Source organism: Streptomyces malaysiense (assembly GCF_000980885.2).
Taxonomy (GTDB): domain Bacteria; phylum Actinomycetota; class Actinomycetes; order Streptomycetales; family Streptomycetaceae; genus Streptomyces; species Streptomyces malaysiense.
In genome coordinates, this window is the sequence record NZ_LBDA02000054.1 from 55047 (window position 1) to 110465 (window position 55419).

The following is a 55419-nucleotide window of genomic DNA, read 5'->3' on the forward strand; positions in this document are numbered from 1 at the left end:
CACGACTCGCTGGACTACATCGCCGGGATAGGTGACGGCGCGTAAGGAGGCACCATTGTCAGCCCTGCCTCGGAACGTCCCTGCCAGTACCGACCTGTACGACGTGCGCTGGCTGCGCAGCAGCTACAGCACGGGAGCCAACAACTGCGTGGAGACGGCACGGCCGCGCTCCGGACCCTGGTCCGGACTGCTCGCCGTGCGCGACTCGAAGGATCCCGCCGGACCCGCGCTGCTCTTCTCGGCGGCCGGCTGGGCCGGCTTCGTGGCCGCGCTCCGCTGAAACCCGCCGGCCCCGGCGGGACGCCCGCGGGACCCGATCAGGCGCGGGCGCGCGGCCGGGTCACGCCGGCTCGGGCCGGGTCTCGCCGATCACCCGGACCGCGCGGGCGATCTCGGCCCCGGAGAGGTCCGCGCGGGCGGTCAGCCGCAGCCGTGAGATGCCGTCGGGCACGGAGGGGGGACGGAAACAGCCCACCGCCAGACCCGCCGTACGGCAGTCGGCCGCCCAGCGCACCGCCTGTTCCGGGGACGGGGCGCGTACGGAGACCACCGCGGCGTCCGGACGCACCGCCTCCAGACCCGAGGCGGTCAGCCGTGCGTGCAGTTCCCCCGCCACCTCGCGGGCCCGCGCCGCCCGTTCGGGCTCCCTGCCGAGCAGCCGCAGGGCCGCGAGGGCCGCACCGGCCGCCGCCGGCGCCAGACCGGTGTCGAAGATGAACGTCCGGGCCGCGTTGACCAGGTGGTCGATCACCGGCGCGGGCCCCAGTACCACCCCGCCCTGGCTGCCGAGCGACTTGGAGAGCGTGGCCGTGGCCACCACGTCCGGCGCGCCCGCGAGTCCGGTCGCCTGCGCCGCGCCCCGGCCGCCGTCGCCCAGTACGCCGAGGCCGTGCGCGTCGTCCACGACGAGTCCCGCGCCGCGCTCCCGGCACGCCTCGGCGAGCCGTACCAGCGGCGCCCGGTCCCCGTCGACCGAGAACACGGTGTCCGAGACGACGATGGCCGTCCCCTCGTGGGTGGCGAGGGCCTTGCGCACCGCCTGCGGGTCGGCGTGCCCGACGACCTGGGTCTCGCCGCGGGCGAGCCGGCAGCCGTCGATGAGCGAGGCGTGGTTGCCCGCGTCGGAGACGACGAGCGAGCCGTGCGGGCCGAGCGCGGTGACCGCGGCCAGGTTCGCCGCGTACCCGGAGGAGAAGACCAGGGCCGCCTCGAAGCCGCAGAACGCGGCCAGCTCCCGCTCCAGTTCGGCGTGCAGCTCGGTGGTACCGGTGACGAGCCGGGAGCCGGTGGCGCCGCCGCCCCAGGTCCGGGCGGCCCGTGCCGCGCCCTCGGTCACCTCGGGGTGCCGGGCGAGGCCCAGGTAGTCGTTGCTCGCCAGGTCCAGCAGCGACGAGGCGGCGGGGCGCGGGCTGAGGCGCCGTACGAGCCCGGCCCGGTGGCGCCCCCGGGCCTGCTCCTCGATCCAGCCGAACGCCATGAGTCCTCCGGAGGTTTTGTAGGTAGCGCACAGACCCTAGCTGGCCCGGCCGGCACCCACCGTGTGGCAATACCCCCACGGTGAACGGTGTTCCTTGTGTGAACTCTCCTTGGCCCGGAGCGGTCCCGTAAGACAGGATCGGGCCTCATGGACCTGCTGAACACGCTGGTGGACAAGGGGCTTCGGCGCGAGCTGCCGACCCGCGAGGAAGCGCTCGCCGTGCTGGCCACCTCCGACGACGACCTGCTCGATGTGGTGGCCGCGGCCGGCAAGGTGCGCCGGCACTGGTTCGGCCGGCGCGTGAAACTGAACTACCTGGTCAACCTCAAGTCCGGACTGTGCCCCGAGGACTGCTCCTACTGCTCCCAGCGGCTGGGCTCCGAGGCGGGCATCCTCAAGTACACCTGGCTCAAGCCCGACGAGGCGTCCCAGGCGGCCGCGGCGGGGCTCGCGGGCGGCGCCAAGCGCGTCTGCCTGGTGGCGAGCGGGCGCGGCCCGACCGACCGGGACGTGGACCGGGTCTCGCAGACCATCAAGGCCATCAAGGAGGGGAACGAGGGCGTCGAGGTGTGCGCCTGCCTCGGTCTGCTCTCCGACGGCCAGGCCGAACGGCTGCGCGAGGCCGGCGCGGACGCCTACAACCACAACCTGAACACCTCGGAATCCACCTACGGGGACATCACCACCACCCACACGTACGCCGACCGGGTGGACACGGTGCAGAAGGCGCACGCGGCCGGTCTCTCGCCGTGCTCCGGTCTGATCGCCGGCATGGGCGAGAGCGACGAGGACCTGGTGGACGTCGTCTTCTCGCTGCGCGAGCTGGACCCGGACTCCGTTCCGGTGAACTTCCTGATCCCGTTCGAGGGCACCCCGCTGGCCAAGGAGTGGAACCTCACCCCGCAGCGCTGTCTGCGGATCCTGGCGATGGTCCGCTTCGTGTGCCCGGACGTCGAGGTGCGCATCGCGGGCGGCCGTGAGGTGCATCTGCGCTCGATGCAGCCGCTCGCGCTGAACCTCGCCAACTCCATCTTCCTCGGCGACTACCTGACCAGCGAGGGCCAGGCGGGCAAGGCCGACCTGGACATGATCGCCGACGCCGGTTTCGAGGTGGAGGGCGCCGAGCAGGTGACCCTGCCGGAGCACCGGGCGGGCGGCGGTGGCTGCCACGAGGGCGGCACCGCCGGCTGCCACGACTCCGCCGCGGGCGGCTGTCACGAGGGCGCGGGGGTCTGCGGTCCGGCACCCGCCGAGCCGGCCGCCGAGCCGGTGTCCGCGAACGAGCCCCGCACCGACCTGGTCGCCGTCCGCCGCCGGGGCGCCGGAACGGATCTCGCGCCCAATGCCTGACCTGCCCCACCTGAGCGTCCCCGAGCTGCTGGAGCTGGACCGGCGGCACGTCTGGCATCCGTACGGTCCGATGCCCGGACGTGCCGAACCGCTCGTCGTGGAGTCGGCGAGCGGGGTCCGGCTGCGGCTCGCGGACGGCTCCGGCGAGCTGGTGGACGGCATGTCGTCGTGGTGGTCGGCGATCCACGGCTACAACCACCCCGTGCTCAACGACGCGGCGCGGCGGCAGCTGGAGCGCATGAGCCATGTGATGTTCGGCGGGCTCACCCACGAGCCCGCCGTCCGGCTGGCGAAACTCCTTGTCGACATGTCGCCCGAGGGTCTGGAGCATGTGTTCCTGGCCGACTCCGGCTCGGTGTCGGTCGAGGTCGCCGTCAAGATGTGCCTCCAGTACTGGCGCTCGCTCGGCCGGCCCGGCAAGCAGCGGTTGCTGACCTGGCGGGGCGGGTACCACGGGGACACCTGGCAGCCGATGTCGGTGTGCGACCCCGAGGGCGGGATGCACGAGCTGTGGTCCGGCGTGCTGCCGCGCCAGGTCTTCGCGCAGGCGCCGCCGGCCGGGTACGAGGAGTCGTACGCGGAGCATCTGCGCGAGCTGATCGGGCGGCACGCGGACGAGCTGGCCGCGGTCATCGTGGAGCCGGTGGTGCAGGGCGCGGGCGGGATGCGCTTCCACTCCCCGGCGTATCTGCGGGTGCTGCGCGAGGCGTGCGACGCGCATGACGTGCTGCTGGTGTTCGACGAGATCGCGACCGGTTTCGGGCGTACGGGCGCGCTGTTCGCGGCGGACCACGCGGCCGTCACCCCGGATGTGATGTGCGTGGGCAAGGCACTGACCGGCGGCTATCTGACGATGGCGGCCACGCTGTGCACGGCCCGGGTGGCCGACGGCATCTCGCGGGGCGAGGTGCCGGTGCTGGCGCACGGGCCGACGTTCATGGGCAATCCGCTGGCGGCCGCCGTGGCCTGCGCGTCCCTGGAGCTGCTCACGGGCCAGGACTGGCAGGCGGAGGTCAAGCGGATCGAGGCGGGCCTGACCGCGGGACTCGCCCCGGCCGCCGGGCTGCCGGGCGTGCGGGACGTGCGGGTACTGGGCGCCATCGGGGTCGTCCAGCTGGACCACGGGATCGACATGGCCGCGGCCACCCGCGCGGCCGTCGGGGAGGGCGTGTGGCTGCGCCCGTTCCGCGATCTGGTGTACACGATGCCGCCGTACATCACCTCGGACGACGACGTGGCGAGGATCGCGCGCGCGGTGTGCGCGGCGGCACGGGAGGGATGACATGCCGGTACTGGTGATCACGGGGACGGGCACGGAGGTCGGCAAGACCGTCACGACGGCCGCCGTCGCCGCCGCGGCGCTCGCGGCCGGGCGCTCGGTGGCCGTCCTCAAGGCCGCCCAGACGGGGGTACGGCCCGACGAGCGGGGGGACGCCGACGAGGTGGCCCGGCTCGCCGGCGCCGTCACGGCGGAGGAGGTCGCCCGCTATCCCGAGCCGCTGGCCCCGGGCACGGCGGCGCGGCGGGCCGGCATGGCGCCGGTGCAGCCGCAGGAGGTGGCCGAGCGGGCCGCCAAGCTGGCCGCCGGGCACGATCTGGTGCTGGTCGAGGGCGCGGGCGGGCTGCTCGTGCGGTTCGACGCGGCGGGCGGCACGCTGGCCGACGCGGCGCGGTCGCTGGGCGCGCCGGTGCTGATCGTGGCCCAGGCGGGCCTGGGCACGCTGAACGCCACGGAGCTGACGGCGCGCGAGCTGCGCCGCCGCGGGCTGGAGCCGTTCGGCGTGGTGATCGGCAGCTGGCCCGCCGAACCCGACCTGGCCACCCGGTGCAACGTCGCCGACCTGCCCGAGGTCTCCGGCGCGCCCCTGCTGGGCGCCCTGCCCTCGGGCGCGGGTTCCCTGCCGCCGGCCGGCTTCAGGGCGTCGGCCCCGGGCTGGCTGTCCCCACGGCTGGACGGCACGTGGGACGCGGAGGCGTTCCGGGCACGCGAAGGGGCCTAGGAGCGCCGGAGGACTCACCGGAGCGGACGGTGGGGATACTTCCCCCGTGTCCGTGATGTCCGGGAGGTCGGTATGCGGCTGGGGTCCGAGGCGCCGGGGCGGGGCCCCGTGCGGCATCCGGTGTTCGCCCGGTACTACGCGCGCGCCAGTGCCGGGGCGGACACGCGGCTCGGGTTCGCCGGGGTGCGGGGGCGGCTGCTCGCCGGGCTGACCGGCCGGGTGATCGAGGTCGGCGCGGGCAACGGGCTCAACTTCGCCCGCTATCCCGCCACCGTGGCGCTGGTCGTCGCCGTCGAGCCGGAGCCGCTGCTGGGCCGGTTGGCGCGCGAGTCGGCGCGCCGCGCACCGGTACCCGTCGACGTGGTGCCCGGCACGGCGGAGGCGCTGCCCGCCGAGAGCGGGGCGTTCGACGCGGTCGTGCTGTCCCTGGTGCTGTGCAGCGTGCGCGACGTGGCGCGGGCGCTGGGCGAGGCGCACCGGGTGCTCAGGCCCGGCGGGCAGGTGCGGTTCTTCGAGCACGGGAGCGGCGGCGGGCGGGCGATGCGGCTGACCCAGCGCGCCCTCGACCGTACGGTGTGGCCCGCGCTCGCCGGGGGCTGCCATCTGGCCCGGGACCCGGTGGCCGCGCTGCGCCGCGCCGGGTTCGAACTCGGGCCGTACCGCGGCCTGTCGCTGCCGGAGCACGGACCGCGGCTGCCGGCCTCGTACTGTGTGCTGGGGACCGCCTGGCGGCCCGGTGGCGGACCGGGCGCCTCCTGATCACAGGCTCCAGCGGCGCAGTTCCCGGGCGATGTCGTCGATGCTCGCCGCGCCGTCCTTGACCAGCCGGGCGAGGTCGCGGACCTGTTCCGGCGTGGTGACGACCTTGGCGCCGCTGGCGACCAGATAGGCGTAGGCGACCGCGGAGGCGAACAGCGCGTTGGAGCGTTCGAGCGCGGGCACGTGGATGAGCAGCTGGAGGAGGGCGGCGGCGCGCGTGTAGGGCGTCTCGTACACCGGCACGCCGAAGATCTCCGCCCGGTGCCGGGCGACGGCCGCGATCAGCGCGCCCCAGTCGGCGACCTGCGGGTCCCCGGGGGTCTTCTGTTCGGCGAGCATGAGCAGCCAGGCGAGGTCGATGCTCAGCCCGTTCGGCGAGTCGCTCAAGGGATCAGCTGCGTCCTTCGCCCGCGGCGGTGCCGCGCGCCTCGGTGAACTCCTCGGCGAACACGGACTCGTACTGCTTCATGAAATCGGCGGCGGCCTCCACGAAAGTGCGGCCCGCTTCGCCGGTGTCCTGTCTGACCAGTTCCTCGATGTAGCGGTTGACGCTCATCCCGCGGGCCAGCGCGCGCTCGCGCGCCGCGCGGGCGGTCCCCTCGTCCACGCGCACGTTCAGCTGGGTCTTCGCCATGCCTCGACGCTAGCGCCCGAGTGCTAGCAAGGGCAAGCGGGAGCAGGAGCACAAGGGGGCGCACGGGCGCGTCCGGGCGGGGCCCGCCGTCACACCGCCCGCGGCCCGGTGGCATGCCCGCGCGCGCCGCCGGCGACGGCCGCGGAATCCGGGTCCGGCCCCGATTCCCCCTGTGGGCCCGGTCACATTAGGCTCACCCGGGACAGCTCGAACCGGTGACCGGGAGGCGGTCTTGTCCACATCCGCTGCCGCACAGCACGCCCCCGGCCGCGCGCCGGGCGAGGGGACCGCGGCCCGCGCCCGCGGGCTGACCAAGGCATACGGCGCGGGCGAGACCGCGGTGCTCGCGCTGGACTCGGTGGACGTGGACGTCGCACGGGGCCGGTTCACCGCCGTGATGGGGCCCTCGGGGTCCGGCAAGTCCACGCTGATGCACTGCCTGGCGGGGCTCGACACGGTGTCGGCCGGGCAGGTGTGGCTGGGCGAGACCGAGATCACCGGGCTGCGGGAGCGGGAGCTGACCCGGCTGCGGCGGGACCGGATCGGGTTCATGTTCCAGTCGTTCAACCTCATCCCGACGCTGACCGCCGCCGAGAACATCACCCTGCCGATGGACATCGCGGGCCGCGAGCCCGATCAGGCGTGGCTCGACCAGGTGATCGACACACTCGGGCTGGGCGGGCGGCTCGGGCACCGGCCGAGCCAGCTGTCGGGCGGTCAGCAGCAGCGGGTGGCGTGCGCTCGGGCGCTGGCCTCCCGGCCCGAGCTGATCTTCGCCGACGAACCGACCGGAAACCTCGACTCGCGGGCCGGTCTCGAGGTGCTGGGCTTTCTGCGCGGCGCGGTGGACGACCTGGGGCAGACCGTCGTCATGGTCACCCACGACCCGGGCGCCGCCGCCCACTCCGACCTGGTGCTCTTCCTCGCCGACGGGCGGCTCGTGGACGAACTGGCCCGGCCGACGGCGGAGCGGGTCCTGGAGCGCATGAAACGGCTCGACGGGGAGCGGGCGGAACGGCTCGACGACACCCGCGGCCCGGGTGCCGCGCGGGAGGACTGACCGGTGCTCAAGGCGACCCTGAGGAGCTTCCTCGCGCACAAGGGGCGGCTCGCGCTGTCCGCTCTCGCCGTGGTCCTGTCCGTGGCGTTCGTCGCGGGCAGTCTGATCTTCTCCGACACCGTCGCCCGCACGTTCGACCGGCTGTTCGCCTCGACCGCCGCCGACGTGACCGTGCAGCCGAAGCGCGACCTGATGGCCGCGCGGGCCAGCGGCGCGGTGCAGACGCTGCCCGCCTCGCTGCGGGACGAGGTGGCGAGGGTCGACGGAGTGGCGGCGGCGCGCGCCGACGTGCAGGTGCAGAACCTGGTCGTGGTCGACCGCCACAACCGATCCATCAGCCCGACCAACGGCGCGCCCACCCTCGCCGGCTCCTGGTACCCGACCCGGCGCAGCCCGGTGGAGCTGACCTCCGGGCACGCCCCGCGAGGTCCGGACGAGGCGTTGCTCGACGCCGACACGGCCGGGAGGCGGAAGGTGCGGATCGGCGACACGCTGACCGTGCAGGCGCAGCCCGGCACCTTCCGGGTGCGGGTCGTCGGGATCGCCTCGTTCACCACGACCAACTCGGGCGCGGCCCTGCTCTACCTGGACCCGGCGGTGGCCGGGCGCCGGCTCCTCGGCTCGGCCGCGCGGGCCACCGGCATCTCCGTGGACGCCGCCCGAGGGGTCTCCGACGAGCGGCTGGCGCACCGGGTGGTCGCGGCGCTCGGCACGAGGGCCGCGACGTACGACGTGCGGACGGCGGACCAGCAGGCCAAGTCGGCGGCGGCCGCCCTCGGCACGTTCCTGGACGTCGTCAAGTACGTGATGCTGGGGTTCGCCGGGGTCGCGCTCCTGGTCGGCGTGTTCCTGATCGTCAACACCTTCTCCATGCTGATCGCCCAGCGCACCCGGGAGCTGGGCCTGCTGCGCGCGCTGGGCGCCGACCGGCGGCAGGTACGGCGTTCGGTGCTGACGGAGGCGCTGCTGCTCGGCCTGGTCGGCTCGACGCTGGGCCTCGCGGCCGGGATCGGGCTGGCCTTCGGGCTGATCGGGCTGATGCGGGCGTTCGGGATGAATCTGGGCGCGGCCCAAATGGTGATCGGCTGGGGTACGCCCGTCGCCGCGTACGTGGTCGGGCTCGGCGTGACATTCGTGGCCGCCTATCTGCCCGCCCGGCGCGCGGCGGCCGTCTCCCCCATGGCGGCGCTCGCGGACGCCGAGGTCGCCGGTGCGGGCAAGCCGTTGCGGGCGCGGGCGATCGCGGGTGCGCTGGTCGGGGCCGTGGGCGCGGCGGCGCTGGCCGGGTGCGCGGCGGCCACGCGCACCGGTCCCGCCGCGGCCCTGCTGGGCGCCGGGGTGGCGTTGACGCTGATCGCGACCGTGGTGGCCGGGCCGCTGCTGGTGCGGCCGGTGATCCGGGTGCTGGGCGCGGGGTTCCCCGCGCTGTTCGGAGCGGTCGGCGTGATGAGCCGGCGCAACGCGCTGCGCAATCCACGCCGGACCGGCGCCACGGCCGCCGCGCTGATGGTGGGCCTGGCCCTGGTGGGCGGGATGTCGGTGGCGAGCGCGTCCATGTCGGCGTCGTTCGACCAGCAGATCGACAAGCGGCTCGGCGCCGACTTCACGGTCCAGAACGCCAACTTCACCCCGTTCACCCGGCAGATCGCCGACCGTGTGGCCGCGACCAGGGGAGCCGGGCTCGTCGTGGCGCAGCGGCTGACACGGATCGCCGTACGGCTGCCCGACGGCGGCCGGGTGGAGACGGGCGCGGCCGGCTACGGCCCGGGGCTGGACGACGTCGTGCACATGTCCTACGCGCGGGGCGGTTCGGCGGCCGCGCTGGCCGACGGGCACCTCGCCCTGGACGCGGGTTTCGCCCGGGACCACGGGGTGCGGCTCGGCAGCGTGCTCCCGGTGGAGTTCCCGGGCGGCCGCCGGGCCGGGCTGACGGTCGGCGCGCTCACCGAGCAGTCCGCCACCGGCGGTTTCGGCGACCAGGGCGGTGTCTTCCTCGGCCTCGGCACGCTGGAGCGGTACGCGCCCGGCGGCCAGGACTCCGCGCTGTACGTGAACGCCGCGCCCGGCACCGCTACGAAGGAACTGCGCCCCCGCCTCGAACGGGCGCTCAAGCCGTTCCCGCAGGTGCAGGTGCGCGACCAGAGCGACTACAAGCAGCTGGTCCACGACCAGATCGGTGTGCTGCTGTACCTGGTGTACGCGCTGCTGGGCCTGGCGATCGTCATCGCGGTGCTCGGCGTGGTCAACACCCTGGCCCTGTCGGTGGTGGAGCGCACCCGGGAGATCGGGCTGCTGCGCGCGATCGGCCTCGGGCGGCGGCAGTTGCGGCGGATGATCCGGCTGGAGTCGGTGGTGATCTCGGTGTTCGGCGCGGTGCTCGGTCTCGCCCTCGGCCTGGTGTGGGGCGTGTGCATGCAACGGGTGCTGGCGCTGCGCGGGCTGACGGCTTTCGCGATCCCCTGGGGCACGATCGTGGCCGTGGTCGTCGGCTCGGCCTTGGTGGGGGTCGTCGCCGCCGCGCTGCCCGCGCTGCGGGCCTCGCGGATGAACGTGCTGGCCGCGATCGCCCACGAGTGAGCGCCCGCCGGATGCCCCGGCACCGGTGTGATGGAATGCCGGCTGAAGATCAATTCGCTTACGGTTGAGGAGACTTCATGCCGCGCCCGTTCCGCTTCGGGGTCAACCTGCTCACGCCCGCGTCCGGGGCCGAGTGGCGCGCGAAATGCCGTCGCGCCGAGGAGCTGGGCTACGACGTGATCCTCGTCCCCGACCATCTCGGCTGGGTGGCGCCCTTCCCCGCGCTGGTGGCGGCGGCGCAGGCGACCGAGCGGCCCCGGGTCGGCACGCTCGTGCTCAACGCCGGTTTCCACAACCCGACGCTGCTGGCCCGGGAGGTCGCGACCACGGACGCGCTCACCGGCGGGCGGCTCGAACTCGGCCTGGGCACCGGCTATGTGCGGGAGGAGCACGAGGCGGCCGGGCTGCCGTTCGGCTCCCCGGGCGAGCGGGTGGACCATCTGCGGCGCACGGTGGAGGAGTTGGAGCGGCTGCTCGGCTCCGCGGAGCACCAGCCGCGTCCGGCGCAGGACCGGGTGCCGCTGCTGATCGGCGGCAACGGCGACCGGACGCTGCGGCTGACCGCCGAGCACGCCGACATCGCCGCCTTCTCGGGCGTCCGGACGGGGAGCACCACATCGCTCGAACCGCTCACCGCCGGCGAGCTGGACGAACGGGTCGGGCGCTACCGGGAGCTGGCGGCCGGCCGGGCCTTGCCCGCTGAGCTGAACCTGCTGATCCAGCAGGTCGCCGTCACCGACGATCCCGGGTCGGCGCTCAAGCCGGTGCTGGAGCGGCGAGCGGACCTGACTCTTGAGGCCATGCTGGCGCTGCCGGTCATGCTGGTGGGCCCGCTGGAGGACGTCGTGGCGAAGGTCAGGGCGCAGCGCGATCGGTACGGATTCACCAACCTGACCGTCCTGGAGCCACAGATGGAGGCGTTCGCGCCGGTGATCGAGCGGCTGCGCGCCGAGTCCGCATGATGGAAACCCCGGCGCGGGGAACCCGTCCGCGATCAGGGTGGCCGTATGAACGAGCCGCGCATACGTCCCGCCGTACCCGACGACCTCGACACCGTGCTCGCCTTCTGGCGGGCGGCCGCCGAGGGCACCAGCATCAGCGACGACCGCGCCGGGGTGGAGCGCCTGGTGGCGCGCGACCCCCAGGCGCTGATCCTGGCCGAGCTGGGCGGTGAGCTGGTCGGCACCGTGATCGCGGCCTTCGACGGCTGGCGCTGCCATCTGTACCGGCTCGCGGTGGCTCCCGAGCGGCGGCGCCAGGGCATCGCCACGGCCCTGCTGGCCGCCGCCGAGGAGCGCTTCGTACGCCTCGGCGGGCGGCGCGCCGACGCGATGGTGCTGGTGCGCAACGAGCGGGCGCGGTACGCGTGGAGTGCGGCCGGGTACGGGCCGCAGGAGCAGTGGCGGCGCTGGGTGAAGCCGCTGACCGGCTGACGCGATGGGTCGTCCACAGGCTCCCCGGCATTGCTTTGCCCATCCTTTACCATGGAGGGAGCACTCGGTCCTCTGTGAAAGGTAGTGAGCGTCCACCCATGGGCGAGCCCCCTGGCCCGCGACACCGCGCGTCCCGCCGTTCCCTGTCCGATCCTGGGACGGGGGTGACCCGATGACCGAAGTGCTCCTCCTCCTGGTGGCGATCCTGCTGTCGGTCGCCTGCGGCGTGTTCGTGGCCGCGGAGTTCTCGCTGACCACGGTCGAGCGCGGCGAGCTGGAGCGGGCCGCGCAGCGCGGTGAGCGGGGTGCCGCGGGCGCCCTGAAGGCCGTACGGAACCTGACGTTCCAGCTGTCCGGCGCCCAGCTCGGCATCACCGTCACCAACCTGGTCGTCGGCATGCTCGCCGAGCCCTCGATCGCCAAGCTGCTCGCCGGGCCGTTCCGCGCCGTGGGCCTGTCGGGCGGCGCGGCCCGATCGGCGGCGCTGGTGCTCGGCACCGCCCTGTCCACGGTGTTCCTGATGGTCGTCGGGGAGCTGGTGCCCAAGAACTGGGCGATCTCCTCGCCGCTGGCCGTCGCCAAGCGGGTGGGCACCCCGCAGCGCTGGTTCAGCGCCGCCTTCCGGCCCTTCATCTCCCAGCTGAACAACACGGCCAACCATCTCGTACGCCGGCTCGGTCTCGAACCCGCCGAGGAGCTGGCCTCCGCGCGCGGGCCGCAGGAGCTGGCCGCGCTCGCCCGGCACTCCGCCAAGCAGGGCGCCCTGGAGGCGGACACCGCCGAGCTGTTCGTCCGGACGCTGAACCTGGCCGACCTGACCGCGGAGAACGTGATGACCCCGCGCGTCCAGGTGATCGCCCTGGACGAGCAGGCGACCTGCGAGGACGTGGCGAACGCGACCCGGGCGACGGGCCTGTCCCGCTTCCCGGTCTTCCGCGGCAACCTCGACTCCGTCGTCGGCACCGTGCACATCAAGGACGTCCTCGCGGTGCCCGCCGAGCACCGCCGCCACCGCCGCATCTCGCATCTGATGCGGGAACCGCTGCTGGTGCCCGAGTCCCTCACGGTCGACCGGCTGCTCGACCGGCTCTCCGGCCGCCGCACCATGGCCGTCGTCATAGACGAGTACGGCGGCACGGCGGGCGTGGCGACCTTGGAGGACATCGTCGAGGAGGTCGTCGGCGAGGTGCGCGACGAGCACGACCCGCACGAGACGCCCGACCTCGCCCCGGCCGGCGCGGACGAGAGCGGCCGGGCCCTGTACTCGGCCGACGGCGCCGCCCGCACCGACCAGCTCGCGCGCGTCGGGCTCCGGGTGCCCGACGGGCCGTACGAGACCCTGGCCGGTCTTCTCGCCACCGAGCTGGGCCGGATACCCGAGGTGGGCGACCGGGTGGAGATCGCGGGCTGGCGCCTCGACGTGGTGGACGCCTCCGGCCGGCGCGCCGCACGGGTGCTGCTGCACGCGCCGCTGGACGACGAACGCGGGGACAAGACGACGGAGGGGGCGCGGTGATCGCCGTACAGCTGCTGATCGGACTGGCCACCCTCGTGGTCAACGCGTTCTTCGTGGCCGGTGAGTTCGCGCTGATCTCGGTGCGCCGCTCGCAGATCGAGCCGCTCGCGCAGGAGGGCGACCGGCGGGCGAGGAGCGTGCTGTGGGGCCTGGAGCACGTCTCCGCGCTGCTGGCCGCCGCCCAACTCGGCATCACGCTGTGCACGCTGGTCCTCGGTGTGGTCGCCGAGCCGGCCATCGCGCACCTGCTGGAGCCGGTGTTCCACACGGTGGGCGTGCCGCTGGGCGTGGGCCATGCGGTGTCGTTCGTGATCGCGCTGACCCTGGCGACGTATCTGCACATGCTGCTGGGCGAGATGGTGCCCAAGAACATCTCGCTCGCGGAGCCGGTGCGCGCGGCGCTGCTGCTCGGGCCGCCGCTGGTCGCGCTGTCCCGGGCGCTGCGCCCGGTGATCTTCACGGTGAACACGTTCGCCAACACGCTGCTCAAGCTGCTGCGGGTGGAGGCCAGGGGCGAGGTCGCGGCGACCTTCACGGACGCCGAACTCGCCGAGATCGTCAAGGACGCGAGCGAGGCGGGCCTGATCGACGACCGGGCGCAGGAGCGGCTGCACGACGCCCTGGAGCTGGGCAGCCGCCCGGTGCGGGACGTCGTGGTGCCCCTGGAGCGGGTGGTGTACGCGCAGGTGGGCGTCACACCGGAGCAGCTGCAACGGCTGTCGGCCGAGTCGGGCTTCTCCCGGTTCCCGGTGGTCGATCCGGGCCGCCGGATCGTCGGTTACCTGCACGTCAAGGACGCGCTGGACGCCCTGCCCCAGGACCTGCCGTTCGAGCTGCGCGACATGCGGCCCATCGCCCGCGTCAAGGCGGACACCCCGCTGGACGACGTGCTCACCGCGATGCGCGGCAGCCGCAACCATGTGGCGGCCGTCCTCGGCGAGGACGGCCGCCTCGCCGGGCTCGTGACCATGGAGGACGTGCTGCGGGAGCTGTTCGGGCAGCCGGCCTGAGCACGCGCGCGCCCCGCCGTGTTCCGCCAGGTTCCCCACTCCGACCGACCGCTGGGTATGGAGCCGGGATACCATCGCTGACGCCATGCAGACGAATCCCACTCCTCCCCCGTACACCAGCCTGGTCGCGGTCGGCGACTCCTTCACCGAGGGCATGTCGGACCTGCTGCCCGACGGCTCCTACCGGGGCTGGGCGGACGTGCTCGCCGCGCGGATGGCGGCGAGCACCCCCGGCTTCCGGTACGCCAACCTCGCCGTGCGCGGCAAGCTGATCGGACAGATCGTCGACGAGCAGGTGGACCGGGCCGCCGCCATGAACGCCGACGTGGTGACCCTGGTCGGCGGGCTCAACGACACCCTGCGGCCCAAGTGCGACATGGGCAGGGTGCGCGGGCTGCTGACCGAGGCCGTGGAACGGCTCGCGCCCTCCTGCCGAAAACTCGTGCTGATGCGCAGCCCCGGCCGCCAGGGCCCGGTCCTGGAGCGGTTCCGGCCGCGCATGGAGGAGCTGTTCGCCACCGTGGACGAACTGGCCGCGAAGCACGGCGCCCTCGTCGTCGACCTGTACGGCGCCCCCTCGCTCGGCGACCCCCGGCTGTGGGACGTGGACCGGCTGCATCTGACGGCAGACGGGCACCGCCGGGTCGCGGAGGCGGTCTGGCAGACGCTCGGCTACCCGCCCGAGGACACCGAGTGGCAGGCACCGATGCCGGCCACCGCGCCGCCGGGCTGGCCGGCCCGGCGGGCGGCGGACGTCCGGTTCGCCCGGCAGTACCTGCTGCCCTGGATAGGCAGGCGGCTGACCGGCCGCTCCTCCGGGGACGGCCTGCCGGCCAAGCGCCCGGAGCTGCTGCCGTACGGGACGAACGGGGCCCGAGAGGCGTACGAGGGGCGGGCGTGACGGGGGGGCCTCGCGCTCTCGTAGCTTCCGACGAACGGGGGCGTGGCGCCGACCTGCACAAACCGCCAGTAGAATCTGGACACGTGACTTCAGCGCCCGCCAAGCCCCGCATCCCGAACGTCCTCGCCGGACGCTACGCCTCCGCCGAGCTCGCCACGCTCTGGTCGCCCGAGCAGAAGGTGAAACTGGAGCGGCAGCTCTGGCTCGCCGTGCTGCGGGCGCAGAAGGACCTCGGCATCGAGGTGCCGGACGAGGCGATCGCCGACTACGAGCGGGTCCTCGACACCGTCGACCTTGCCTCGATCGCCGAGCGCGAGAAGGTCACCCGGCACGACGTGAAGGCGCGGATCGAGGAGTTCAACGCCCTCGCCGGGCACGAGCACGTGCACAAGGGCATGACCTCCCGTGACCTGACGGAGAACGTCGAGCAGCTCCAGATCCGGCTCTCCCTGGAGCTGATGCGCGACCGCACCGTGTCCGTCCTCGCCCGCCTGGGCAAGCTGGCCGGCGAGTACGCCGAGCTGGTCATGGCCGGCCGCTCGCACAACGTGGCCGCGCAGGCCACCACCCTGGGCAAGCGCTTCGCGACCGCCGCCGACGAACTGCTGGTGGCCTACGGCCGCGTCGAGGAACTGCTCGCCCGCTACCCGCTGCGCGGCATCAAGGGCCCGGTCGGCACCGCGCAGGACATGCTGGACCTGCTGGGCGGCGACGCGGCGAAGCTCGCCGAGCTGGAGCAGCGGATCGCCGCCCACCTCGGCTTCTCCCAGGCGTTCACCTCGGTCGGCCAGGTCTACCCGCGCTCGCTGGACTACGAGGCCGTCACCGCGCTGGTGCAGCTGGCGGCGGCGCCGTCCTCGCTGGCCAGGACGATCCGGCTGATGGCCGGCAACGAACTGGTCACCGAGGGCTTCAAGCCGGGCCAGGTCGGCTCCTCGGCGATGCCGCACAAGATGAACACCCGCTCCTGCGAGCGCGTCAACGGCCTGATGGTGATCCTGCGCGGCTACGCCTCGATGACCGGCGAGCTGGCGGGCGACCAGTGGAACGAGGGCGACGTGTCCTGCTCCGTGGTGCGCCGGGTGGCGCTCCCGGACGCGTTCTTCGCGCTGGACGGCCTGCTGGAGACCTTCCTGACCGTGCTCGACGAGTTCGGCGCGTTCCCGGCGGTCATCGCCCGTGAGCTGGACCGCTACCTGCCGTTCCTCGCCACCACCAAGGTGCTGATGGGCGCGGTGCGCGCCGGGGTCGGCCGCGAGGTCGCGCACGAGGCGATCAAGGAGAACGCCGTCGCGACCGCCCTCGCCATGCGCGAGCAGGGTGCCGAGCGCAACGATCTGCTGGACAAGCTCGCCGCGGACGAGCGGCTGCCGCTGGACCGTGCGCAGCTGGCCGCGCTGATGGCCGACAAGCTGTCCTTCACGGGCGCCGCGGCCGACCAGGTCGCCGTGGTCGTCGGCCGGATCGAGGAGATCGTCAAGCAGCGCCCGGAGGCCGCCGGCTACACCCCCGGAGCGATCCTCTGACTCCGCTTCCCTCGAAGGCGGACCTGGAGGCCGCCCGCGACCGCCTCGTCCCGGACGTGGTCGCGGGTGGCCTCCGTGTCCTCTTCTGCGGCATCAACCCGGGGCTGATGACGGCGGCCACCGGCCACCACTTCGCCCGTCCGGGCAACCGGTTCTGGCCGGTGCTGCACCTGTCCGGCTTCACCCCGCGACTGCTGGCACCGGCCGAGCAGCGGGACCTGCTCTCGTACGGCCTCGGCATCACCAACGTCGTCGCCCGCGCCACCGCGCGGGCGGACGAGCTGACGGCCGAGGAGTACACCGAGGGCGGCCGGCTGCTGACCGAGAAGGTACGGCGCCTCGCACCGCGCTGGCTCGCCGTGGTCGGCGTGACCGCCTACCGCGCCGCCTTCGCCGACCGCACCGCCCGCACAGGCCCCCAGCGACGGACCATCGGCGACACCCGGATCTGGGTCCTCCCCAACCCCAGCGGGCTGAACGCCCATTGGACGGCGGCGACGATGGCGGAGGAGTACGGCCGGTTGCGGCTGGCCGCGGAGCAGTAGCTCAGGCGTCCCTGCGGCTGACGGACCAGGCGCCCGCCAGGAGAGCCGCCGCCGCCCACAGGGCGCACACCGCGAGGCCGGACCAGGGACCGAGGGGACCGTCCCAGGCGCTGTGCAGGGCGACCTGGCCCGCGCGGTCGGGAAGGAAGTCGGCGATGCCCGAGGACATGTCGCCGATCACGAAGGACACGGTCAGCAGGAACGGGATCAGGACCGAGAGGGTGGCGACACCGCTGCGCAGTACGGCGGTGAGGCCCGCGGCGAACAGGGCCATCAGGGTGAGCTGGAGGTCGCAGCCGACGGCGCCGCGCAGCCCCTGGGGCCAGGTCGGGCCGGCTGCGCCGAGGACGGCCTTGCCGACCAGGAGAGTCACCGCTCCCGTGAGCAGTCCCACGACGAGCACGGGCAGGGCGATCGCGACCACCTTGGCGGCGAACCAGCGCGGCCGGTCCGGGGTGGCCGTCAGCGTCAGCCGCAGTGCCCCGCCCCGGAACTCCGCCGCCACGGCCGTCGTCCCGAAGGCGATGGCGGCGATCTGTCCGAAGCCGATGCCGAAGAACGCCGAGAACAGCGGGTCGGGGTCGTTCTCCTCGGGCGAGGCCGAGGCGAGCGCGGAGAAGGCGGCCGTGACGAGGACGATCGCGGCCAGCGAACCGACGAGCGAGCGCAGGCTGCGGATCTTGATCAGCTCGGCGTGCAGAACCGGGGCGAACGGCATGGTCAGACCTCCTGGGGCTGGGTGCTGAACTCGGCCTCGGCCGCGGTCAGATCGAGGTACGCCTGCTCCAAGGTGCCCTCGCGGTAGGCCAGTTCCAGCACGGGCACGCCCTCCCGGGCGAGCAGGTGGCCGAGTTGCTCGGCGCGGGCGTGCCGCACCGTCCAGGCGCCGTCCGCATGCCGGACGGCGTCGTGGCCGTGCCGGGCGAGCAGTTCGCCGAGCACACCGGCGTCGGCGCTGCGCACCCTGACCTCGGGCTGGACCCGGGCGTCGATGAACTGCCGCACGGAGGTGTCGGCAAGGAGGCGGCCGCGGCCGAGGACGACCAGGTGGTCGGCGAAGGAGGCGGTCTCGTTCATCAGGTGGCTGGACACCAGGACGGTACGGCCGTCGGCGGCGAGGCCGCGCAGCAGGGTGCGGATCCAGACGATGCCCTCGGGGTCGAGGCCGTTGGCGGGCTCGTCCAGCAGGATCACCTCGGGGTCGCCGAGCAGGGCCGCGGCGATGCCGAGCCGCTGGCGCATGCCGAGCGAGTAGGTGCCCACCCGGCGCCGGGCCACCTCGGCGAGACCGGTCCGTTCGAGGACCGCGTCGACGCGGGCACCGGGGACGCGGTTGCTCGCCGCGAGGGCCCGCAGATGGTCGCGGGCGGTGCGCGAGCGGTGCGCGGCCCCGGCTTCCAGCAGGGCGCCCACCCGGCGCAGCGGCTCGCGCAGCGCGGCGTACGCCCGGCCGCCGATGGTGGCGGTGCCCGAGGTGGGGCGGTCGAGGCCGAGGACGAGACGCATGGTGGTGGACTTGCCCGCGCCGTTGGGGCCGAGGAAGCCGGTGACCCGGCCGGGGCGGACGCTGAAGCTCAGACCGTCCACGGCCCGCCGGGCGCCGTACTCCTTGGTGAGGTCGCGTACGTCGATGCTGGTCATGACCTCAGCCTGACGGGGCAGGGGAGTTGGCGCCTCCCCCGCCGGCGGGGACCGCCTCCCCCGGGCGGGGGAGGTCCGTTGTCGGCGGCGGGTGCGACGATGAGCCCATGGTCCGCCTCCTGCGCCCGTTGCTGCGCGGGACGACGTACACGCGGCTGCTGCATCTGTGGGTACCGATGCTGATGGAGAGTCTGTGGCTCTTCATCGACCCCTCGCGCCCCTGGGTGCCCGCCCTGGTGCTCGTCCCGCTCGGACTGCTGCCGGCCGTCCGCCGGGGCGAGGGCGTCCAGGCGCGGTTGCTGCTGACGCCCGACGCACCGGATTCCGGCATATCCGAGGCCCCGGCGGCGAGTTGGCGGGAGCGGCTGCGCACGGTGGGGTGGCTGGAGCTGCGCTGGGTGCTCGGCTGGACGATCTGCTACGTCACGGTGCGACTGCTCGTCGCCGCGGTCGAGCTGGCGCGCTGCGCGTGGGGGCACGTACCGTCCGGGGCGCCGTTGCTGGACCGGCTGCCGCCGGCGCGCGCCTGGGCCCTGGCCTCACCTGTCGCCCTGCTCGCCCTGTACGGCGCGGTCGTCGGCCTGGGCGTGCTGGTCACGGCGTGCGCGCGCCTGCTGCTCGGGCCGTCGGCCGCCGAGCGACTGGCCGCGCTGGAGGAGCGCACCGAGCAACTGCTCGAACGGAACCGGATCGCCCGGGAGTTGCACGACTCCATCGGGCACGCGCTGACGGTGGCGGTGGTGCAGGCGGGCGCGGCGCGCGCGGCGGCCGATCCGGAGTTCACCGACCGGGCGCTCGGCGCGGTCGAGGAGACCGGCCGGGCCGCGCTCGCCGATCTGGAGCGGGTGCTGGGGGTGCTGCGTGAGACCGGGCGGCCGGCGAGCGCCCGGCCCACGCTGGCCGAGGCGGACCGGCTCCTGGAGTCGGCGCGGGCCTCGGGGGCGACGGTGGACGCCGAGGTGTCGGGGCCGGTCGCGGCGGTGCCGGGGCCGGTGTCGCGCGAGGGCTACCGCATCCTCCAGGAGTCGCTGACCAACGTGTTGCGGCACGCGGGCGCCGTACCCGTGCGGGTCCGGGTCGCGGTCACCGACGACCGGCTGCTGCTGCGGGTGCGCAACGCCCTGCCGGAACCGATACCCGGACCGGGCCGCGGCAGCGGGCTGCGCGGCATACGGGAGCGCGCCGCCCTGCTCGGCGGCACCGCGCACACCGGCCCGGAGCGGGACGAGTGGCTGGTGCGGGTGGAACTACCGCTGGGCCGGACGGCATCGGGGGTGATCTAGTCTGGCCGGATGCCGGTCACCGTACTCCTCGTCGACGACGAGCCACTGGTCCGCGCGGGGCTGCGGGCCGTGCTCGGGGCGCAGCCCGACATCGAGGTGGTGGGTGAGGCGGCGGACGGCGCGGCGGTGATCCCGCTGGTGCGTCGGCTGCGCCCCGACGTCGTGGCCATGGACGTACGGATGCCGCTGCTGGACGGCATCGAGGCCACCCGCGCGGTGCTGCGCACGGTGGCCGACCCGCCGAAGATCCTCGTGGTGACCACCTTCGAGGACGACGAGTACGTGTACGAGGCACTGCGCGCGGGCGCCGACGGGTTCCTGCTGAAGCGGGCCCGGCCCGCCGAGATCGTGCACGCGGTGCGGCTGATCGCCGAGGGCGAGTCGCTGCTGTTCCCCGCCTCGGTACGACGGCTCGCCGAGCGGTACGGCGACGGCGCGGGCAGGCCCGCGCGGGCCGGGACGGCGCGGACGCGGCTGACCGGGCGGGAGGCGGAGGTGCTGCGGCTGATGGCGCGGGGGCTGTCCAACGCGGAGATCGCCGCCCGGCTGGTGGTGGGTGCGGAGACGGTCAAGTCGCATGTGAGTGCCGTACTGGCCAAGCTCGGTGCGCGCGACCGGACGCAGGCGGTGATCGCGGCGTACGAGTCGGGGTTCGTGGAACCGCGCTGAGCCGGCTGTTCCGCTCCGGCCCAGCCCGGCGCTCGCCGGGGCGGTGCGGGACGAGTACGATCCGGCCAACACGCCCGCGAGCTGGGAGGACGGACGGTGGGGCAGCTGACCGGCGGCGATCCCTCGCTGCTGCGAAGGATCAACTCCGCGGTGGTGCTGCACGCGCTGCGGGCCACGGACTGTGCGACGCTCACCGAGATCGCGCGGGTCACCGGGCTGTCCCGGCCCACGGTCGAGGGCGTGGTGGAGGGCCTGATCGAGGCGGGGCTCGTGGTGGAGCGAGCCGCCGACGAGGGCATCGCACGCCGGCAGGGGCGCCCGGCCCGCCGGTTCCGGTTCCGGGCCGAGGCGGGGCATCTGCTGGGCCTGGAGATCGGCCCGCACCGGGTCGCGGCGCTGCTGTCGGACCTGGACGGGCGGGTGCTGGGCCGGCAGGCCAAGGAGGTCACCGAGACGGCGTCGGCGGACGAGCGTCTGGACCGGCTGCGCGGCACGGTCGCCGAGTTGCTGCGGCGTTGCGGGGTCCCCCGGGACTCGCTGCGCGCGGTGGGCGTGGGCACGCCCGGCATCGTGGCGGGCGACGGGACGGTGCGGCTGAGCACGGCGCTGCCGCAGTGGACGGGGCTGAACCTCGGTGAGCGGCTGGGCCGTTCCTTCAAGTGTCCGGTGCTGGTGGAGAACGACGCCAACGCGGCGGCGGTCGCCGAGCACTGGAAGGGCGCGGCGGACGGCACCGACGACGTGGTGTTCGTACTGGCCGGGCTGAGCCCCGGGGCGGGCGCGCTGATCGGCGGCAGGCTGCACCGCGGCTTCGGCGGGGCGGCCGGGGAGATCGGGGCGCTGCACCTGCTGGGCCGGGAGGCCACCCCGGAAACCCTGCTGTCCACGACCGACGAGCCGTTGCACCCGCTGGACGAGCAGGCGGTGGCCCAGGTGTTCGCGCTGGCGCGCGAGGGCGATCTGCGGGCGCGGGCGGCCGTGGAGCGGTTCATCCAGCGGCTGGTGCACGACGTGGCCGCGCTGGTGCTGGCGCTCGATCCGGAGCTGGTCGTGATCGGCGGCTGGGCGGCCGGACTGGACGGCGTCCTGGAACCGCTGCGCCGCGAACTGGCCCGCTACTGTCTGCGGCCGCCCCGGGTGGCGCTGTCCGCGCTGGGCGAGGCGGCCGTGGCCACCGGGGCGCTGCGGCTGGCCCTGGACCATGTGGAGGAACAGTTGTTCGCGGTGGAGGGCACGGTGACGGCGCGCCGCTGACGACACCCGGCAGGACGCCTCCGGGGCGTGGGACTTCGCCGTCTACGGCGCCGCGAGGCCCGCCCCGGCCAGCAGTTGGTCCGCCACGAGCCGGGCGCCACAGTCGCCGACGAGGATCGTGTAGTGGTTGGTGCCGGGTACGCGCAGGGTGCGGACCCGCTCGGGGTCGAGCTTCGCGGCGGCGAGGCGGTCGCCGTCGTACAGGCCCTGCGGCTCGTCCATCAGGCCCCGTTCCGCCCAGAGCAGTCGCGCGGGCAGCGGCAGTCGGTGGATCGCCTCGGCCACCTCGCCGCCGAGCTGGTCGATGCCGTCGACACGGACGGCCTCGATCGCGCAGGAGGAGCGCATTGCGGGTTCCTCGCCGACGAGATCGCGCTGGATGTAGGCGTCCACCCAGGGCGACCAGGCGGCGGCGAAGCCCGGGTGCCGCCGCCAGAAGGCCCGGTAGGCGTCCCGGTCCTCGAAGGTCGTCGACAGGCGGGCCATGGCCGGGCCGAGTACGGCGGCGATCAGCTCGTCGGGCTCCGGTCCGGCCGGCACGGGGAAGGTCACTCCGCCGTCGACGAGCAGCAGGGCGGAGGGCAGCCCGGGGTGGCGCACGGCGGTCAGGGCGGCGGTGAAGGCGCCCATGGAGTGGCCGGTGAGCACCACGGGGCCGGGGGCCAGCCGGGCGGCCACGGCGGCCATGTCGTCGGCGTGCGCGGCGATGCCGTACGGGCCGGGCAGGTCGCTGCTGCGGGCCCGGCCGCGCAGGTCGGGGGCGAGCAGGGTGACGCGGCCGGTCAGATGGTGGGCGACCCGGGCCCAGGACAGGCCGTTGGCGGTGATGCCGTGCAGGGCCAGCACCACGGGGGCGGCGGGGTCGGCGGCGGGCCAGCGCAGTACGGCCAGATCGCCGCCGTGCACGGGTACGCGCAGCTCCTCGTGCGCCGGTATCTCTGCTGCGGGCTGGATGCGGCTCATGGCGGAACGGTCTCCTCGCGGTGCGTGGTCGCCCGAATCATAGGAGCGTCACACGGCCGAGGACATGGTGCCGGCCGCGACTCCCCCGCACCGGTGCATGGTGCCGGCCGCCACTTCCCCGCACCGGCGCGACCGGTGCGCGCCCCGGATGAGTTCCGGGGCGCGAGGACGGGTCGGGAAGACCGCCGGTGAGCCGGAGGCCCGGCGGGCCGCCGCGTGGATCAGGAGGCCCGCCGGGCCGGGTCGTGGTGGATCTCCACGCCGGCGCTGTCGCCGAAGGTCAGCCGGCAGGTGTCGGCGCGGTAGGTCGCCACGGAGAGGGCGGCGGTGCGGCCCTCGACGGTGAAGCGGGTGGTGACGACCAGGACGGGCGAACCGGGCAGCCGGTCCAGCTCACGGGCGTCGTCCGCGCGCGCCGAACCCAGTTCGACGGCGCGGTCCTGGCCCTCCAGGTCCAGACGGTGCAGCTCCCGCAGCACCGCACGCGCGCGGGCCGCTCCGGAGGGCGCGTCGATGGCGGTGAGACCGGGCACCGAGGCGGCCGGGATGTGCAGGAGTTCGGTGGCGACCAGCTGGCCGCCCGACATCCGGGAGCGGCGCACGGTGTGCACGGGTTCGTCCGCGCCGGTCTCCAGGGCGGCGGCGACGGCCGCGGCCGGAATCTCCTGGGCACAGTCGACGGCCTGCCAGGCGTCCCCGGCGGCGCCGGGCCAGGAGTGCTGTTCGCCGCCGACGGCCACGCCCACGCGCGGTGGCGCGACGGTGGTTCCGACGCCCCGGCGACGCTGCAACCGGCCCTCCAGCTCCAGCTGTTCGAGGGCCTGACGGAGCGTCGCACGGGCCACGCCGAAGCGGGCGGCCAGATCGCGCTCGTTGGGCAGGATCTCGCCGACCGAGAACTCGGAGTCGAGCGCCTCGCTGAGCACGGTCCTGAGATGCCAGTACTTCGGTTCCTGCACCGAATCCAGCTGCGTGGTCCCCACCCTGTCCTCCGCAAGAGCCGTGGTGCGGCGGTTTTTAGCGCCCTTGTTTATTAAAGGTTGTTGCACTTCTCTGCCGACCATAGGGCGGCCGACACCCTTGGTCAAGACCAATCCTCGCCCCCGGACGTACGGGCGGCGGGGGCCGCGGCGCAGCGTTCACGAGGCGTTCGCACGCGGTGGTCCGGGTGACATCACGGCAAAGCCCCCGTCGCGGGACGGGGGCTCGGGTCCGCATGCGGTTCAGTGCTCGGCCAGGTGGCGCAGCTTGTCGGGGTTGCGCTGGATGTAGACCGATGTCACGCGGCCCTCCATGGCGTCCAGTTGGAAGAGGCTGTCGGGTTTGCCGCCGGACAGGATCAGGACGGCCGGGCCGCCGTTGGCCTCCAGCAGCCGCAGCGTGCGGCCGGGTGATCCCGCGGCGGGGGCGACGGCGGCCAGGAAGCGGGCCACCTTGTCGGCGCTGTGCATGATCCGCAGGGCCGCTCTGGCCTTGCCGCCGCCGTCGGAGACCAGCCGGACGTCCGGGGCGAGCACCGACATCAGTCCGTCCAGGTCGCCCCCGGACGCGGCGGCGAGGAACCGCTCCGTCAGCTCGCGGCGCCGGCCGGGGTCGACGTCGTAGCGCGGCCGCCGCTCCTCCACGTGCCGGCGGGCCCGCCGGGCGAGCTGCCGTACCGCCGGTTCGCCGCGGTCGAGCAGGGCGGCGATCTGTGTGAACGGGAAGCCGAACGCCTCCCGGAGCACGAACACCGCGCGTTCCAGGGGCGAGAGCGACTCCAGGACGACCAGGACGGCCAGGGAGACGGTGTCGGCGAGGACGGCCCGGTCTGCGGCGTCGGGGGCGGTGTCGCCGTACTCGGTGACGTACGGCTCCGGCAGCCACGGCCCGATGTACGACTCGGCGCGCGACTGCGCCTGGCGCAAACGGTCGATGGCCAGTCGGGTGGTGATCCGCACCAGATAGGCGCGGGGTTCGCGGACCTCCGCGCGGTCGGCACGGGACCAGCGCAGCCAGGCGTCCTGGACCACGTCCTCGGCGTCGGCGACGCGGCCGAGCATGCGGTAGGCGACGCCGGTGAGCAGGCTCCGGTGTTCCTCGAAGACCTCGGTCGCGGGGTCGGCGGTCATGCTCTCATCCCATCCGACACGCCCCGGCGCTGTCCACTCGGAATCTGGCCGCTCGCGAACGCGCCGGATCACAATGACCGCGCGGACCGCCGGGGGCCGGCGGCCGGTGAGCCGGAGGTGTGCGATGCGGTACGGGGTGCTGGGCACGGGCGAGGTGGGGCGGACGCTGGCGGGGCGGCTGGTGGAGCTGGGGCACGAGGTGACCCTGGGGTCGCGCACCGCGGACAACCCGGTGGCGCGGGAGTGGGCGACGGCGGTGGCCGGGCGGGCGCACGCGGGGACGTTCGCGCGGGCCGCGGAGGCGGGCGAGGCGGTGATCAACGCGGTGAGCGGGCGGGTGGCACTGGACGCGCTGCGGGCGGCGGGCGCCGCGCACCTGGACGGCAAGATCCTGGTCGACGTCTGCAACCCGCTGTCCTTCGAGGGCGGGCTGCCCCGGCTCGACCCGGTGGAATCGGACAGCATGGGCGAGCGGATCCAGCGGGCGTTCCCGGGGGCGCGGGTGGTCAAGACGCTGAACACCGTCAACTTCAAGGTGATGGTCGATCCGGGACGGGTGCCGGGCGAGCACCATATGTTCGTGTGCGGGGAGGACGCGGCCGCGAAGCAGCGGGTGACGGCGTGGCTGGGCGAGTTGGGGTGGCCGGCCGCGCGGGTGCTGGACCTGGGGGGTATCGCGGCGGCGCGGGCGACCGAGATGTATCTGCCGCTGTGGTTGCGGATGTCGCGGGTGTTCGGGCACGCGGACCTCAACGTGGAGGTGCGGCGGGCGGGTTGACGGCGGTCCGGTCACGGCCGCTCCGGGGCTACCCGTCGGTAGCAATCGCTGACAAGCTGTCCACGGCGTCCGTCAGCAGCCGAGCCGAGGAGCACCCATGTCCGCCACCGTCTCCTTCACCGTCCCGACCCCGCGCGACCCCGAGGACGTGGCCGTGTCCTACGCGCGCGTGGGGCGCGGCGAGCCGCTGGTCCTGCTGCACGGCATCGGGCACCACCGGCAGGCCTGGGACCCGGTGGTGGACATCCTCGCCACCGAGCGCGAGGTGATCACCGTCGACCTGCCCGGCTTCGGCGCGTCCCCCGCGCTGTCACCCGCCCTCGCCTACGACCTGCCCACGACCAGCACCGTACTGGGCGCCCTGTTCGACACGCTGGGGCTGGAGCGCCCGCACGTCGCGGGCAACTCGCTGGGCGGCCTGCTCGCCCTGGAACTGGGCCGCGAGAAACTCGTACGGTCCGTCACGGCCCTGTCCCCCGCCGGATTCTGGACGCAGGCCGAGCGGCGGTACGCCTTCGCGACGCTGCTCGCGATGCGGGGGATCGCGCAGCGGCTGCCGGTGCCCCTGGTGGAGCGGCTCAGCCGAAGCACGGCGGGCCGCACGGCGCTGATGAGCACCATCTACGCCCGCCCCGCACGCCGCGACCCCGCGGCCGTGGTGGCCGAGACCCGAGCGCTGGTGGAGGCCACGGGCTTCACGGCCACCCTGCGGTCCGGCAGCACCGTCCGCTTCACCGACCCGCTGCCCGGCCTGCCGGTCACCGTGGCCTGGGGCAGCAGGGACCGCCTCCTCCTGCGCCGCCAGGGCGTCCGCGCCAAGCAGACCATCCCGCACGCCCGGCTGATCCGCCTGCCCGGCTGCGGACACTGCCCGATGAACGACGACCCGGCGCTGGTGGCGCGGGTGATCCTGGACGGGAGCCGGGGTGACGCGCCGAGGGCGGACTAGGGTCCTTCGTCCGGACCGGGCCGGACGAAGGACGCGGGGCCCGCTGCCGGCCCCGCTCCCCCGACACGATCCGATGGAGTGGCGCTAGGCCGAGAACGACCCCGCACCGCCCGGCACATGTGTTCCGAACCCGGGCTGCACCACCAGCGAGGGGCCGAGGCAGAACGGGTTGCCGTAGATCCGCACCGGCTGGTCCGAGAGGTTGGACAGGACGTGGGCGAGCGCGGGCAGCCGCCGGCAGCCCGCCGGGTCGTGGTACACGTCGAGCGGCTGCACCTCGGTGGAGAAGACCACGACGTCTCCCGACGCGGCCGCCCGCGCGGATCCCGCGAGACCCAGCGTCGCGGCGGCGACGGCCAGGGAAACCAGAACTGCCTTCACGCGCACGATCATCCTCCACCACCGATGCTCCCCGCTCCGTTCGCGGGCTCGTCCCAGGGCTATCGCGCGGGCGCCGCCCCGATCCATCCGTTCCGGGCCGGTTCACCCGATCAGCTCACGCACGTTCACCGGCCCGGGAACCCCGCGCCCCGGCCGGGCCGGCCGGTGGCCGCCGGTTCCCCGACCGGGTTCCCGTACGCTTCGGGCCATGCCGCGCGCCGGCGTCATCCCCCGGCGCGCGGCACCCTCAACTCTGCCGCGATGGGCGGGGTTTCCTCCGCTCCGGGCACGGCCGCGGGCTGCTTCGGACAGGAGCCGGGCAGGAGCGGTCGTAAAAGATGGAACAAATAGGGCGGAGCATGCTTTACCTGTCGGTCACAATCAGTTCGTGATCAGGCAACACGCTTCCCTCACAGTGGTTGTATGACTCCGGATATGTCTGATGTGACCCGCGCCCGGCACGGCCGGCCCGTGCACCACTGGCGGCGGGACCTTGTGGAACTGGCCGCCCTCTTCACCGCCGTCGCGGTGGCCGACGGGGTGGCGAACCTGATCGGGCACGGCCCCGACGGCCCCGCCCTGCTGGCGATCTCGGCGCTCGCGCTGGCCGCGACGGCGGCCTTCCACACCTGGTGGGCACGGTGCCACGGCCACGCCCCGCCCCCGCCGCCGGCCGGTGATACCGGTGCCCGGCAGGCCGCCACGGCGCGGTCGGCCGGGCCGGGCGACGGCGCCGACGGGATGCCCGGGACCAGCACGCTGTGGCGGATGCGGACGACGGTCCAGGACGAGCCCGGTTCGCTGGCCGCGCTGTGCACGGCGCTGGCCGGGCACCGGGTGGACATCCTCAGCCTCCAGACGCATCCACTGGCCGACGGCACCGTGGACGAGTTCCTGCTGCGGGCGCCCGGGGCGCTGAGCGCGGCGGAGCTGACGCGGGCGGTCGCGGCGGCCGGGGGCGCGTCCACGTACATCGAGCGGGCCGACGCCCACGATCTGGTCGACGCCCCGACGCGGGTGCTGGGCCTGGCCACCCGTACGGCACTGGACGCGGCGGAACTTCCGCTGGCGCTGCGGCAGTTGCTCGGCCGGTGCACGATCCGATCGCTGCCCGGCCGGGGTCGTGACCAGGAGGAGGTGCCGGCGGAGGGGGTGCTGGAGGAGACGGTCATGCGGCTGCGGGCACCGGAGGGCGGTGTGCTCAGCGTGGAGCGGCCGTATCTGCCCTTCACTCCCACCGAGTTCGCGCGGGCGCGGGCGCTGGTGGAGCTGGACGCCCGGCTGGGCCCGCGGCTCCCGGACGGGCAGGACACGCTGACGCTGCCGGCGGGCGACGACATCGCCGTGCGGCGGATCGACACGGGTGGGCTGGCGGCGGCCAAGGCGATGCACGAGCGCTGCTCGGCCCGCACGCTGACGCTGCGCTACCACGGTCCCGTCGGCGACGCCGACCGCTACCTCCACCATCTCCTCAGCCCCCGCTTCGGGCGGACGCTCGCGGCGCAGACGTCCACCGGACGGATCGTCGGCCTCGGGCACCTGCTGTGGGACGGCGACGAGACGGAGGTCGCGCTGCTGGTCGAGGACGACTGGCAGCGGCGGGGCGTCGGCGCCGAGTTGCTGCGGCGGCTGGTGGCGATGGCCCGGGAGGCCCACTGCGACAGCGTGTACGCGGTGACTCAGGCGTCCAACACGGGCATGGTCACCGCGATGCGGGGCCTCGGGCTGCCGCTGGACTACCAGGTGGAGGAGGGCACCCTGGTGATCACCGCGCGGCTGGCCGCGGAGCCCTCGGCGCGCCCGGCGTACGACACGGCCCACCGGGACTGACACCGGCGGGGCCGCCCCTCCCGGTCCCGCGGGCACCGGGAGGGGCGGAAGCGGTCACCGGTCCGTCAGCCCGTCGCCTCCGCCGCCCCGACCGGCACCCGGGCGGGCACCCCCAGCGCCTGGTCCAGGTCGGCCCAGAGGTCGTCCACGTCCTCCAGCCCCACCGAGAGCCGCAGCAGCCTGTCGCCGACCCCCGCGCCCCGTCGGTCGTCGGCGTCCACGATGCGGTGGCTGATGGACGCGGGATGCTGGATCAGGGTGTCCACGCTGCCCAGGCTCACCGCGGGGGTGACCAGCCGCACCCGGGAGATCAGCTCGTGCGGATCGCCCTCCACCTCGAAGGCGATCATCGCGCCCCCGATCCGCGGGTAGTGGACACGGGACACCCGCGGGTCCGCGGCGAGGCGGCGGACCAGTTCGGCGGCGCTCGCGGAGGCCGCCCGGACCCGGACCGGCAGGGTGGACAGGCCGCGCAGCAGGAGATAGCCGGCCAGCGGGTGCAGGACGCCGCCGGTGGCGAAGCGGATCTGGCGCAGCCGGCCGGCCAGTTCCTCGTCGCAGGCCACGACCCCGGCCAGCACGTCCCCGTGCCCGCCCAGATACTTCGTGGCGCTGTGCAGCACCAGCCGCGCGCCCTGCTCGGCCGGGCGCTGGAGCACCGGCGTGGCGAAGGTGTTGTCGACCAGCAGCGGCACCGAGCCGCACGCGTGCGCGACGGCCCGCAGGTCCAGCTCGGCGAGGGTCGGGTTGGCCGGGGACTCGACCATCACCAGGCCGGTGTCCGGACGCAGCGCGTCGGCGACGCCGGCCGGGTCGGTCCAGGTCACCTCGGTCCCGAGCAGCCCGGCGGTCAGCAGGTGGTCGCTGCAGCCGTACAGCGGCCGCACGGCGACGACATGGCGCAGTCCGGCCGCCGACCGGGCCAGCAGCACCGCGCTGAGGGCCGCCATGCCGCTGGCGAACGCGACCGCGCTCTCCGTGCCCTCCAGGCGGGCCAGCGCCGTCTCGAAGCGGGCCACGGTCGGGTTGCCGAGCCGGCCGTAGACGGGCGGCCCCGCCGGGTCGGCGCCGTCGGTGGCGAAGGCGTCGATGCGCGCGGCCTCGCCCCGGCTGTCGTAGGAGGGGTAGGTCGTGGACAGGTCGATCGGCGCGGCGTGCAGCCCCTGGCGGGCGAGATCGTCGCGGCCGGCGTGCACGGCCTCGGTGGCGAGGGCTCTCGGTGCGGGGCGTACGTCGTCGTAGGCACCCGTGGTCGCTGTGTCCATGACGGGAAGGGTGAACATCGAACGGGATACCCGGATGGAACCCCGTGCTATGTTCGGCCAATGGCCGAATCTGTCGTACTGGATCCGGTGGATCTCCAGCTGCTGCGGCTGCTGCAGAACGACGCCCGGATCACCTACCGCGATCTCGCCGCCCAGGTCGGGGTGGCGCCCTCGACCTGTCTCGACCGGGTGACCCGGCTGCGCCGCTGCGGCGTGATCCTCGGGAACCGGCTTCGACTGGATCCGGCCAAACTCGGCCGCGGTCTGCAGGCGCTGCTCTCGGTCCAGGTCAGACCGCACCGCAGGGAACTGGTGGGCCCGTTCGTGGAGCGGGTGCGCGCGCTGCCGGAGGCTCGCTCGGTCTTCCATCTGACCGGCCCCGACGACTATCTGGTGCATGTGGCCGTCGCGGACATGGCGGATCTCCAGCGGCTGGTCCTGGACGAGTTCACGGCGCACCGCGAAGTCGCCCGGGTGGAGACCCGGTTGATCTTCCAGCAGTGGGAGTGCGGGCCGCTGCTGCCGCCCGGCCACGCCGACAGCTGAATCCCCGCCGCCCCGGTGACGCGGAGATCCCTCTCGTACGAGGATGGGCGGCATGTCTGAGATCAACACCCCGCTGCCCCGCCAGGTCGCCGACGCGTACGTCGACGAGCTGATCGCCCTCGACCCGGTGACCGGCACCTTCCTCGGTGTGCCGGCGAGTTCGCGCACGCTGCCCGACTACTCGCCCGCGGGCCAGGAGGCGCTCGCGGAGCTGTCCCGGACCACCCTCGCCAGGCTGGACGAGGCGGAGCGCGGCCCCGGCGCCGACAGTGACGTGGAACGGCGCTGCGGACGGCTGCTGCGGGAGCGGCTGACCGCCGAGCTCGCCGTGCACGAGGCGCAGGAGCATCTGCGCGCCGTCGGCAACATGCACACGCCCGGCCACTCGGTGCGGGACGTCTTCACCGTGATGCCGGCGGAGACCGAGGAGGACTGGGCGGCGATCGCCGAGCGGCTGCGCGCGGTGCCGGGCGCGATCGCCGGCTACCGCGAGTCGCTCCAACTCGGTCTGGACCGGAAGCTGTTCGCGGCACCGCGGCCGACCGAGACCTTCATCGGGCAGCTCGGCGAGTGGATCGACACGGACGGCGGCGGCCGCGGCTGGTACGAGGAGTTCGCCGCCGCGGGCCCCGAGTCGCTGCGCGCCGAGCTGGACGGGGCGGCCCGCACCGCGACCGCCGCCCTGAGCGAACTGCGGGACTGGCTGCGGGACGTGTACGCGCCGGCCGTCGAGGGTGCCCCGGACGTCGTGGGCCGGGAGCGGTACGCGCGCTGGGCTCGCTACTTCAACGGCACCGATCTCGACCTGGACGAGGCGTACGCGTACGGCTGGTCCGAGTTCCACCGCATCCTCGGCGAGATGAAGCGCGAGGCGGAGAAGATCCTGCCGGGCGCCGATACCCCCTGGGTCGCGCTGGCGCACCTGGACGAGCACGGCCGGCACATCGGTGTGGACGAGGTCCGCGACTGGCTCCAGGGCCTGATGGACCGGGCGATCGCGGACCTGGACGGCACCCACTTCGAACTGGCCGAGCGGGTGCGGCGGGTGGAGTCGCGCATCGCCCCGCCCGGCGGCGCGGCGGCCCCGTACTACACGAGCCCCTCGGAGGACTTCTCCCGGCCCGGCCGCACCTGGCTGCCCACCATGGGCCTGGACCGCTTCCCGGTCTACGACCTGGTGTCCACCTGGTACCACGAGGGCGTGCCCGGCCACCACCTCCAGCTCGCCCAGTGGGCACACGTGGCCGAGAACCTCTCCCGCTACCAGGCCACGGTGGGCATCGTCAGCGCCAACGCCGAGGGCTGGGCGCTGTACGCGGAGCGGCTGATGGACGAGCTGGGCTACCTCGGCGACGCGGAGGAGCGGCTCGGCTACCTGGACGCGCAGATGATGCGGGCGGCCCGGGTGATCGTGGACATCGGCATGCACCTGGAGCTGGAGATCCCGGCGGACTCGCCGTTCCACCCGGGTGAGCGCTGGACGCCCGAGCTGGCGCAGGAGTTCTTCAGGGCGCACAGCAGCCGTCCCGCCGACTTCGTGGAGAGCGAGCTGACCCGCTACCTGACCATCCCGGGCCAGGCCATCGGCTACAAGCTGGGCGAGCGGGCCTGGCTGCTGGGCCGGGAGCGGGCCCGGCAGCGGCACGGCGCGTCGTTCGACCTGAAGTCCTGGCACATGGCGGCCCTCTCCCAGGGTTCGCTGGGCCTGGACGACCTGGTGGACGAGCTCTCCGGCCTCTGAGCGCCCACGCTCACCCGATCGGCGTGTCCGGCGCGCGAATCCCCCGCCTCCGCTTCCATGCTGGCGGAGGGGGACGACCGCCGTCCGGGCCGCCGCACGCGTCAGCCGCGTGATGCGCTCTCCGGACCCTGGCCACCGGAAGGGCGTCGATGAGGCTCGTCGTCGATCTCAACAAGTGTCAGGGGTACGCGCAGTGCGCGTTCCTCGCGCCGGACGTCTTCGCCATGCACGGCGAGGAGTCGCTGGTCTACGACCCACAGCCCGACCACGAGCAGCGCGAGCGGCTGGCGCGGGCCGTGGCGGCCTGCCCGGTGCAGGCCATCACGGCCGACGGGGTGGACGGCCATGGAGCGTCCCGGGGCCAGGAGGCCCCCCATGGCCACTGAGCACATGGACCGGTTCCGCCGCGAGGGCCGGATCGCGATCGTGGGGGCTTCGCTGGCCGGGCTGCGGGCGGCCGAGACGCTGCGTGCGGAGGGCTTCACCGGGGAGCTGACCCTGATCGGCGACGAGCCGTACGAGCCGTACGACCGCCCGCCGCTGTCCAAGTCGGTGCTGCTCGGCCGGGCGGACCCGCACCGCACCGAGCTGCCCCGGCGCCGGGAGATCGACGCCAAGTGGCGGCTCGGCGTGGCCGCCACCGGCCTGGATCTGACGGCCGGACGGGTGCGGCTGGCCGACGGGGACGAGGTGGAGTACGACCGGCTGCTCATCGCCACCGGGGTGCGCGCCCGGCCCTGGCCGAAGGAGCCGGAGGCCCGGCTGGACGGCGTCTTCCTGCTGCGCACCCGGGACGACGCGGCCGGGCTGTACCAGCGGCTGCGCGCGGGGCCGCGCCGGGTGTTCGTGATCGGCGCCGGGTTCGCGGGCTGCGAGGTCGCCTCCGCCTGCCGGGAGCAGGGCATCCCGGTGACGGTCGCGGAACGGGCGGGCGCGCCGCTGGTGGGCGCGCTCGGCGGGGTGATCGGGGGGGTCGCCGCGGATCTGATGCGCGAGCACGGTGTGGATCTGCGCACCCGGGTGACGGTGACCGCGCTGGAGGGCGACGGGGCCGGGCGGGTGCGGGCGGTCCACCTGTCCGACGAGAGCGTGGTCGAGGCCGACGTGGTCGTGGTCTCGCTGGGCTCGGTGCGCAACACCGAGTGGCTGGACGGGTCGGGGCTCGGCGCGGGGCCCCGGGGCATCGCCTGCGACGCGGGCTGCCGGGCCTTCGACTTCCGGGGCATCATCACCGACGACGTGTTCGTGGCGGGCGATGTGGCCCGCTCCCCGCACGCGCTGTTCGGGTACCAGTTCCTGTCCCTCGAACACTGGGGCAACGCGGTGGCGCAGGCGGAGACGGCCGCGCACAACATGATCTGCGACGGCGCGGACCGGCGCCCGCACCTGTGGATGCCGGCGTTCTGGTCCTCGCAGTTCGGGGTGAACATCAAGTCGGTCGGGGTGCCCCCGATGGGCGAGGAGCTGATGATCACCCAGGGATCGACGGCGGAGCGGCGGTTCGTCGGGGTCTACGGCCACAAGGGGCGGGTGGTGGCCGCGGTGAGCTTCGACGACACGCGCTGGCTGGAGTTCTACCGGCGGGCGATCGAGCGGGGTGAACCGTTCCCGGTGGAGTACCCGACGCTGGACCGGCGCCCCGAGAACCGGCGCCCGGTGCCCGCCGACTTCCCCGATCCGTCCCTGCCCACCCACGGCCCGATGGTGACCCTCAGCGGCTACTCGCCGGCCGACACCCAGCTCGTCTTCCACCCCGCCCGCCACTGACCGGCGCCCCACCCGCCGGACCCGTCCCGAGGACTCCCCCATGACGCAAGACTCGATCGTGCGCCGGATCACCGACTTCGCCAACCGCGCCGACCCGTACCCGGTGTACCGGGAGCTGCGCCGGACACCGGTGCTGCACGAGGAGGAGGGCGGCCCCTATGTCATCAGCTCCTACTGGGACATCGAGGCGCTGCTGCACGACCCGCGGATCAGCTCCGACGCGGCCAACCTGGCGGCCGCCGGGGACGACACGCTGCTCCAGTCGGAGGAGACGGGCGGGCTGCCGCCGTCGTTCCTGCGCCTGGACCCGCCCGAGCACGACCGGCTGCGGCGGATGGCCAACAGCGCTTTCGGGCCCCCGCACCGGCCTCGCCGGATCGACGGCATGCGGGGCGAGCTGCGGGAGATCGTCACCGGCCTGATCGACGGCTTCGGGGAGGCACGCGAAGTCGACCTGGTCGACCAGTTCGCCTATCCCTTCCCGGTGACGGTGATCTGCCGGCTGCTCGGGGTGCCCAGGGAGGACGAGCCGCGCTTTCGCGCCTGGGTCGACCCGCTGGTGGCGAGCCTCGACCCGGAGACGCGGCGGGAGGCGGACGAGGAGTTCGCGAAGACCGCGCGCGAGGCCCGGATGCAGCTCGGCATGTACCTGGCGGGGCTGGCCGAGGAGCGCGCCAAGGAGCCGCGCGACGATGTGCTGTCCGACCTGGTGAACGGTCATGGCCCGGACGGCGCCATGACGATGATGGAGGTGCTCAGCACCTCCATCCTGCTGCTGATCGCGGGACACGAGACGACCGTCAACCTGATCACCAACGGCATGCTGACACTGCTGCGCCACCCGGACGTGCTGGAGCGGCTGCGCCACGAGCCGGACCTCGCGCCCCGGCTCGTGGAGGAACTGCTCCGCTACGAGCCGCCGGTGCAGCTGGTGCCGCAGCGCACCTGCGTCACCGACATCGAGGTGCGCGGGGTGACGATCCCCAAGGGCTCGCGGATCTGGCTGGTGCTGGCCGCGGGCAACCGGGACCCGGAGCGGTTCGCGGACCCCGAGCGGTTCGACCCGGACCGCGAGGACATCCAGCACCTCGGCTTCGGCAGCGGCATCCACATCTGCTTCGGGGCGCCGCTGGCCCGTCTGGAGACGCAGATCGCGCTGACCGAGCTGGCCCGGCGCCTGGAGAACCCGCGCCTGGTGCAGGACCCGCCGCCCTACCGGGAGAACGCGGTGCTGCGCGGCCCCCGGCACCTGGGGATCGCCTTCGACGGCATCCGGCCCTGAGACCCCGGGCGTCGCTAGGCGAGCCTGCTGAGCCGGACCAGTCCCACCCAGGTCCCGGTGCCCGGCGGGGCGCAGGCGGCGCGCACGGCGTACGACCCCGCGGTGAGCGGCACCCGCAGGTGTTCCTGCCGGTCCGCCTCGCCGCCCGGCCGGGCCGAGTCGAACAGCACCACGGGCCCCGGCACGTCCCAGCGCAGCTCCCGCCCCCACACCGCCGTCTCCAGCGCGGCGGGAACCTCGGCCGGCAGGCCGCGCTCGCGGTCCGCGGCGGACCACCGTACGAAGGCGGTGTGCTCGGGCAGGTAGGAGGTGGCGGCCGGTTCGTCGCCGAGCACGAGGGCCGTGCTGTCCCCGACCGGGAGCAGCCCGGCGTGTCCGGGGACCTCGCAGGCCCGGTCGTAGTCCGTGTCCAGCTCCTCGCTGTCTGCGCCCGCCCAGAACGGCAGGACCACCTCCGGAACGGCGATCAGGGGGCCGCCGCCCGACTCCACCCACCGCGGCAGTCCGCGATCCTCGAACCCAGCCATGGGCGAAGAACCTACACGTCCGCGTGACGGCCGCCGAATCCGCCCGTCACGCGCCGATCGTCTTCAGCCGGTGCCCCGTCGGCGCACGGTGGAGCCCGACCGGCCCTTGACGACCTCCAGTTGGGCGTGGACGCGGCGGCGCAGGTCGGCGACATGGCTGACGATGCCGACGCTGCGGTCGCGTTCCCGCAGGCCGTCGAGGACGTCGAGGACCTCGTCCAGGGTCTGGTCGTCCAGGCTGCCGAAGCCCTCGTCGATGAAGAGGGTGTCCAGGCGCACCCCGCCGGCCTCGTCGGTGACGACATCGGCGAGGCCGAGGGCGAGGGCGAGGGAGGCGAAGAAGGTCTCGCCGCCGGACAGGGTCGCGGTGTCCCGCTCGCGGCCGGTCCAGGCGTCCACGACATGCAGTCCGAGCCCACTGCGGGCGCGGCCGCTGCGGCCGTCGGAGTGCACGAGGGTGTAGCGGCCGGAGGACATCCGCTGGAGGCGGGCGGTCGCGGCGGCGGCGACCTGTTCCAGGCGGGCGGCGAGCACGTACGACTCCAGGCGCATCTTGCGCTCGTTGTCGGCGGCGGTGCCCGCGGTGAGGGCGGCGAGCCGGGCGACTCGGTCGTACTCCTCGCGCAGCGGGCCGAGTCGGCGCACCGCCCCGGTCGCGCGGGCGGAGAGACGGTCCAGCTCGGCGCAGCAGCGGGCGGCGGCGTCGCGGGCGGAGGCGGCGGTCCGCAGCCGGTGTTCGGCCGCGGCCGCGGCCCGTTCCGCGTCGGCCGGGTCGGCGGGCGGGCACTGGGCGGCGGCCGCGGTGTCGGCCTCGGCCAGTACGGCGCGTACGGCGGCCTCCTCCGACTGGCGGGCGTCCAGCCGGTGCTGGAGCTCGCGGTGGGCCGCGTCGGTGAGCAGGGCGTCGGCGGCCTCCCGGGGCGTGGCGAAGCCGGCCCGGTAGGCGGCGTCGGCGAGCCGGGCGTCGGCGGCCTTGAGCCGCTGTGCGGTCTCCTCGGCGGCACGCACCGCCTCGGCGGCCTCGGTGAGCCGGGCCGCCCGGCGCTCCAGCTGGGCGGCGCGCTCGGCCACGCTGTCGGCGGTGCCGCGTGCCTGCGTCAACACGGTTTCCAGCTGGGCCTGTTCGCGTTCCAGCACCTCACGCCGGGTGAGCCGGGAGGCGGCCCGTACGGCGGCCTCCTGCCGGTCGGCGAGGCGTCGCTCGCGCTCCTGTTCGGCGCGCCGCAGCTCCTCGCGGGCGGCGTGCAGGGCGGAGGCGGCGCGATGGGCGCGGGTGTACTCCTGCTCCAGCTCGGCCGCTTCGGACTCCAGTCGCCCGGTGGGTGCCTCGCCGGCCTCGGCGGTGGCGACGGCCAGCTCCTTGCCGATGTCCGCGGCGCGCCGCTCCTCGTCGGCGTGCAGCCGGTCGGCCTCCTGCGAGGCGGTGTGGGCGCGCTCCTCGGTCGCGCGGTCCACGTGTCCGGCGACCTTGCGGGCGGGCGCGGGGTGTTCGGTGGCGCCGCAGACCGCGCAGGGCGTGCCGTCGGTGAGGCGGGCGGCGAGTTCGGCGGCGATGCCGTCGAGTCGCTGCTCCTTGAGTTCGAGCCAGTGGGCGCGGGCGTCCAGGGCCCGCTGCCCGGCTTCCCGGGCGCGCCGTCGCGCCGTGTCCAGGCCGGCGGTGAGGGCGTCGCGGGTGCGGGCGGCGGCCAGCCGGCGCTGCGCCGGCTCGCGGCGTACGGCGAGCTGTTCGGCGCGGGTGGCGGCCTCCTGGGCGGTGTCGAGTCGCGCCTGGAGCGTCGTGCGCGCGCCCTCCCAGCCGTCCAGCCAGGCGTCGGCCTCGCGCAGCACGTCCTCGTCGGCCCGCTCCTGGCGGTCCAGCCCGGCGCGTTCCGTTGCCAGTTCGGCGAGGCGTCGCTCGGCGCGCCGGGCGGCGGCCAGACCGCCCAGTTCCTCGGTGGCGCGGCGCGCGGCGGCGGCGAGTCCGCTCGCGTCGGCATCGGCGAGGGGCGCGGGCAGCGGGCCCCGGGCGCGGGCCTCGGCGGCGTCGGCCCCGCGGTGTTCCCGCTCGGCCTCCTCGCGCAGCTCCAGCGCGGGCGCGACCGCCTCCGCCTTGCGGGAGCGCTGCATCCGCTCCTGGTCGGCCCGGTGCCCGTCGGCCCGCTCCCGGAGGCGTTCGGCCCGGCGCTCCGCCTCGGCGAACCGCTGCTGGAGACGGGCGAGTTCGCGGACGCGGTCGAGCGTGCGGCGGGCGTCGGTATGGGCGGACTCGGCGGCCGTGAGGCGGCTGTGGGCGACGGCGAGGCGCTCCCGGGCGGTGCTGCGGGCTACGGCGGCGGCGGCGAGCACCGCCTCGGCCAGGCCCGGGTCGCCCGGGGCCAGCTCGGGCGGCTCCATGGCGTCGCCGGCCTCCTGCTGCATGCGGTGGGCGTCGGCGAGCAGCGCCGCGTCGCCCTCGCGCACCCGGACCTCGGCCGCGCGGCGGCGTTCGGCGAGCCGTTTCTCCACGTCGGCGAAGCGCCGGGTGTCGAAGAGGCGGCCGAGGAGCCGGCCCCGGGCCTCGGCGTCGGCGCGCAGGAAGCGGGCGAAGTCGCCCTGGGGCAGCAGCACCACCTGGCAGAACTGCTCGCGGCTCATGCCGAGCAGCTGCTCGAACTCGGCGCCGATCTCCTGGTGGGAGCGGCTGAGGTCCTTCCAGGCGCCCGCCGTGGTGTCGTACTCGCGCAGCCAGGTCTGGGCCTTGTCGACGGTGGTGCCCTTGCCGCGCAGCTTGGGCCGCTCCCAGGGCGGCTGCCGGGTCACCTCCAGCCGGCGTCCGGCGACGGTGAGTTCGAGCCGGACCTCGGTGCGGGTGCGGGGCTCGGCGTGGTCGCTGCGCAAGTTGGCGCCCTGGCCGGAGCCGCTCTGGCGGGCGCCGGGGACGGAGCCGTACAGCGCGTAGCAGACGGCGTCCAGAACGGAGGTCTTGCCGGCGCCGGTGGGGCCGTGCAGCAGGAAGAGTCCGGCGGCGGACAGGGCGTCGAAGTCGACGCTCTGAGCGCTTCCGAAGGGCCCGAAGGCGGTGATGTCGAGCCGGTGCAGCCTCACTTGGCGACCTCCCGCGCGGCGGCGTCGGCGCGGACGGCGTCGAACGCCTCGCGCAGCACGGCCGCCTCCCGCTCGTCGGGTCCGGCGCCCCGGACGTGGGCGACGAAGTCCTGGGCGATCTGCTGGTCGCTGCGGCCCGCGAGCCGGCGGGCATAGGACAGCCGGGGGTCGTCGGGGGCGTGTTCGGGGGCGAAGACCAGGCTCAGGGTGTGCGGGAAGCGCTCGGTGAGCCTGGCCATCGGCTCGGGCGGGCGGACGGCGTCGGTGAGGGTGGCCTCGACCCAGGCGTCCGCGTGGCGGTCGAGGTCCGGGTCGGCGAGCAGTTCCTCCAGGGTGCCGCGGATGCGGGCCAGCGGGCGGGGCACCGGGCAGTCGAGGCGCTCGGCGGTGACGGCGCCGTCGGCGGCGAGGTCGATCAGCCACATGCTCTTGCGGTGGTCGGCCTCGGAGAAGGAGTAGGCGAGCGGGGAGCCGGAGTAGCGCACCCGCTCGGTGAGGGTCTGGCAGCCGTGCAGATGGCCGAGGGCCACGTAGTCGGCGCCGTCGAAGATCCCGGCCGGTACGGCGGCGACCCCGCCGACGGTGATGTCCCGCTCGCTGTCGCTCGCCCGGCCGCCGGTGACGAAGGCGTGGGCGAGGACGACACCGCGGGTGCCCGCCGGGCGGGTCGCGAGGTCGGCGCGGACCCGGTTCATGGCGGCCGTGAGGACGGCCTCGTGCCCGGCCTTCTCGACCCCGAACTCGTCCTTCACCAGGGCGGGTTCGAGGTACGGCAGCCCGTAGAAGGCGACGTCTCCGTGGGCGTCGGCGAGCACCACCGGGGTGGCGACGGCGGACGGCTCGGTGCGCAGGTGGACGCCGGCGCGGTCGATGAGTCCCGCGCCGACGCCGAGGCGGCGGGCGGAGTCGTGGTTGCCCGAGATCATCACCGTGGGCACGCCCAGCTCGGCGAGGCGGTGCAGGGCGTCGTCGAACAGCTCGACGGCGGCCAGCGGGGGCACCGCGCGGTCGTACACGTCTCCCGACACGATCACCGCGTCCACCTCGCGCTCGCGCACGGTGGCGAGGAGGTGTCCGATGAACTCGGCCTGGGCCCCGAGCATGCTCACCCGGTGGAAGGCCCGGCCGAGATGCCAGTCGGACGTGTGCAGGAGTCTCATGACCCCCGAGACTAACGGCCGGGTCCGACAACACGGCCGGTCGCTCCGGCACCACCTGTCATATCCGGCACGACACAAGGGCGTTATGCCCGTTTTGCCGTCACCGTCTCAGACGTCTCCGTACGCCTCGCCGCCCAGCTCGAAGGCGGCCGTGCCCGCCGTCGCGTCGGCGAGCCAGCCCCGGAAGGCTTCCACGTCGGCGTCCGGAAGGCCGATCTCGATGGTGACGGCCTCCCCGTAGCGGACGTCACGGACCTCCCGGCCGGTGGCGCGCAGATCGTTCTGGAGCTTGCCCGCGCGCTGGTGGTCGACGGTGACCGAGGCCAGCCGGAAGCGGCGCCGGGTGCGGGTGCCGAGGGCGTCCAGGGCCTCGCCGACGGCACCGCCGTAGGCGCGGATCAGCCCGCCCGCGCCGAGCTTGACGCCGCCGTAGTAGCGGGTGACGACGGCGACGACGTACCGCATGTCGCGGCGCAGCAGCATCTGGAGCATGGGGACGCCGGCCGTGCCGCCCGGTTCGCCGTCGTCACTGGCCTTCTGCACGCCGGCGCCGGCCCCGATGACGTACGCCCAGCAGTTGTGGGTGGCGTCGGCGTGCTCCTTGCGGACGGCCGCGACGAAGTCCTGCGCCTCCTGTTCGGTGGCGGCCGGGGCGAGGGCGCACAGGAAGCGGGAACGGTTGATCTCGGTCTCGTGCACGCCCGCGCGGGCCACTGTGCGGTACTCGTCCTGCATCCCGCCAGCCTATGCGCAGGCATCGGGCCCCTGGGCGCGGGCCTTGCCCCGGGGCACGGTGAACCAGGTCAGCAGGGCGACGCCCGGGGCGAGGGCGGCCCAGCCGGTGCCGTGCCAGGCGAGGACCGCGACGGCGGAGGTGGGGAACTTGGCCCGCAGCCGCTCCAGGCTGTCGTCGAGCCCGTCCCCGGCCAGGGTCAGGACGAGTTCCTCCAGGCCCGGGTTGTGCCCGACGAGGAGCAGCGTCTCCACCTCGGGCGGGGTCTCGCGCACGACGTCCAGCAGGGCCGGCACGCCGGCCTCGTACAACCGGGGTTCGTAGCGCACCCGGGGCGGGGTTCCCCATTCGTCGGAGGCGAGCTGCCAGGTCCGGCGGGCGCGTACGGCGGTGGAGCACAGGGCGAGGTCGGGCAGCAGGTCGGCCTCGGCGAGGGCGCGGCCGGCGGCGGGGGCGTCCCGCAGGCCGCGCCGCGCGAGCGGCCTGCGGTGATCGGGCACGCCTTCGGGCCAGGCCGACTTGGCGTGCCTGAGCACGACGAGCCGGCGCAGCGGACCGGTGCCCGCGCGGTCGCTCACCCGGGGGTCCCGAGGTCGCGGGTGAGTTCCAGGGCGAGCAGCCGGTCGGCGTGGGCGAACGTCTCGAACCGGGCTCCGTCGGCCACGGCCGGGTCGGCCGCGGTCGCGGCCAGCACCTCCAGCACGCCCGGCATGTCCAGATCGTCCTCCCACGCCCCGGTGAGCCGCCGGCGCACCGCCTCCGGCACGGGCCGCGAGGGCTGCCGCGCCCAGCCCGCCACGTCCCGCCGCCACCCGGCCAGCCGCTCGGCGGCACGGCCCAGGGCCGCCTCGTCCAGCGTGACGGTCTCCCCGTGCGGGGCGCGGAGCAGGGCGAGGCGGAGGGCGGTGGGGTCGGCGAGCAGCGCGGGGTCGGACAGCGGGGGCTCCGCACGCCCCGCGGCCCAGACCACGGGTGCCACCACCAGCACCGGCCCCTCGCCACGGACCGCGTCCGCCTCCGCCTCCCGCGCCGCCACCCGCACCACTCCCGCCTCCGCGAACCCCGGTCCGCGCGCCTCCTCGAAGGGCCGGACGGCGAGCGCGTCGGCGGCGGCGCACAGTTCCGGCGGCCGGCCGGGGGCGGTCGGCCACGCCTGGAGGCCGTTCAGTTCGAGGGCGCGGGCGAGGATGTCGGCGGTCAGCAGCACCCGCAGGGAGGTGAGGCAGGCCCCGGGGGCACGGGCCTCGATGCGGGTCAGGCCGCGGCGGGCGGGCGCGGCGGCGACGGGTTCACCGGTTCGAGCGTCGAGGATGCGCAGCACGGGCCGAGCGTAGGCGCGTGAGGGCCCCCGCGCAGGGACCGCGCGCCGATTCCGGACACCGTGGCGGGGCGGAGCAAGGGGAATCAGCGCCTCCGGAGGCCGGTTGACGGCATCGGACAACGGCACACCGACAGGAGGCGGACGTGTACGACGAAGCAGCGGCGATTCGCAGGATTCTGACCGAACGGGGCGATACCTGGGCGGTGGTCGGCCTGTCCGGCAATTCCGCCCGGCCCGCGTACCGCGTGGCACGGGTGCTGCAGCGGTACGGCAAGCGGATCGTGCCGGTGCACCCGAAGGCGGAGACGGTGCACGGCGAGCCGGGCTACGCCTCGCTCGCGGACATCCCCTTCGACGTCGACGTGGTGGACGTCTTCGTCAACGGCTCCCTGGCGGGCGCGGTGGCCGACGAGGCGGTGGCGAAGGGCGCGAAGGCGGTCTGGTTCCAGCTCGGCGTCGTCGACGAGGACGCTTGCGATCGCACTCGCGCGGCCGGCCTTGACATGGTCATGAACCGATGCCCCGCGATCGAAATTCCACGCCTGGGCTAGTGTCAGAACTTCTTCATCACAATTCGCAGATGAATATTGACATTCGCACACGGTGACTGAGCTGTGGAAACCCTGTCCCCAAGATGCGCAAGATCCTGGGTCAAGATTTGGTAAGCAGTCTTTTGCCGACACGGAAACCGTTCCTAGCCTGTGGCCTCCCTCCCCGTTAAAACCGCGTTTACGATCTGAGAGGCCACTTGCATGACGAAAGTCGACCAGGCTGCACCGGTAGCCACGAGTGAGACCGGGGGTCTGCGCCGCGACGTCGGACTCATCGGCCTGATGTGGGCCTCCGTGGGGTCCATCATCGGCTCCGGCTGGCTCTACGGCGCCGAGAAGGCCGTCGTCGTGGCCGGCCCCGCGGCGATCATCTCGTGGGTGATCGGCACGGTGGCCATCGTCCTGCTGGCGCTCGTGCACGCCGAGCTCGGCGGCATGTTCCCGGTGGCGGGCGGTACAGCGCGCTACCCGCACTACGCCTTCGGCGGCCTGGCCGGCATGTCCTTCGGCTGGTTCTCCTGGCTCCAGGCGGCCACCGTGGCCCCCATCGAGGTCGAGGCGATGATCGGCTACGCCGGTCACTGGAAGTTCGCCCAGGGGCTCCAGGGCACCGACGGCACGCTGACCACCAGCGGAATCGTTACCGCAATCGTGCTCATGGCGGTCTTCGTCGGCGTCAACTTCTTCGGCGTCCGCGCCCTGGCGCACACCAACAGCGCCGCCACCTGGTGGAAGATCGCGATCCCGCTCGCCGCGATCTTCATCATCGCCGCCGGCAACTTCCACGGCTCCAACTTCACCTCGGAGGGCTTCGCCCCCTTCGGCGCCAAGGGTGTGCTGGGTGCCATCAGCTCCAGCGGCATCATCTTCGCGCTGCTCGGCTTCGAGCAGGCGATCCAGCTGGCCGGTGAGAGCCGCAACCCGCAGCGCGACCTGCCCCGCGCCACGCTCGGCTCGGTCGCCATCGGCGCCGGTATCTACATCCTGCTCCAGATCGTCTTCATCGCCGCCCTGCCGCACGCCTCCTTCGCGCACGGCTGGGGGAAGCTGGCCTACGCCGGCATCAGCGGCCCCTGGGCGGGCCTGGCGACCGTGGTCGGCCTCGGCTGGCTGGGCTGGGTGCTCTACGTCGACGCGATCATCTCCCCCGGCGGCACCGGCCTGATCTACACCACCGCCACCTCTCGCGTCTCCTACGGGCTGGCCAAGAACGGCTACGCGCCGAAGGCGCTCACCAAGACCGACAAGCGCGGCGTGCCCTGGATCGGCCTCATCGTCTCCTTCGTCACCGGCATCGTCTGCTTCCTGCCCTTCCCGAGCTGGCAGGAGCTGGTCGGCTTCATCACCTCGGCGAGCGTGCTGATGTACGCGGGCGCTCCGCTGGCCTACGGCGTCTTCAGCGACCGCCTGCCGCACTTCGAGCGTCCGTACCGGCTGCCCTTCGGCAAGTTCATCTCGCCGCTGTCCTTCGTGGTCGCCAACCTGATCATCTACTGGAGCGGCTGGAACACCCTGTGGCGGCTGGCCTTCGCCATCCTCCTCGGCTACGTGCTGATGGGCTCCTACGCCCTGTGGGCCAACCTCAAGGGCAAGCCCGACGCGCCCCGGATGGACTTCAAGGCCGCGCAGTGGCTGCCGGCCTACCTGCTGGGCATCGGCCTGATCTCCTGGCAGGGCAGCTTCGGCGAGGGCAGCCAGGGCAACATCAAGCTGTACTGGGACATCCTGGTCATCGCCGCCTTCTCCCTCGGCATCTACTACTGGGCCAAGGCCACCGCCTCCAAGACGGAAGCGATCGAACGCAGCATCGACGAGGTCGTCGTGACGGACGCGCCCGCGCACTGATCACGACCCCTTCCCCGGTGCCCCGCCAGCCGCTCCCCCGGCCGGCGGGGCACCGTCGTGTCACGGGGCGGGCGCCAGGTCCCGGGCCCGGGTTCCCGCACGCGGCTCCGCCGGTCCGGGAACCCGGGCCGCCCGGCCTGCCGGGGGCCGACGCCCGGTGGGACGGCCCCGCCTACCGGCCGCCCTCCGTCCGCCGCTCCGCGAGCCGGTGGTACGCGGTCCGCAGAGCCTCGTCCACCAGGCGGCGCAGGTGACCGTGGCGCAGGGAGTAGACGACCCGGCGGCCCTCTTTGCGGGTGTCGACCAGGCCGGCGAGGCGGAGGCGGGCCAGGTGCCGACTGACGGCCGGGCGGGCGGCGCCGCAGGCTTCGGTGAGGGTGGTGACGTCGGCTTCGCCCGGGGTTCGCTGATGCGCGGGGTGCGCAGGTGAGAGGTGCATGTGTGCGCTCATACGCACATAATGACCCGGTGGGCGCCCCCAGCAGAAGGGGTCTCCCGTGAGCGACCACCACGACCACGGCCCGCACCGGCACGGCACCTCCGCACCGCGCCACCGCCTGGCCCATCTGCTCACCCCGCACTCCCACGGGAGCGCCGACAAGCTCGACGCGGCGCTGAAGTCCTCGGCCCAGGGCCTGCGCGCCCTGTGGATCTCGCTCGCCGCGCTGGCGCAGGTGGGGGTGGTGGCCGTGTCCGGCTCGGTGGCGCTGCTCGGCGACACGGTGCACAACGCCGCCGACGCGCTGACCGCCGTGCCGCGCGGCATCGCCTTCGTACTGGGGCGGCGCGCGGCGAACCGGCGCTTCACCTACGGCTACGGCCGCGCCGAGGACCTCGCGGGCCTGGTGATCGTGCTGACCATCGCCGCCTCCGCGGCCTTCGCCGCCTGGGTGGCCGTCGGGCGGCTGCTGGACCCCCGCCCGGTCGTGAACGTGCCCGCGGTCGCGCTGGCCGCGCTGACCGGCTTCGCGGGCAACGAGTGGGTGGCCCGGTACCGGATCCGGACGGGTCGCCGGATCGGCTCGGCCGCGCTCGTCGCCGACGGGCTGCACGCCCGTACCGACGGCTTCACCTCGCTCGCCGTGCTGCTGGGCGCGGCCGGCTCCGCCCTCGGCCTCCGGCTCGCCGACCCGGTCGTGGGGCTGGCCATCACCGCGGCGATCGCGCTGGTGCTGTGGGACGCGGGGCGCGAGGTGCTGCGGCGGATACTGGACGGCGTGGACCCGGCCCTGGTGGACCGCACCGAGCGGGCGGTGCGCGCGGTGCCGGGCGTAGACCGGGTGGGCGGGCTGCGGCTGCGCTGGATCGGGCACCGGCTGCGGGCCGAGCTCTCGGTCGAGGTGGACGGCGAGGCCACCCTGCGGCAGGCGCACGCGATCGCCGTGGAGGCCGAACACGCGCTGCTGCACGCCCTGCCGAAGCTGTCGGCCGCGCTGGTGCACGCGGCTCCGGCACCGGCGCCGGGCGAGCGCGGCCCCCGTCCGGCGCCGGCCCACCACCTCACCGGCTGAGGTCAGGCAACGCTCAGTCCGTCCAGCACCACGGCACCCGGCAGCTGGGCGAACACCTTGCCCGGTACCAGGAGTTTGCCCCGCCTGCGGCCGCTGCCGACCAGGACGTACGGCAGGTCGACGACGGCCGGGTCCACCAACAGGGGCCAGTCGGCGGGCAGTCCGATCGGGGTGATGCCGCCGTACTCCATCCCGCTGCGCCCCGTCGCCGTCTCCATCGGGGCGAACGACGCCTTGCGGGCGCCGAGTCGACGGCGGACCGCGCCGTTGACGTCGGCCCGCGCGGTGGACAGCACCAGGCAGGCGGCGAGCGTGGTCTCGCCGGCCCGCTTGGCGGCGACCACCACGCAGTTCGCCGACCGCTCGGGCAGGTCACGGCCGTAGTGCTCCACGAAGACGGCGGTGTCGGCCCAGTCCGGGTCGGTGTCGACGTACAGGACACGGTCGGCCGGAATCCCCGCGGACCAGTTCCGTACGGCCTCGGCCACCGGCTCGGCCAGGTCGGCCAGACAGTCGGTCACCGGGGTCGCGGTCTCGAAGTCTCCGATGGGTGCGCGCATGGCCGCACGCTAACAAGGCGCGGCGGCCGGGCGCGGGCACGTCTCACTGCACGGGCGGCACGGAGACGGCCATCATCATCTCCATCGGGACCTCGCCGCGGTTGGCGTAGACATGCGGGACATCGGCCTCGAAGGTGGCGCTCGCGCCGGTCGGGACCAGGTGGTCCTCGCCGTCGACCGTGAGGGTCAGCTCGCCCGCCGTGACATGGACCAGTTCGACCGTGCCGGACGGATGCGGCTCCGCCGGGCTCTCGTCACCGGGCATCAGCAGCCAGTCCCAGATCTCCAGCGGGCCGGGGGCCTCGGTGCCCGCCAGCAGCCGGTTGTAGCTGCCGGACGCGGTGTGCCACAGCCGCACCGCCCGCTCGGCGGGGACGATACGGACCCGGGGGCCGCGCTCGTAGTCGAGCAGGGTGGTCACGCTGACGCCGAGCGCGTCGCCGATCTTGACGATGGTGCCGATGCTCGGGTTGGTGCGGGCCTGCTCGATCTGGATCAGCATCCCGCGGCTGACACCGGCGCGGGCGGCGAGCACGTCCAGGGTGAAACCGCGCACCGAGCGCCAGTGCCTGACGCTGCGCGCCAGGGACTGGGTCAGCAATTCGAGGTCCGACACGTTCCGTCCAAAATCCGAGATGGTTCAATTTAATGGATGACGTAGTTCAGCGTACTGAACTACGGTGGAGCGCACCCGTTCGTTCAACAAACTGTACTGCGAGGCATCGTGACGGCCATCTTCGCCCTGACCACCAGCCTGTTGTGGGGGCTGGCCGACTTCGGCGGCGGCCTGCTGACACGACGCACGCCCGCGCTCACCGTGGTCGTCGTCTCGCAGACCGTCGCGGCGGCCGTCCTCGGGGCGGTCGTCGTCGCCACAGGTGCCTGGAGCGCGGCCGGGCCCCGGCTGTGGTTCGCGTTCGCGGCGGGCCTGGTCGGCCCGATCGCCCTGCTCGCCTTCTACAAGGCCCTGGCCCTCGGCCCGATGGGCGTCGTCTCACCGCTCGCCACACTCGGCGTCGTCGTACCCGTCGGCGTGGGCCTGTTCCTCGGCGAACGCCCGGGGCTGCTCCGGCTCGCGGGCATCGCGGTCGCCGTCGCCGGGGTCGTCCTCGCGGGCGGCCCCCAGTTGCGGGGCGCGCCGGTGGAGCGGCGCACGGTCCTGCTGACGCTCGTCGCGGCGCTCGGCTTCGGCACGGTGTTCGCCCTGATCGGCGAGGCGTCCACCACGGTCACCGGCCTGTACCTGTCGCTGTTCGTACAGCGGCTGACCAATGTCGCGGTGGGCGGCGCCGTACTCGCCGCCTCCCTGCGGCGCGGCGGCTCCGCCCTGCCCGAGGGCGGCTTCCCCTACCGCTCGCTGCCCGCGCTGGCCTTCGTCGGTCTCGCCGACGTCGCGGCCAACGGCACCTACGCCACCGCCGCCCAGCACGGCCCGGTCACCGTGGCCGCCGTCCTCGCCTCGCTCTACCCGGTGGTCACCGCGCTGGCCGCCCGCGGCTTCCTCAGCGAACGGCTGCGCGTCGTCCAGGCGGCGGGCGCGGGCCTCGCGCTGGTGGGCACGGTGCTGCTGGCCACCGGCTGAGGGCCTCAGCCCTCGGGCTCCAGTTCGGCGAGCCGGGCCACCGCGGACTCGTCCAGTCCGGCCAGCGCCCGCAGCTGCGCCGGGGTCGTCCCGTCCGGGATCGGGACCGGCGCCGGGGTCCGCAGCGGCGGCTGCCAGCCGTCCTCGGGCGTCCAGCGCCGTACGACCCTGGCGGGGGCGCCGGCCACCACGGCGTGGTCGGGCACCGTGCCGCGCACCACGGCACCGGCCGCGACCACGACGTTCCGGCCGATCCGCGCGCCCGGCAGGATGACCGCGCCGGTGCCGATCCAGCAGCCGGGGCCGATCTCCACGGGCTCCATGCGGGGCCACTGCCGTCCGATGGGCTCGTGCGGGTCGTCGTAGGAGTGGTTGGTGGAGGTGACGTAGACGTACGGCCCGAAGTAGCAGTCGCGGCCGATGGTCACCGTGGTGTCCGCGATGACATGGCTGCCGCGGCCGAGCACCACGCCGTCGCCGATGCGCAGGATCGGGTCCGGACCGAGGTCCAGGTCGGGCATCAGACCGGCGGTCAGGGTGACCTGCTCGGCGATGATGCAGTGGGAGCCGAGCCGGATCCAGGGCTCGCCGAAGACCGTGCCGAGCGGGAAGGCGAGCCGGGTGGCCTCGCCGATGGCGCCGAAGCGGAAGCGTCCCGGGTGCTCCGCCGAGACGGAGCCGGTCCGCTGGACCCACGCCCAGGCCGCGTGGACGGCACACTGGGCGAGGCCACGGCACCAGGATGAGAACGTGTTCTTGCGCTTCGGCACGGGGTCACGTTACTCACGGGTCGCGTCCGGCGAGAGGCCGGACCGCTGTGATCTTCGCCCCACCCCCTGTCGTACCGTGCGGGTACCTATCGACGCGAGGAGACGGTGATGACGCAGCGGGCACTGGTCACGGGCATCGGCGGCAGAGAGCCGCGGATCGACGCGGAGGCGTTCGTGGCGCCGACCGCCTCGGTGATCGGGGACGTGACGCTGGGCGCGGGGGCGAGTGTCTGGTACGGCGCGGTGGTGCGCGGGGACGTCGAGACGATCACCGTGGGGGCGCGGGCGAACGTGCAGGACAACGTGACGCTGCACGCCGATCCCGGGTTCCCGGTGACGATCGGCGAGCGGGTGTCCATCGGGCACAACGCCGTGGTGCACGGGGCGACGGTCGAGGACGACTGCCTGATCGGGATGGGCGCGACCGTGCTCAACGGGGCGGTGATCGGGGCGGGTTCGCTGGTTGCGGCGCAGGCGCTGGTGCCGCAGGGGATGGTGGTGCCGCCGGGGTCGCTGGTCGCGGGGGTGCCGGCGAAGGTGCGGCGCGAGCTCTCGGCCGAGGAGAAGGAGGGGGTCACCCTCAACGGCACGCTGTACGCGGACCTGGCCCGGACGCACAAGGAGGTGCACCGCTAGGGAGGTCAGTCACCGGCGCGCACGGGTTCCGCCGCCGGCTGGGACGGTTCGCGCCGGGCCTTCTTCGCCCTGCGCTTGACGACCAGCATCGTCGCCAGGCCCAGGAGGACCGCGGCGGCGAGGCCCACGTAGGAGAACTTCTTCAGCCAGCCCTCGGCGACCACGCCCACGTAGTAGACGGCGGCGGTGGTGCCGCCGGCCCAGCAGATGCCGCCGAGGACGTTGGCGATCAGGAACTTCCAGTAGGGCATGTGCAGGACGCCGGCGAGGGGACCCGCGAAGATGCGCAGGAGGGCGATGAAGCGGCCGAAGAAGACGGCCCACATGCCCCACTTCTGGAAGGAGCGCTCGGCGGTGGCCACATGGGCCTCGCCGAAGTGCCTCGGGAACTTCCGTCCCAGCCAGGCCAGCAGCGGGCGGCCGCCCTTGCGGCCGATGGCGTAGCCGATGGAGTCGCCGATCACCGCGCCCGCGGTGGCGCAGACGCCCAGGATCAGCGGGTCGATGTGGGAGTGCTGGGAGGACATCAGCGCCGCGGAGACCAGGACGATCTCACCGGGCAGCGGGATGCCGAGGCTCTCGACGCCGATCACCAGGGCCACCACGGCGTAGACGGCTACCGCCGGGACCGAGTCGAGCCATTCCTGGACGTGCACCGCGGGATCCTCCCCTGCCGCTGATCTTGCCCGGAAGCGCTGTGTAAAGCGCTCCCCAAAGAAGGCTACCCGGTCGGCGGTGAACGGCCGCCCGGCGTACACCCTCCGGGCGGCACCGGCTCGCCCCCGGGCATTGGGTTCACGGACACCCCGGTGTCATCCGGCGCGGGAAGGCTCCCCCCGGTTTCGCCCGCACCGCCTGCCCCCGGGCCCGCCGCGGAAGGACGACGTCCCCGTGTCCGCACCGTCCCCCCTCCTGACCGCTCCCGACGGCCCCCGGCCCGGTGCCCCCGGCCGGACCGCCCGGTCGGTCTCCGGCCGGTCCCTGCGGCTGGCCCTGTGCCTGGCACCGCTGCTGATCGCGCTCTGCTGGGCCGTCGCGAACCGGTCCGTGGTGCACGAGGGGGTGCGGCGGCTCGTCGCGGCCGATCCCCGCTGGCTGCTGGCCGGGCTCGGCTGTACGTGCCTGACCTGGGTGGCGGCCTCCTGCGTACGGCAGGGCGCGCTGCCGGACCGGTTGCCGGCGGGGCTGCTGCTGGCCTCGCAGTTCGCCGCGGGTGCCGCGAACCACGCACTGCCCGGCGGGCTCGGCGCGCACGCCGTCACCGTGCGCTTCCTGCGGGCGCGGGGGGTGCCGCTGGACCGGGCCACCGCCTCGATCGGCCTGTACTCGCTGGTCAAGGGCACCGCGAAGACACTCGTGCTGCTGGTGTTCCTGGCGCTCTCGCCGGCCTGGCGGCGCCTGGGCGATCTGGTGCCGGACGGACCGGACCTGGTGCCGCTCGCGTCGGTCGCGGGCGGGGTGGTCACCGGGACGGGGGTGCTGCTGACGGTCGTACGACCGCTGCGGCGGCCGGTGACCGGGCTGGTGCGCACCGCGCTGGCCGGTGTCCGGGTGGTGCACGCACGGCCCTGCCGGGTGCTGGCGCTGTGGGGCGGGGCGGTGGCGATGCCGCTGGTCCAGGCGGGCGCGCTCGGCTGTGTCGGGGCCGCGCTCGGGCTCGGGCTGTCCTGGGCGGAGGTGGCGCTGGCGTTCCTGGCGGCCGGCACGGCGGTCGGTGCCGCGCCGGTGCCCGGCGGGCTCGCGGTGGACGCGGCGCTGCTGTGGACGCTGGTCGCCTTCGGCGCGGAGCCCGCCCCCGCGACGGCGACCGTGATCGGCTACCGGGTACTGACGGACTGGCTCCCCCTGCTGCCCGGCGCCCTCGTGCTGTCGGCACTGATCCGGGCCAAGGCGCTCTGACCGCGCCCCGCCCACCCGTACGGAGCCGAGACCGGCGCTCCCGGCGGCCGGCGGGCTCGCGGCGGACGCGGCGCCGGTCCGGGTCCAGGTGCTCCGACGCGCGGGACGTTCATTCCCGGCGGGCGACCAGGCGGTAGGCGTTGGCGAGGTGGAGGCGCTGGGCGAGCGGGCGGATCGCGAGGCGGTCGAGGAGGGTGGCGGTGAGCAGGGCGGGCACCCCGGCGAGCAGGAGCGCGCCGCGCAGCGCCCGCCACGGGGTACCGGGGGGCTCGGGCAGCCAGGGGGCGTCCTCGCGGGGCGCGGCGTGGTCCAGGGCGAGCCAGACGGCGGCGAGCAGATCGACCGGGTCGTGCGGTTCGGCGTGCTGTTCGGCGAGGACCGTGAAGCCGAGTTCGGTGAGCCGGCGGCGCAGGTTGCCGGCCGGGATGAAGTGCAGGTGCTGCGGCTGGAGCCAGGGCAGCCACCAGCGGCCGAGGAGACGGGCGTAGCGGCTGTCCGGGTCGGGGACCTCGACGAGGAGGTGGCCGCCGGGGCGTACGGCCTGGTGGGCGGCGCGGAGTTCGCGGTCGGGGTCGGTGCTGTGCTCCAGGTAGTGGAACATGCTCACCACGTCGTAGCGGGCGGCGAGCTCCGGGGCGAGGTCCGGGAACGCGCCCCGGTGGGCCTGGTCGACGCGGCCCTCGCGGGCGGCGAGTTCGACGCCGTCGGTGAAGTCGAGCCCGTCGAAGGAGGTGCCGGGCAGCACGGCGCGGGCGCCGGCGCAGAAGTGGCCGTGCCCGGTGCCGACGTCCAGCCAGGTCTTCGGGGCGGGGTCGTACGGCAGCATCGCGCGGGCGCGGCCCTCGTACATGGCGGTACGGCGGCCGAAGGTGCCGCTCATCCGCTGCTCGCCGAGACCGTCGTAGAAGTCCCGGTAGTAGAACTCCAGTCCCGCCTCGGTCAGTTGCGGGTTCTGGAAGACGTGCCCGCAGTCGGCGCAGCGGTCGAGGGTGAAGCGGCCCGGCTTGTGCTGGAGCAGGTCGGTGGTGCGCAGGCGCTCGCTGAGCCGGCCCGAGCCGCACCAGGGGCAGGTGGTGCGGCGGACGCCGAGGAAGCGGGCGGGTCCGGTGGCGAGATCGGCTCGGTAGGCGGGGCGCAGGGCGGCGACGCGTTCGGCCCTCGCCCGCTTTTCGCTGGGGTCGCTCATCGGCTCTCCGTTGCCAGTCGTTCCAGGTGGGCGGCCGCGGCGGGGGCGCCGCCGGCCGCGCGGAAGGCGGTGCGGACACGGGCCGCGGCGGCCCGGTGGGCGGGGTCGTGCAGGACGGTGTCGAGGGCCGTGCCCAGCCGGTCGGCGGTGACCCGGCCGAACTTCACCCGGAGCCCGGCCCCCGCGTCCACGACCTGCGCGGCGATCACCGGCTGGTCGTCCCGGATGGGGGCGACGACCAGCGGGACGCCGTGCCACAGCGCCTCACACACGGTGTTGTGCCCGGCGTGGCAGATCACCGCGTCCATCCGCTCCAGCAGGGCGAGTTGGGGCACGGAGGGCAGGACCAGCACGTCCTTGCCGCCCTCCTCGGCGGGCAGCACCCCGCCCGGGTCGACGAGTACGGCCTGCACCCGGTCGGCGCGTTCGCGCAGCGCCTCACGGCAGGCGGTGAGGAACCGGCCGCCCGCGTCGGCGTTGGCGGTGCCCAGGGTGACCAGGACCTTCGCCCGGCCGGGAGACAGCCACTCCCAGGGGAAGGGCTGGTCGGGGCGGCCCGCGAGGGAGGGCCCGACGTAGTGGACGTGGGGCGCCGACGGGGCCTGCGGGCCGACGAGTTCGGGGCTGCTGAAGACCAGCAGGAGGTGGGGCGAGGAGCGCGGGTCGGCGGTGGCCGAGGGATCGCCGAGGCGGTCGCGCAGTTCGGCCAGCCGCTGCCGCAGCCACTCGGCGACCTTGGGCAACCCGTCGTAGGCGCCGCTGAATTCGGCCGAGGTGGTCGCGGAGGTGGCCCACGGCAGACCGAGCCGCTCGGCCACCAGGGCTCCGGCGAAGGCTTGTTGGTCCGCGACCACCACGTCCGGGCGGAACTCCTCGACGGCCCCGCGCACTCCGGGCGCCATCGCGTCGGCGAGCGGCAGCAGGTACCACTCCCACAGGAACTTGAGCGCCTCCGCGCCGCGCAGGTCCGGCGGGCGCTCGACGCCCGCGCCACCCGGCACCGGGCCCGCGCAGCCGAACACCGGGGCGCCGGAGCCCGCGAGCCGGTGCACCAGGCCCGGGTCGGCGCAGGCCCAGGCCACCCGGTGACCGCGCGCGGCGAGCCGGTCGGCGACCCCGACGGCCGGGTTGATGTGGCCGGTCAGCGGCGGTACGACGAACAGGAAGCCGCTCACCGGACGACGCCCGCGCCGGCCCGGATCAGGTCCAGGATGTGCCCGCCGACCGCGCCCGGTGCCTCCACCAGCACCGAGTGCTCGTGCCCCGGCAGCAGCACGGACCGGAAGTCCGTCAGCCGGGCCTCGTGCAGCGGGATCAGGTCCGCGAGGTCGGAGTCGCCCCCGTAGATCCCGAGGACCGGGCAGCGCACGGCACCGATCTCGGCCTCGGTGTGCACCCGGCTGGCGGGGATGTCCCGGCCGAGGGTGGTCTCCCGGGCGAGCCGGGCGGCGCCCTTGGCGAGGCGGGCGGTGTTGTGGCCGCGGTTGGCGGTGATCCAGGCGATCGCGTCCCGTTCGTTGTGGACGAGCTGGGTCACGACGCGGTGCAGGATGCCGCCGAGCTTGCTCGCCCAGGCCGGGGTCGCGGGTTCGGACTCCACGAGGGTGAGGGTGGCGACGCGCTCGGGGGCGCGCGTCGCGTAGCCGAACGCGACGGTCCCGCCGTAGGAGTTGCCGACGAGGTGCACGGGCCCGGTGACACCGAGGCGGTCGAGGAGTGCGGTGAGGTCGTCGATGCTGTGGTCCAGCGTGTAGCCCCTGGCGGGGCGTTCGCTGCGGCCGTGGCCGCGCAGGTCGTACATGAGGACGTCCAGTCCGGCCGCGGCGAAGCCGGGGGCCACGGTGAAGTAGTAGCTGGCCAGGCTGTCGGTGAGCAGCCCGTGCACCAATACGACCGTGCCGTGCGGGGTGCCGCCCCCGGCGGGGGCCATGCGCTGGACGTGCAGCCGGACGCCGCCGGCGTCGACCATCGCCATGGCTCAGCCCGCCTGCGCGCCGCGCAGGCTGCGGACCACGTACTCCACGAGCCTGCCGACGGTCAGTCCGATGATCTCCTCGAACTCCATCCCGGCGAGGAACTCGGCGAGGTTGACCCGGCCGCCGTACCTCTCCTCCATCAGCCCGGCCAGGGTGACCAGGTCGATGCTCTCCAGTTCCAGGTCGCGGTTGAAGGTGGTGGACATGCCGATGACCGTGTCGTCGTCGCCGTACTCGGCCAGGACCTCGCGGAGCATGCCGGTGATGTCGGCGAGGACGGCGTCGGGGGCCGGCTGGGTGGGGATCAGCGGGGGGTTCATCGGGGGGTCTCCTCGGCTGCGGGATCGTGGGGTGCGGCGGCTTCGAAGGCGGGCCGGGCGGTGGGGGCGGTGGCGGGCCCGGTGGTCCAGGCCACCACGTACGCGCGGGGTGCCAGGGCGGGCGGGTTGGCCACCCGGGCGCAGTGGACGGGGTAGGCGCGGTCGAGCCGGCCGGAGACGAGCAGCCGGCTGCCGTCGGGGGCCGCCTCCAGAACCCTGAAGTCCCGCGGCCGGCCGCCGAATCCGGTGCCCTCGGCCTTGGCGACGGCTTCCTTGGCGGCCCAGAACCGGGTGAACCACTCCGCCCGCGGACCGGGCTGCGCGCCGAGCAGCCGGAGTTCCTCCGGTCCGAGCGCCGTGGCGAGGGTCGCGGGCCCGCGTTCGGTGACCTCCTCGATGTCGATGCCGACGCCGGTGCCGCGGTCCGGCCCGTGGTGCGGGCCGTGCGGCCGTACGATCGCCACGCCCGCCTCGGCCCGGTGCGCGAGCGAGACGTCCAGCGGGGGCAGGCTCCGGCCGTGCACACCGGTG

General features: G+C 74.4%; 58 protein-coding genes (2 of these 58 running past the window's edge). 32 read left to right on the forward strand and 26 right to left on the reverse strand.

Features of this window, described 5'->3' with window-relative positions; translation table 11 throughout:
* Together VT52_RS22900 and VT52_RS22905 are read left to right on the forward strand one after the other, a co-directional pair.
* Nucleotides 1–45, forward strand: the final stretch of a protein-coding gene (locus tag VT52_RS22900; protein WP_046419173.1) for a helix-turn-helix domain-containing protein. Its footprint begins 819 nt before the window's first position; the window shows 45 of its 864 coding nt (coding positions 820–864); its start codon lies beyond the left edge, outside the window; its stop codon occupies nt 43–45.
* A gap of 10 nt (nt 46–55) precedes the next feature.
* Entirely contained in the window at nt 56–280 is a 225-nt protein-coding gene (locus VT52_RS22905) for a DUF397 domain-containing protein (RefSeq protein ID WP_046419176.1), read from the forward strand.
* Nucleotides 281–340: 60 nt separating this feature from the next.
* Here VT52_RS22905 and VT52_RS22910 read toward each other — a convergent pair whose 3' ends face one another.
* Nucleotides 341–1477: an 8-amino-7-oxononanoate synthase gene (locus tag VT52_RS22910; protein ID WP_046419178.1), complete on the reverse strand. Its 1137-nt coding sequence runs from the start codon at nt 1475–1477 to the stop codon at nt 341–343.
* A gap of 147 nt (nt 1478–1624) precedes the next feature.
* Here VT52_RS22910 and bioB point away from each other — a divergent pair, with 147 nt between their 5' ends.
* The 4 genes from bioB to VT52_RS22930 all read left to right on the forward strand — a co-directional run bounded on the left by bioB (nt 1625) and on the right by VT52_RS22930 (nt 5586).
* Nucleotides 1625–2827: a biotin synthase BioB gene (gene bioB / locus VT52_RS22915; RefSeq protein WP_046419180.1), complete on the forward strand. Its 1203-nt coding sequence runs from the start codon at nt 1625–1627 to the stop codon at nt 2825–2827.
* A complete protein-coding gene (locus tag VT52_RS22920; RefSeq protein ID WP_107481415.1) occupies nt 2820–4109 on the forward strand; it encodes an adenosylmethionine--8-amino-7-oxononanoate transaminase in 1290 nt (429 codons plus the stop codon). The genes bioB and VT52_RS22920 overlap by 8 nt, the downstream gene beginning before the upstream one ends.
* 1 nt (nt 4110) lies before the next feature.
* Nucleotides 4111–4827 (forward strand): dethiobiotin synthase, encoded by a 717-nt coding sequence (gene bioD / locus VT52_RS22925; protein WP_046419183.1) that lies wholly within the window; start codon nt 4111–4113, stop codon nt 4825–4827.
* A 72-nt stretch (nt 4828–4899) separates the two neighbouring features.
* Nucleotides 4900–5586 (forward strand): class I SAM-dependent methyltransferase, encoded by a 687-nt coding sequence (locus VT52_RS22930; protein ID WP_046419184.1) that lies wholly within the window; start codon nt 4900–4902, stop codon nt 5584–5586.
* Here the strand turns inward: VT52_RS22930 and VT52_RS22935 are convergent, their stop codons facing one another.
* Nucleotides 5587–5925 carry a hypothetical protein gene (locus VT52_RS22935; protein ID WP_046419196.1) on the reverse strand — a complete coding sequence of 113 codons (339 nt, stop codon included), beginning with the start codon at nt 5923–5925 and terminating at the stop codon, nt 5587–5589. It lies immediately after the preceding gene.
* A 52-nt stretch (nt 5926–5977) separates the two neighbouring features.
* Nucleotides 5978–6220: a hypothetical protein gene (locus tag VT52_RS22940; RefSeq protein ID WP_046419186.1), complete on the reverse strand. Its 243-nt coding sequence runs from the start codon at nt 6218–6220 to the stop codon at nt 5978–5980.
* Nucleotides 6221–6452: 232 nt separating this feature from the next.
* Here VT52_RS22940 and VT52_RS22945 point away from each other — a divergent pair, with 232 nt between their 5' ends.
* The 9 genes from VT52_RS22945 to mug all read left to right on the forward strand — a co-directional run bounded on the left by VT52_RS22945 (nt 6453) and on the right by mug (nt 16788).
* Nucleotides 6453–7280 carry an ABC transporter ATP-binding protein gene (locus tag VT52_RS22945; RefSeq protein WP_071387630.1) on the forward strand — a complete coding sequence of 276 codons (828 nt, stop codon included), beginning with the start codon at nt 6453–6455 and terminating at the stop codon, nt 7278–7280.
* A 3-nt stretch (nt 7281–7283) separates the two neighbouring features.
* Nucleotides 7284–9857 (forward strand): ABC transporter permease, encoded by a 2574-nt coding sequence (locus VT52_RS22950; RefSeq protein ID WP_071387631.1) that lies wholly within the window; start codon nt 7284–7286, stop codon nt 9855–9857.
* A 77-nt stretch (nt 9858–9934) separates the two neighbouring features.
* Entirely contained in the window at nt 9935–10819 is an 885-nt protein-coding gene (locus tag VT52_RS22955; RefSeq protein ID WP_046424940.1) for a TIGR03621 family F420-dependent LLM class oxidoreductase, read from the forward strand.
* Nucleotides 10820–10864: 45 nt separating this feature from the next.
* Nucleotides 10865–11290, forward strand: a complete 426-nt coding sequence (locus tag VT52_RS22960) for a GNAT family N-acetyltransferase (RefSeq protein WP_046424938.1) — start codon at nt 10865–10867, stop codon at nt 11288–11290.
* Between the two features lie 172 nt (nt 11291–11462).
* A complete protein-coding gene (locus tag VT52_RS22965; protein WP_046424935.1) occupies nt 11463–12806 on the forward strand; it encodes a hemolysin family protein in 1344 nt (447 codons plus the stop codon).
* Nucleotides 12803–13816, forward strand: a complete 1014-nt coding sequence (locus tag VT52_RS22970) for a hemolysin family protein (RefSeq protein WP_046424933.1) — start codon at nt 12803–12805, stop codon at nt 13814–13816. The genes VT52_RS22965 and VT52_RS22970 overlap by 4 nt, the downstream gene beginning before the upstream one ends.
* Before the next feature lie 85 nt (nt 13817–13901).
* Nucleotides 13902–14717, forward strand: a complete 816-nt coding sequence (locus VT52_RS22975; protein ID WP_046424931.1) for an SGNH/GDSL hydrolase family protein — start codon at nt 13902–13904, stop codon at nt 14715–14717.
* A gap of 83 nt (nt 14718–14800) precedes the next feature.
* Nucleotides 14801–16243 carry an adenylosuccinate lyase gene (gene purB, locus VT52_RS22980; protein WP_046424928.1) on the forward strand — a complete coding sequence of 481 codons (1443 nt, stop codon included), beginning with the start codon at nt 14801–14803 and terminating at the stop codon, nt 16241–16243.
* 56 nt (nt 16244–16299) lie between these two features.
* Nucleotides 16300–16788 (forward strand): G/U mismatch-specific DNA glycosylase, encoded by a 489-nt coding sequence (mug, locus tag VT52_RS22985; RefSeq protein WP_240509849.1) that lies wholly within the window; start codon nt 16300–16302, stop codon nt 16786–16788.
* A 1-nt stretch (nt 16789) separates the two neighbouring features.
* Here mug and VT52_RS22990 read toward each other — a convergent pair whose 3' ends face one another.
* Nucleotides 16790–17506 (reverse strand): ABC transporter permease, encoded by a 717-nt coding sequence (locus VT52_RS22990; protein WP_046424926.1) that lies wholly within the window; start codon nt 17504–17506, stop codon nt 16790–16792.
* 2 nt (nt 17507–17508) lie between these two features.
* Nucleotides 17509–18429: an ABC transporter ATP-binding protein gene (locus VT52_RS22995; protein ID WP_046424924.1), complete on the reverse strand. Its 921-nt coding sequence runs from the start codon at nt 18427–18429 to the stop codon at nt 17509–17511.
* A gap of 107 nt (nt 18430–18536) precedes the next feature.
* Here VT52_RS22995 and VT52_RS23000 point away from each other — a divergent pair, with 107 nt between their 5' ends.
* The 3 genes from VT52_RS23000 (at nt 18537) to VT52_RS23010 (ending at nt 21635) form a co-directional block, all read left to right on the forward strand.
* Nucleotides 18537–19712: a sensor histidine kinase gene (locus VT52_RS23000; RefSeq protein WP_046424921.1), complete on the forward strand. Its 1176-nt coding sequence runs from the start codon at nt 18537–18539 to the stop codon at nt 19710–19712.
* A gap of 9 nt (nt 19713–19721) precedes the next feature.
* Complete coding sequence (locus tag VT52_RS23005) at nt 19722–20381, forward strand: response regulator transcription factor (protein ID WP_046424919.1); 660 nt, start codon at nt 19722–19724, stop codon at nt 20379–20381.
* 96 nt (nt 20382–20477) lie between these two features.
* Entirely contained in the window at nt 20478–21635 is a 1158-nt protein-coding gene (locus VT52_RS23010) for an ROK family transcriptional regulator (protein ID WP_046424917.1), read from the forward strand.
* A 42-nt stretch (nt 21636–21677) separates the two neighbouring features.
* Here VT52_RS23010 and VT52_RS23015 read toward each other — a convergent pair whose 3' ends face one another.
* The 3 genes from VT52_RS23015 to VT52_RS23025 form a co-directional block, all read right to left on the reverse strand.
* Entirely contained in the window at nt 21678–22598 is a 921-nt protein-coding gene (locus VT52_RS23015) for an alpha/beta hydrolase (RefSeq protein WP_046424914.1), read from the reverse strand.
* 221 nt (nt 22599–22819) lie between these two features.
* Nucleotides 22820–23581, reverse strand: a complete 762-nt coding sequence (locus VT52_RS23020; RefSeq protein WP_046424912.1) for a GntR family transcriptional regulator — start codon at nt 23579–23581, stop codon at nt 22820–22822.
* 240 nt (nt 23582–23821) lie between these two features.
* The gene (locus VT52_RS23025) at nt 23822–24709 is read right to left on the reverse strand and encodes an RNA polymerase sigma-70 factor (RefSeq protein WP_046424909.1); all 888 of its coding nucleotides are present in this window, start codon (nt 24707–24709) and stop codon (nt 23822–23824) included.
* A gap of 124 nt (nt 24710–24833) precedes the next feature.
* On the opposite strand from VT52_RS23025, the gene VT52_RS23030 reads away from it, so the two are divergent.
* Together VT52_RS23030 and VT52_RS23035 are read left to right on the forward strand one after the other, a co-directional pair.
* Entirely contained in the window at nt 24834–25487 is a 654-nt protein-coding gene (locus tag VT52_RS23030; RefSeq protein ID WP_046424907.1) for an NADPH-dependent F420 reductase, read from the forward strand.
* A gap of 97 nt (nt 25488–25584) precedes the next feature.
* On the forward strand, nt 25585–26436 hold the full coding sequence (locus VT52_RS23035; protein ID WP_046424906.1) for an alpha/beta fold hydrolase: 852 nt from the start codon (nt 25585–25587) through the stop codon (nt 26434–26436).
* Nucleotides 26437–26520: 84 nt separating this feature from the next.
* Here VT52_RS23035 and VT52_RS23040 read toward each other — a convergent pair whose 3' ends face one another.
* A complete protein-coding gene (locus VT52_RS23040; RefSeq protein ID WP_240509850.1) occupies nt 26521–26817 on the reverse strand; it encodes a hypothetical protein in 297 nt (98 codons plus the stop codon).
* A 435-nt stretch (nt 26818–27252) separates the two neighbouring features.
* Between VT52_RS23040 and VT52_RS23045 the strand changes: the two genes are divergently transcribed.
* On the forward strand, nt 27253–28647 hold the full coding sequence (locus VT52_RS23045) for a GNAT family N-acetyltransferase (protein WP_240509851.1): 1395 nt from the start codon (nt 27253–27255) through the stop codon (nt 28645–28647).
* A gap of 65 nt (nt 28648–28712) precedes the next feature.
* Here VT52_RS23045 and VT52_RS23050 read toward each other — a convergent pair whose 3' ends face one another.
* Nucleotides 28713–29912: a trans-sulfuration enzyme family protein gene (locus tag VT52_RS23050; protein ID WP_046424945.1), complete on the reverse strand. Its 1200-nt coding sequence runs from the start codon at nt 29910–29912 to the stop codon at nt 28713–28715.
* 60 nt (nt 29913–29972) lie between these two features.
* On the opposite strand from VT52_RS23050, the gene VT52_RS23055 reads away from it, so the two are divergent.
* The 5 genes from VT52_RS23055 (at nt 29973) to VT52_RS23075 (ending at nt 35248) form a co-directional block, all read left to right on the forward strand.
* Nucleotides 29973–30458, forward strand: a complete 486-nt coding sequence (locus tag VT52_RS23055) for an Lrp/AsnC family transcriptional regulator (protein ID WP_046424901.1) — start codon at nt 29973–29975, stop codon at nt 30456–30458.
* A 52-nt stretch (nt 30459–30510) separates the two neighbouring features.
* Nucleotides 30511–32199, forward strand: coding sequence for a DUF885 domain-containing protein (locus VT52_RS23060; protein ID WP_046424899.1), 1689 nt, complete (start codon nt 30511–30513; stop codon nt 32197–32199).
* Nucleotides 32200–32348: 149 nt separating this feature from the next.
* Entirely contained in the window at nt 32349–32585 is a 237-nt protein-coding gene (locus VT52_RS23065; protein WP_046424896.1) for a ferredoxin, read from the forward strand.
* On the forward strand, nt 32575–33966 hold the full coding sequence (locus VT52_RS23070; RefSeq protein ID WP_046424894.1) for an NAD(P)/FAD-dependent oxidoreductase: 1392 nt from the start codon (nt 32575–32577) through the stop codon (nt 33964–33966). Before VT52_RS23065 ends, VT52_RS23070 begins: the two co-directional genes overlap by 11 nt.
* Nucleotides 33967–34006: 40 nt before the next feature.
* Entirely contained in the window at nt 34007–35248 is a 1242-nt protein-coding gene (locus VT52_RS23075) for a cytochrome P450 (RefSeq protein WP_046424892.1), read from the forward strand.
* A 14-nt stretch (nt 35249–35262) separates the two neighbouring features.
* On the opposite strand, the gene VT52_RS23080 is transcribed toward VT52_RS23075, so the two are convergent.
* From VT52_RS23080 to VT52_RS23105, 6 genes are all read right to left on the reverse strand, one after another.
* Nucleotides 35263–35775: an immunity 21 family protein gene (locus tag VT52_RS23080; RefSeq protein ID WP_046424890.1), complete on the reverse strand. Its 513-nt coding sequence runs from the start codon at nt 35773–35775 to the stop codon at nt 35263–35265.
* Between the two features lie 63 nt (nt 35776–35838).
* Nucleotides 35839–38838 (reverse strand): AAA family ATPase, encoded by a 3000-nt coding sequence (locus VT52_RS23085; protein WP_046424887.1) that lies wholly within the window; start codon nt 38836–38838, stop codon nt 35839–35841.
* Nucleotides 38835–39998, reverse strand: coding sequence for an exonuclease SbcCD subunit D (locus VT52_RS23090; RefSeq protein WP_046424886.1), 1164 nt, complete (start codon nt 39996–39998; stop codon nt 38835–38837). The genes VT52_RS23085 and VT52_RS23090 overlap by 4 nt, the downstream gene beginning before the upstream one ends.
* A gap of 108 nt (nt 39999–40106) precedes the next feature.
* Nucleotides 40107–40733, reverse strand: a complete 627-nt coding sequence (locus VT52_RS23095) for a YigZ family protein (protein ID WP_046424883.1) — start codon at nt 40731–40733, stop codon at nt 40107–40109.
* A 9-nt stretch (nt 40734–40742) separates the two neighbouring features.
* Nucleotides 40743–41309 carry a SixA phosphatase family protein gene (locus VT52_RS23100; RefSeq protein WP_046424881.1) on the reverse strand — a complete coding sequence of 189 codons (567 nt, stop codon included), beginning with the start codon at nt 41307–41309 and terminating at the stop codon, nt 40743–40745.
* Nucleotides 41306–42052 (reverse strand): hypothetical protein, encoded by a 747-nt coding sequence (locus VT52_RS23105; RefSeq protein ID WP_046424879.1) that lies wholly within the window; start codon nt 42050–42052, stop codon nt 41306–41308. The genes VT52_RS23100 and VT52_RS23105 overlap by 4 nt, the downstream gene beginning before the upstream one ends.
* A 143-nt stretch (nt 42053–42195) precedes the next feature.
* Here VT52_RS23105 and VT52_RS23110 point away from each other — a divergent pair, with 143 nt between their 5' ends.
* On the forward strand, nt 42196–42603 hold the full coding sequence (locus VT52_RS23110) for a CoA-binding protein (protein ID WP_046424877.1): 408 nt from the start codon (nt 42196–42198) through the stop codon (nt 42601–42603).
* A 201-nt stretch (nt 42604–42804) separates the two neighbouring features.
* Complete coding sequence (locus VT52_RS23115) at nt 42805–44448, forward strand: APC family permease (RefSeq protein ID WP_046424876.1); 1644 nt, start codon at nt 42805–42807, stop codon at nt 44446–44448.
* Nucleotides 44449–44620: 172 nt separating this feature from the next.
* Here the strand turns inward: VT52_RS23115 and VT52_RS23120 are convergent, their stop codons facing one another.
* The gene (locus tag VT52_RS23120; RefSeq protein WP_046424874.1) at nt 44621–44899 is read right to left on the reverse strand and encodes an ArsR/SmtB family transcription factor; all 279 of its coding nucleotides are present in this window, start codon (nt 44897–44899) and stop codon (nt 44621–44623) included.
* A 46-nt stretch (nt 44900–44945) separates the two neighbouring features.
* On the opposite strand from VT52_RS23120, the gene VT52_RS23125 reads away from it, so the two are divergent.
* Entirely contained in the window at nt 44946–45959 is a 1014-nt protein-coding gene (locus VT52_RS23125; protein WP_046424872.1) for a cation diffusion facilitator family transporter, read from the forward strand.
* Between the two features lie 2 nt (nt 45960–45961).
* Here the strand turns inward: VT52_RS23125 and VT52_RS23130 are convergent, their stop codons facing one another.
* The gene (locus tag VT52_RS23130) at nt 45962–46519 is read right to left on the reverse strand and encodes a YbaK/EbsC family protein (RefSeq protein ID WP_046424870.1); all 558 of its coding nucleotides are present in this window, start codon (nt 46517–46519) and stop codon (nt 45962–45964) included.
* Between the two features lie 43 nt (nt 46520–46562).
* Nucleotides 46563–47135 (reverse strand): helix-turn-helix domain-containing protein, encoded by a 573-nt coding sequence (locus VT52_RS23135; protein ID WP_046424868.1) that lies wholly within the window; start codon nt 47133–47135, stop codon nt 46563–46565.
* Nucleotides 47136–47243: 108 nt separating this feature from the next.
* Between VT52_RS23135 and VT52_RS23140 the strand changes: the two genes are divergently transcribed.
* Nucleotides 47244–48101: a DMT family transporter gene (locus VT52_RS23140; protein ID WP_046424866.1), complete on the forward strand. Its 858-nt coding sequence runs from the start codon at nt 47244–47246 to the stop codon at nt 48099–48101.
* Between the two features lie 5 nt (nt 48102–48106).
* On the opposite strand, the gene VT52_RS23145 is transcribed toward VT52_RS23140, so the two are convergent.
* A complete protein-coding gene (locus VT52_RS23145; RefSeq protein WP_046424863.1) occupies nt 48107–48871 on the reverse strand; it encodes an acyltransferase in 765 nt (254 codons plus the stop codon).
* 108 nt (nt 48872–48979) lie between these two features.
* On the opposite strand from VT52_RS23145, the gene VT52_RS23150 reads away from it, so the two are divergent.
* Nucleotides 48980–49507, forward strand: coding sequence for a gamma carbonic anhydrase family protein (locus tag VT52_RS23150; RefSeq protein ID WP_046424861.1), 528 nt, complete (start codon nt 48980–48982; stop codon nt 49505–49507).
* A 5-nt stretch (nt 49508–49512) separates the two neighbouring features.
* Here the strand turns inward: VT52_RS23150 and VT52_RS23155 are convergent, their stop codons facing one another.
* A complete protein-coding gene (locus VT52_RS23155) occupies nt 49513–50163 on the reverse strand; it encodes a DedA family protein (protein WP_046424859.1) in 651 nt (216 codons plus the stop codon).
* A gap of 235 nt (nt 50164–50398) precedes the next feature.
* On the opposite strand from VT52_RS23155, the gene VT52_RS23160 reads away from it, so the two are divergent.
* Nucleotides 50399–51406, forward strand: coding sequence for a lysylphosphatidylglycerol synthase transmembrane domain-containing protein (locus VT52_RS23160; RefSeq protein WP_206306590.1), 1008 nt, complete (start codon nt 50399–50401; stop codon nt 51404–51406).
* A gap of 109 nt (nt 51407–51515) precedes the next feature.
* Here the strand turns inward: VT52_RS23160 and VT52_RS23165 are convergent, their stop codons facing one another.
* The 5 genes from VT52_RS23165 to VT52_RS23185 all read right to left on the reverse strand — a co-directional run.
* Nucleotides 51516–52592: a class I SAM-dependent methyltransferase gene (locus VT52_RS23165; RefSeq protein WP_046424857.1), complete on the reverse strand. Its 1077-nt coding sequence runs from the start codon at nt 52590–52592 to the stop codon at nt 51516–51518.
* Nucleotides 52589–53767 carry a glycosyltransferase gene (locus VT52_RS23170; protein ID WP_046424856.1) on the reverse strand — a complete coding sequence of 393 codons (1179 nt, stop codon included), beginning with the start codon at nt 53765–53767 and terminating at the stop codon, nt 52589–52591. Before VT52_RS23170 ends, VT52_RS23165 begins: the two co-directional genes overlap by 4 nt.
* The gene (locus VT52_RS23175) at nt 53764–54567 is read right to left on the reverse strand and encodes an alpha/beta fold hydrolase (RefSeq protein ID WP_046424853.1); all 804 of its coding nucleotides are present in this window, start codon (nt 54565–54567) and stop codon (nt 53764–53766) included. Before VT52_RS23175 ends, VT52_RS23170 begins: the two co-directional genes overlap by 4 nt.
* Nucleotides 54568–54570: 3 nt before the next feature.
* Nucleotides 54571–54888 carry an acyl carrier protein gene (locus tag VT52_RS23180; protein ID WP_046424850.1) on the reverse strand — a complete coding sequence of 106 codons (318 nt, stop codon included), beginning with the start codon at nt 54886–54888 and terminating at the stop codon, nt 54571–54573.
* Nucleotides 54885–55419 carry part of the coding region annotated (locus VT52_RS23185) for a 4'-phosphopantetheinyl transferase superfamily protein (protein WP_143070904.1) on the reverse strand (this coding region is incomplete at its 5' end). The annotated region continues 1112 nt past the right edge of the window, so 535 of the 1647 annotated nt are shown. The genes VT52_RS23185 and VT52_RS23180, both read right to left, overlap by 4 nt.

Bases quoted from the DNA above. Each gene is read 5' to 3' on its own strand.
- VT52_RS22910 (WP_046419178.1), bottom strand. From the start codon at position 1,477: ATGGCGTTCGGCTGGATCGAGGAGCAGGCCCGGGGGCGCCACCGGGCC.
- bioB (WP_046419180.1), top strand. From the start codon at position 1,625: ATGGACCTGCTGAACACGCTGGTGGACAAGGGGCTTCGGCGCGAGCTG.
- VT52_RS22920 (WP_107481415.1), top strand. From the start codon at position 2,820: ATGCCTGACCTGCCCCACCTGAGCGTCCCCGAGCTGCTGGAGCTGGAC.
- bioD (WP_046419183.1), top strand. From the start codon at position 4,111: ATGCCGGTACTGGTGATCACGGGGACGGGCACGGAGGTCGGCAAGACC.
- VT52_RS22930 (WP_046419184.1), top strand. From the start codon at position 4,900: ATGCGGCTGGGGTCCGAGGCGCCGGGGCGGGGCCCCGTGCGGCATCCG.
- VT52_RS22935 (WP_046419196.1), bottom strand. From the start codon at position 5,925: ATGCTCGCCGAACAGAAGACCCCCGGGGACCCGCAGGTCGCCGACTGG.
- VT52_RS22940 (WP_046419186.1), bottom strand. From the start codon at position 6,220: ATGGCGAAGACCCAGCTGAACGTGCGCGTGGACGAGGGGACCGCCCGC.
- VT52_RS22955 (WP_046424940.1), top strand. From the start codon at position 9,935: ATGCCGCGCCCGTTCCGCTTCGGGGTCAACCTGCTCACGCCCGCGTCC.
- VT52_RS22960 (WP_046424938.1), top strand. From the start codon at position 10,865: ATGAACGAGCCGCGCATACGTCCCGCCGTACCCGACGACCTCGACACC.
- VT52_RS22965 (WP_046424935.1), top strand. From the start codon at position 11,463: ATGACCGAAGTGCTCCTCCTCCTGGTGGCGATCCTGCTGTCGGTCGCC.
- VT52_RS22975 (WP_046424931.1), top strand. From the start codon at position 13,902: ATGCAGACGAATCCCACTCCTCCCCCGTACACCAGCCTGGTCGCGGTC.
- VT52_RS22990 (WP_046424926.1), bottom strand. From the start codon at position 17,506: ATGCCGTTCGCCCCGGTTCTGCACGCCGAGCTGATCAAGATCCGCAGC.
- VT52_RS22995 (WP_046424924.1), bottom strand. From the start codon at position 18,429: ATGACCAGCATCGACGTACGCGACCTCACCAAGGAGTACGGCGCCCGG.
- VT52_RS23000 (WP_046424921.1), top strand. From the start codon at position 18,537: ATGGTCCGCCTCCTGCGCCCGTTGCTGCGCGGGACGACGTACACGCGG.
- VT52_RS23005 (WP_046424919.1), top strand. From the start codon at position 19,722: ATGCCGGTCACCGTACTCCTCGTCGACGACGAGCCACTGGTCCGCGCG.
- VT52_RS23015 (WP_046424914.1), bottom strand. From the start codon at position 22,598: ATGAGCCGCATCCAGCCCGCAGCAGAGATACCGGCGCACGAGGAGCTG.
- VT52_RS23025 (WP_046424909.1), bottom strand. From the start codon at position 24,709: ATGACCGCCGACCCCGCGACCGAGGTCTTCGAGGAACACCGGAGCCTG.
- VT52_RS23030 (WP_046424907.1), top strand. From the start codon at position 24,834: ATGCGGTACGGGGTGCTGGGCACGGGCGAGGTGGGGCGGACGCTGGCG.
- VT52_RS23035 (WP_046424906.1), top strand. From the start codon at position 25,585: ATGTCCGCCACCGTCTCCTTCACCGTCCCGACCCCGCGCGACCCCGAG.
- VT52_RS23045 (WP_240509851.1), top strand. From the start codon at position 27,253: ATGTCTGATGTGACCCGCGCCCGGCACGGCCGGCCCGTGCACCACTGG.
- VT52_RS23050 (WP_046424945.1), bottom strand. From the start codon at position 29,912: ATGGACACAGCGACCACGGGTGCCTACGACGACGTACGCCCCGCACCG.
- VT52_RS23055 (WP_046424901.1), top strand. From the start codon at position 29,973: ATGGCCGAATCTGTCGTACTGGATCCGGTGGATCTCCAGCTGCTGCGG.
- VT52_RS23060 (WP_046424899.1), top strand. From the start codon at position 30,511: ATGTCTGAGATCAACACCCCGCTGCCCCGCCAGGTCGCCGACGCGTAC.
- VT52_RS23065 (WP_046424896.1), top strand. From the start codon at position 32,349: ATGAGGCTCGTCGTCGATCTCAACAAGTGTCAGGGGTACGCGCAGTGC.
- VT52_RS23070 (WP_046424894.1), top strand. From the start codon at position 32,575: ATGGCCACTGAGCACATGGACCGGTTCCGCCGCGAGGGCCGGATCGCG.
- VT52_RS23075 (WP_046424892.1), top strand. From the start codon at position 34,007: ATGACGCAAGACTCGATCGTGCGCCGGATCACCGACTTCGCCAACCGC.
- VT52_RS23080 (WP_046424890.1), bottom strand. From the start codon at position 35,775: ATGGCTGGGTTCGAGGATCGCGGACTGCCGCGGTGGGTGGAGTCGGGC.
- VT52_RS23090 (WP_046424886.1), bottom strand. From the start codon at position 39,998: ATGAGACTCCTGCACACGTCCGACTGGCATCTCGGCCGGGCCTTCCAC.
- VT52_RS23095 (WP_046424883.1), bottom strand. From the start codon at position 40,733: ATGCAGGACGAGTACCGCACAGTGGCCCGCGCGGGCGTGCACGAGACC.
- VT52_RS23115 (WP_046424876.1), top strand. From the start codon at position 42,805: ATGACGAAAGTCGACCAGGCTGCACCGGTAGCCACGAGTGAGACCGGG.
- VT52_RS23120 (WP_046424874.1), bottom strand. From the start codon at position 44,899: ATGAGCGCACACATGCACCTCTCACCTGCGCACCCCGCGCATCAGCGA.
- VT52_RS23130 (WP_046424870.1), bottom strand. From the start codon at position 46,519: ATGCGCGCACCCATCGGAGACTTCGAGACCGCGACCCCGGTGACCGAC.
- VT52_RS23150 (WP_046424861.1), top strand. From the start codon at position 48,980: ATGACGCAGCGGGCACTGGTCACGGGCATCGGCGGCAGAGAGCCGCGG.
- VT52_RS23165 (WP_046424857.1), bottom strand. From the start codon at position 52,592: ATGAGCGACCCCAGCGAAAAGCGGGCGAGGGCCGAACGCGTCGCCGCC.
- VT52_RS23175 (WP_046424853.1), bottom strand. From the start codon at position 54,567: ATGGCGATGGTCGACGCCGGCGGCGTCCGGCTGCACGTCCAGCGCATG.
- VT52_RS23180 (WP_046424850.1), bottom strand. From the start codon at position 54,888: ATGAACCCCCCGCTGATCCCCACCCAGCCGGCCCCCGACGCCGTCCTC.